Genomic DNA, 53355 nt, shown 5'->3' on the forward strand with positions numbered 1-53355 from the left:
TGACCGCGTGCTGTTCTCGGCCGTGCACTACCCCGCCGCATACGGCTTCATCCCCCAAACCTACTGCGACGACAAGGACCCGCTCGACATTCTGGTGCTTTGCTCGGTCGATATCGTGCCCATGTGTCTGGTGGAAGCCAAAGTCATTGGCGTAATGCAGATGGTGGACCAGGACGAGGAGGACGATAAAATCATCGCCGTGGCCGCCCACGACATCTCGGTGAACCACTACAACGACATCTCGGACCTGCCCCCCCACACGCTGCTCGAAATGCAGCGCTTCTTCGAGGACTATAAGGCTCTGGAACACAACAAGCACGTGGTAGTGGAGCGCTTCATGGGCAAGGAAGACGCCTACCGCATCATCAACGACAGCATCAAGCTCTACCAGGACACCTTCGGCGACCGCAAAGCTTAACCGCTACGGCCGACCTTTCTTTTTGGGAGATGCCCGTAAAGGCGAAGCATGGCTATACAACGCCCCGCTTCGCCTTTTTGGCGTTTTTTATACGAGAACAGCCTCATTATTGTCGTCCTGCTGCTCACGCTGGGCACGCTGGCCGGCCAGTTTGCGACAGGTTGGCACGACTACAACGACGAGCTGCGGGACATGGGCCTGGCCCAGCTCTCGGCCGGGCAATACTTCCAATCCGGCCACTTCCTCGAAGCCACGTTTGAGAACTGGGAAAGCGAGTTCCTGCAAATGGCGCTCTACGTGCTGCTCACCGTGTGGCTGCGGCAGCGGGGCTCTTCCGAGTCCAAGAAGCTGTACGAGGAGGAGGAAGTGGATGCCGAGCCCGACCAGTCCAAGAAGGACGCGCCCTGGCCCGTGCGGCAGGGCGGCCTGGTGCTACTGATGTATCGGAACTCCCTGAGCATCGCGTTTTTCGGGCTGTTTTTACTGTCGTTCTACCTGCACGCCCGCGGCGGGGCCGAAGTTTACAGCATTGAGCAAGTGCACGATGGCAAGCCCGCCGTGAGCATCGCGGAGTACATGGCCACCTCGCGCTTTTGGTTCGAGTCGTTGCAGAACTGGCAGAGCGAATTCCTCAGTATCCTGAGCATCGTGGGCCTTAGTATCTTCCTGCGCCAGCACGGCTCACCCGAAAGCAAGCCCGTTGATGCCGCCCACGGCGAAACGGGGAAGTAAGAGTACTTGCCGCATGGAATTGTTTGTCATCCTGAGCATTCTGCGATTCAAGCAGAGACGCAGGCCCTTCTCATGCCTGAACAAGTCGTTCCTTCGCGAGAAGGTCTTTCGTCTCTGCTTGAATCGCAGAATGCTCAGGATGACAGATGCCCTAACCGGAGAGTGACAGACGCTTTCACAGGATGACAGGCGCTGTCTTGGCCCCGCTTTACCTTAGCTCCGTGGATTCTCCTGCTTCCCTGGCCGCGCCCGTTGCCGCCCGCCCGTTGCTGCGGCGGGTGCTCGATGCCGTGCTGTTCAGCAGCGTCTGGCTGGCCGGCGCGGCGGCGGTGCAGACGGCAGCCTCATTCCGGCGCTGGCCGCCTGAGGGCGTGAACGGCCGCGTGGTGGCGCTGGTGTTTGCCGCCACGCTCCTAGTGTACAACCTCGATGCTGTGCTGCCCTTCAAGCACCGGCAGCCGGCAGCGGGCTCGGGGCGCAAGGCCTGGCAGCAGCGGCACCGCCGGGCGCTGGCGGTGCTAGCGGGCGCGGCGGCGCTGGCGGCTGGCTACTTTTTCCTGGCCGATGGCTGGTGGCATTTTCTGCCTGCGCTGCTGCCCCTTACGGGGCTGGCGCTGCTGTATTCGTGGCCGCTGGTGCGCTGGCAGGGCCGGCGCCGCGCCGTGCGCGAGGTGCCCCTGCTCAAGGGCTTTCTGATTGCGGGCGTGTGGTCGGCCATCACGGTGGGGCTGCCCGCGCTGGCCCTGCACCGCCCCTTGGCCGAGGCCCTGGGTTTGCTGGCGCAACGTTTCGCGCTGGTACTGGCCCTCACCATCGTCTTCGACATCCGCGACCTGAGCCGCGACCGGGCGGCCGGCACTCGCACTTTTCCGGTGGTGCTGGGCGTGGCCGGGGCCAAAGCCGTGGCGCTGGCCTTCCTGGCAGTAGCCATGACGTTCGGCTACGAGCGCGGTATGCCGCCGCTGGGGCTGGGCCTCACGACGCTGGCGGCGGCGGCCGTCATCCTGCTGGCCGAGGAGCGGCGGAGCGACTACTTTTTCGCCCTGCTGGCCGATGGCGTACTGCTGGTGCCGGCCGTGCTGTATCTGGTGGGCAAGTAACACATGCTTCAACTTGCGCCGGAATCGAGGCACCCGTAGCGTGTACTCTGCGAGTCCGCGTATCGCCGGAACGTTCGCCCAGGCGCGGACTCGCAGAGTCCACGCTACCCCTCCACCAGCGCCGGGCCGATGTGCCGCACAATGTCGCCCGCCACCAGCCCGGCCGGCCCGGTGTGCGCGGCGGCCAGGTCGCCGGCCCGGCCGTGGGCGTACACGCCCAGCCGCGCCGCCTCGAAGGCCGGCAGCTGGGCGTGGGCACGCAGGGCCAGCAGCACGCCCGTGAGCACGTCGCCGCTGCCGCCGGTGGCCATGCCGGCGTTGCCGGTGCTGTTGAAATGCAGCTCGCCGGTGGGCGTGGCCAGGCAGGTGTAGGCGCCTTTGAGCACCACCAGGCACTTGTGCTGCCGGGCGAAGTCGCGCAACAGCTCCAGGCGGTGGTAGTCGTCGCGGGTGGGCCCGGTGAGGCGCTCGAACTCCTTGGGGTGGGGGGTGAGGACCGTGTTTTCGGGCAGTAGCCTGAGCAGCGCACGGTGGCTGCCGAGCAGGTTCAGCGCGTCGGCATCGATGATGAGAGGCAGGAGCTGACCCGTTTTTTCGAGCGGTTTGCCGGCCGCTTTCAGCAGCTTGCGCAGCACGGCGAGGCTGGCCGCTTCCTGCCCCAGGCCGGGGCCGATGCCTACGGCTTGGTAGGGTTTTAGCTCCGGCAATTCGCTGATGAAATCGGTCTGCTTGTCGGTGAGGCACATGGCTTCGGGCTGGCTAATCTGGAAGATGTCGTAGCCGCAGCCGGGAATGTGGGCCGTGAGCAGCCCCACGCCGCCGCGCAGACAGGCTCCCGCCGCCAGCACGGCCGCGCCCATCTTGCCCCGGCTGCCGGCCAGCAGCAGCGCGTGCCCGAAGGTGCCCTTGTGGCTGAACTTGGGGCGCGGCGGCAGGGCGCCGGCCACGGCGGCGGCATCGGTGTAGTGCCAGGGCGTGGCGGTTTGGGCGATGAAATTTTCACTCAGGCCAATATCCTCCACCTGCCATTCGCCCACGTAGTCGGCATTTTGGGGGAGCAGGAAAGCCAGCTTGGGCAGGCCGAAGCTCACGGTGTGTTGCGCCCGCACCACGGCGCTGTCGGCCGGCTGGGGCGCGTCGGCGAAGAGGCCGCTGGGCAGGTCGATGGCCACGACGCGGGCATTAGCTTGGTTGAGGTGTTGCACCAATTTGGCGGCCCCGCCTGCGAGCGGCCGGCTCAGGCCGGTGCCAAAAAGCGCATCAATGACCAACTGAACAGATGCGATTTTCGGCAGGCGGGCCGCATTGATTTCGGCTACGGGTACCGAGTTGGGCAGCAGTTGGCGGTTGTGCTGCCAGTCGGCCGACTGCTTTTCGGCAGGCAGCAGGGCCACGCGCAGGCGGTGGCCGGCGCGCTGCAGCAGGCGGGCCACCGCAAGGCCGTCGCCACCGTTGTTGCCGGGACCACAGAGCAGCAGGATTTCGCCCGCCTCGGTGGGCGTGAATCGGTTGGTAAACCACTTCACGAAGGCCGTGGCGGCGCGCTCCATCAACTCCGACGACAGCAGGTGTTGCTCCTGCATGGTGGCCTGGTCGAGCTGGCGGGTTTGGGCGGCGGTGAGGATTTTCATAGTAAAAGAAGCGGACAGGTTACTTTTGGGCATGCAGGAAAATACTCGCGTCTTCATCGTGCCCGGCCTGGGTAGCTCGGGCCCCGACCATTGGCAAACGTATTTCGAGCGAGTATTGCCGGATTGTACGCGCATCGAGCAGCGCGAGTGGGACGTGCCCGACCGCGCCGAGTGGGTGGCCCGCCTCGAAGATGCCCTCGACGGCGAAGACCTGAGCCAGGTGGTGCTGGTGGGCCACAGCCTCGGCTGCGTCACCATCGCGCACTGGGCCGGGCAATACGGCCACCGCATCAAGGGCGCGCTGCTGGTGGCACCCAGCGACGTGGAAACCGCGCACTACGCCGCTTTCCCCACCACGGGCTTCGCGCCCATGCTGCTGGCCCGGCTGCCCTTTCCGAGCAAGGTCGTGTTCAGTCAGAACGACGAGTGGGTGACGCCCGCCCGCGCCCGGCAATTCGCCGAGGCTTGGGGCAGCGAGCTGGTCGATGTTGGCGAAGCGGGCCACATCAATGCGGCCAGCGGCCACGGGCCGTGGCCGGCCGGGCTGACGCTGCTGGAGGAACTGGGGTGAGTAGAGACGCATAATTGCGTCTCGTCGTTGAACGACATCGCCTGCCCGAAACCCGAACGACACCCAAACGGCGCGGCTGATGAGACGCAAAATATTGCGTCTCTACCTCGTGCGATTTCCGGAGCAGTTTTACCGCGGCAGGCCAAGCAGGCAGGCGTGGGCGGCGGCCTCGTCGGGGCAGTGGTGGTAGCGGGTGGCGTGCGGGGCCAGGGCTTGCATCTGCGACGCGGCCAGCCGGGCGAATACCTCGGCGGGCTGTAGTACCACGGTGTGCAGCTGCTCGGGCCGCAAGCGGGTGGGGCCCATCCAGTTGGCGGTAATCCAGGCCTTGGCTTCGGGCGAGAGCGGGGGGAGGAGGCGGGCATCGGCCAGCAGGCGCTGCCAGCGGTTGCCCAGCAGCAGGGCGCCGGTGCTGGTGAGCAGCCGCGCCAGTTCGGCCACGCCCCAGGTGCCGGCCCGGTAGCGCAGCACCGCGTAGCCGGCCGGGTGCGTGAGTAATTCGCCGGCGGCGTTGGTAAACACAAGCGTGAGCGAAGTAGCGCGCATCGAGCCAACAGAATGAGGGGTGAGGCCGGGCGGCAGCGGAGCCGGAAAAGCCGCGTTCGGGCGCGTTACCATAGCCTTCGGGTGAATTCGACTGACACGTAAAACAGCTTCTCGGCATTGCCCCACTCGGGCACGTGCAGCGGCACGAGGTAGGCCGGAATGAGGGCCACGCTGCTGCGGCGCATGTCCAGCGAAACGGGCAGCGACAGCGTGTAGCCAGTGCTGGTGAAACCCGGCGTGGCGGGTGTTTCGAGCACGTTGCTGGTCTTGGTTTTGGTTTGGCCGTTCTTTTTGGTGGTGACGACCTGCTCCCGGACGTTGCGGGCCAGGCCAGCGGCATAGAAGCGCTGGGTGCCGGTGCCCAGCTCGAAGGTGGGCGTGATGGTGAGCGTGTCGTGGGCAAAAACCGGCAGCGGCAGCGCCCGCGACACGTTCCAGGTGAGCACCAGGTCGCGGGAGCCGCCGAAGAAGGCATCGGCGGTGAGGCTGGCGTAGGCGAAGTTGAAATCGTGGGCCAGGCTACCTTCCACGTTGTCGGTGACGGTGGCGCGGAGCAGCTTGCTGTCGCTGGGCACGAAGAGGTGGGTGTATTGCAGGTTCCACTCGGTGGGGCCGTGGCCGGTGCGGGCGTAGCCCAGGGTGGCCTCGTAGTCGTCGAAAACGGGCTGGTCGGGGCCGTAGGAGCTGTTGAGGTAGGTGCCGGCGTAGAGGCCCCAGCGGGTTTGGTAGGTGAGCTGGGTGCCGAGGTAGCCGTGGTCGTCGGCCGCCTCGGGGGCGCGCATGAGGTAGGCGTTGCGGTTGGCCGTGGTCAGGTCCACGATGAAGCGCGGCGGCGTGGCGGGCTTGGCGGTGGCTGGATGCGACGCGGCCAGCGAATCCGGCGGCGCAACCGGCGTTTGCGCGGCGGCGGGCCGCCACCCCGGCAGCCCCAGAAACAGCAGAAACACGAGCAGCAAGCGCATGGGTAAGCAGCAGTTAGAAACCAGAAATTCACAGCCGCCAGGTGGCTGCCAGCCGGCTCGTGGCTCGGGCCGATGAGCCATTGACCGTTGAAGTTGGGTCAAGATTAACGGGCATAAAATGAATGTTTTATGAGGTGGGTGCAGCGTTTTTTTATTCATTTTTCCTACATCTGGACTGTTGATTTTTGCCGCTTTCAATCCTCAATTCTTCTGCCCTGGCCATGTCCGCCGCCGATGCTTCCCCGCAGGTTTTTCAGAGTTTTTCGCCCCGGCGCTGGCAGCGCTTCAAGTGGGGCGCGCGCCTGGCCGTGGCGCTGCTGCTGCTGGCCGGCGCGGGGCTGGCCTGGGCCTTGTTCCGGCAGTCGGCCACGCTGCTGCCAAAGGCGTTTGGGCCCAACGAAACCTACAAGCAGATTCTCAACTCCGCCCACCTCGCCACGCTGGCCAACCGCCACAACCGCGCCTACCAGGCCCTGCGCAAGCGGCTGCCCCGCCACGCCCACGGCTACCGCGACCCGCGCGACCGGGCCGCCGTGCCGCTGGCGCAGCAGGTGCCGCCGCGCCGCCGCCCGGCCCCGGCCTTTCGCGACGGGCTGCCCATCCGGGCGGGCTTCTACGTGAACTGGGATGCGCAGTCGATGAGCACCTTGCGCCGGCAGGTCGATAAGCTGAACATGGTGCTGCCCGAGTGGCTGTTCGTGCCCGACCAGGCCGGCCAGCTCAGCACCGACATCGACACGGCCGCGCTGGCGCTGTTGCGCCGCCACCCCGGCGTGGCCGTGGTGCCCATGATTTCGAACTACTACCACGAGCAATGGAACGGCGGCAACGTGCGCCGCATGCTGGCCACCGAACGCACCCGCCAGGCGTTCATCACCAACGTGTTGCAGGCCATCCGGCGCTACGGGTTTCAGGGCGTGAACATTGATTTCGAGAACCTGAACCTTGATGACCGCGCCCCGCTCGAAGCCTTCCAGCGCGAGCTGTATGCGGCCCTGCACGCCGGCGGCTACCTCGTAACGCAGGACATCGCCCCGCTCAACGACGACTACGACCCCGCCACCCTGGCCCGCTCCAACGATTACCTCATCCTGATGGCCTACGACCAGCACGAAACCGGCAGCGCCCCCGGCCCCGTGGCCGCCCACAAGTGGGTGGAAGACATTCTGACGAAAATGGAAGCCCAGGTCGACCCGCGTAAGCTGGTGCTCGGCCTGGCCGCCTACGGCTACGACTGGCAAACCGACGGCGGCAAACGCCACATCGAAGGCACCGACCTCACCTACCAGGAAGCCCTGACCACGGCCAAGGAATCGGAGGGCCGGATTCACTTCGACAACGACACCTACAACCTCGATTTCAGCTACGCCGACGAGCACGACCACCCGCACCAGGTGTACTTCACCGACGCGGCCACCAACTTCAACGCCATGCGCGCCGCCGACGACCAGGGCCTGGCGGGCGTGGCCGTATGGCGCCTGGGCTCCGAAGACCCGCGCCTGTGGGGCTTCTTCAACCGCAGCCTGCGGGCCGATAGTTTGCAGAAATCCGGTCCCGCGTTGCTGCAGCGCCTGCGTCGCCCGGTGGGCGCCACCGACGTGGACTACATCGGCGAGGGCGAGGTGCTCGACATCCTCAGCGGCCCGCAGAATGGGCGCATTGGCCTGACGCTCGACCACCCCGACCAGCTCATCAGCGAGGAAAACTACGCCGTGCTGCCCACCAGCTACGTGGTGCGCAAGCTGGGCGTGGCCCCCAAAACCGTGGTACTCACCTTCGACGATGGTCCCGATGAAACCTACACGCCGCAGGTTATCAGCATCCTGAAAAAGGAAAAAGTGCCGGCCGCCTTCTTCGTGGTGGGCGAGAATGCCGAGAACAACGTGCCGCTGCTGCGCCAGCTCTACGACGACGGCTATGAGATTGGCAACCACACCTTTTCGCACCCCAACATTGCCAACGTGAGTTCGGCCCGCGCCGAACTGGAGCTGAACGCCACCCGCCGCCTCATCGAGTGCGTGACCGGGCACAGCACCATCCTGTTTCGGCCGCCCTACAACGCCGACTCCGAGCCGCAGAGCCTGCAGGAAGTGGAGCCCATCATGCTGGCCAAGCACGAAAACTACCTCACCGTGGGCGAAAGCATCGACCCGCAGGACTGGCGCAAGGGCGTCACGGCCGACGAGATTTTCGACCAGGTGGTGAAGGAGCAGGCCAACGGCAGCGTGGTTCTGCTACACGACGCGGGCGGCGACCGCAGCGCCACGGTGGCCGCGCTGCCGCGCATCATCCACTATTTCAAACAGCGCGGCTACCGCTTCATCACCGTGTCGGAGCTGATGCACAAGCCCAAAGCCGAGCTGATGCCCGCCCTGCCCGCCGGCCCCGACCGCGACCTGGCCGAGGCCAACTGGGCCACCGTGGTGGGCCTGTATTTCCTCGAGCACGGCCTCTACACGCTCATGCTGCTGGGCATCATCCTCACGCTGGGGCGGCAGCTGGCCGTGGCCGCGCTGGCCTGGGTACAGCACCGCCGCACCCGCGCCCGCGAGGCCGCCGCGCCCGCGCCGCCCGCCGAAACCGCCGGCCAGTGGCCCCGCCTGAGCATCATCGTACCCGCTTATAATGAGGAAGTAAACGCCGTGCGCAGCCTCGAAAGCCTGCTGCGGCTCGACTACCCCGATTTTGAGGTGGTGTTTGTCGACGACGGCTCGAAGGATGCCACCCACGCGCTGGTGTCGGCCGCCTTCGCCGACAACCCGCGGGTGCGCGTCCTCACCAAGCCCAACGGCGGCAAAGCCTCGGCCCTGAACTACGGCATTGCCCGCGCCGCCAGCGACTTCGTGGTCTGCATCGACGCCGATACCCAGCTCGACCCGGCCGCCCTGCGCCACCTCATCAGCCACTTCGATTCGCCGCAGGTGGGGGCCGTGGCCGGCAACGTGAAGGTGGGCAACGAGCGCAACCTGCTCACCCGCTGGCAGGCCATCGAGTACATCACGAGCCAGAATTTCGACCGCCGCGCCTTCGAGCTGCTGGGCTGCATCACGGTGGTGCCGGGGGCCATCGGCGCATTCCGCACCGAGGCGCTGCGGGCCGTGGGCGCCTTTACCACCGACACGCTGGCCGAGGACTGCGACCTCACCATCCGCCTGCAACGGGCCGGCTACGGCGTCACCTACGCCCCCCGCGCCCTGGCCGTGACCGAAGCGCCCGAAACCGTAGGCATGTTCCTGAAGCAGCGCTTCCGCTGGTCGTTCGGCATCATGCAGTCGTTCTGGAAGCACCGCGCCGTATGCCTCAACCCGCGCTACGGCGCGCTGGGGCTGGTGGCCTTCCCCAACCTGCTGGTGTTCCAGCTCATCCTGCCCTTTCTCAACCCCTTGGCCGACTTGCTGATGCTGTACTCGCTGTTTACCGGGCAGGCTGGGCCGGTGCTGGGCTATTATCTGGCCTTCTTGCTGGTCGATGCCGCGGCCGCCGCGCTGGCGTTCAGCTTCGAGGGCGAGCGCCGGAGCCGGCTGTGGGGCCTGCTGCCTCAGCGCTTCGTGTACCGCCAGCTGATGTACGTGGTGCTGGTGCGCTCGGTGCTGCGCGCCATCAAGGGCGAATTGCAAAGCTGGGGCGTGTTGCAACGCACGGGCAACGTGGTGGCGCCGGCTTCATCGTTCTAGCGGGCGCCTCACCCCCCGGCCCCCTCTCCCAAAGGAGAGGGGGAGCCTGACGATTCTTGTAGCATAAGCTTTAGCTTGCACGGGAGCTGAAACGTTCTATCAGGCACAAACTAAAGTATGTGCTGCAAACGCAAAACCGGTGCCCCCTCTCCTTTGGGAGAGGGGGTCAGGGGGTGAGGCGCCCATTAGAACGACAAACCCCTACCGCCCGCGCAGCGGGAAATCCTGCAGGCGGGCGAACTGGTAGCCCTGGGCGCGCAGGACTGGAATGATGTCGCGCAGGGCCTCGGCGCTGTTCCAGGCGGGGCGGTTGAAATGCATGATGACGATGGCGCCGGGCCGGGCGCCCTTCACCACGTTTTCGGTGATGGCTTCCTTGGGGGTGCCCGCCACGGCGTCGCCCGAAAGCACGTCGAAGCTGAACATGGTCACGTCGAGCTGCCGGGCCAGGCGGGCGCAGGCCTCGTCGGTGAAGGCCGTAGCCGAGCGGAAAAAGCGCGGCGCCCGCCCCGTAATCGCCTGAATCTTGCGGCGGTTGGCCTCAATCTCGTCGAAGGCATCGGCCGCGTCGGGCGTGCCGCGGATGCCGTACTCGCTTTCGCCGTCGATGGAGCAGGGGCGGTGGTTGAAGCCATGGTTGGCGATTTCAAACAGCGGGTCGCGGGCCAGCTCGCGGAAGGTGGCCAGGTTGCGGTCAATCCAGCGGCCGCTTACGCAGAGCGTGGCCGGGATTTTTTCGCGGCGCAGGTAGTCCACCAGGTCGGCGTCATAGCCGCTGCCGTGGGGGCCGCCGCAGGCATCGAAGGTGAGGGCGATGATGCGCTGCTGGGTGGTCAGGTCCTCGTCCACGCCCTGCACAAACTCGCCCCACTGCCCCGGCCGGGCCGTGGCGAAGACGCGGCTCACGCGCTTTTTCAGGCCGGTGTAAGCCGTGTCGGCGTAGAGGCGGCGCAGGAAAACGGCGTTTTCGTAGGGCGACACCGGGACCGGGGCCGCTTTTTGGGCGCTAGCGACCAGGGCGCCGGCGCAGAGCAATGTAGTGAGGGGGAAACGGAGGGAAAACGCGCGCATTGGTAATCAGGTAATTGGTTTTTCGGGCCGATTAGCTTGGGAAGTTCGGCGCAAAGTTGGCCATCGTTGGCAACCATTGGCAACCCATTGCCGTGCTTTAGGGGCGCTGTTACTTTTCTTTTTCGCTTTGCTGCCGCATGTGGCTTGCTTTCGTCGATTCGCCCTGGTCCACGCTGGCCTATCCGTTTACCTTGCTGGCGGCGGTGCTGCTGGGCGTGGCCTACGCCCGCCGCCGCTACCACGGCCACCAGCGCCGCTGGCAGACGGTGGGCATCGAGGGCGGTATTTTCAGCATGTATGGGCTGCTGCTCTCGTTCACGCTGGTGGCCTCGGGCAATGCCGTGCGCACCCGCGATGCCGCCGTGCACACCGAAGCCGCCGACGTGCTGGCCCTCTCGCAGCAAAGCCTGCTGGCGCCGCCGGCCCTGCGCGCGGCCACGGCGCGCCACCTGCGCCGCTACCTGGCCCTGCAACTGCAGCACCCCACGCCCACGCCCGAGCAGTGCCGCCGCCAGATTGGCGAGCTGAGCGCCGCCAGCCACGCCTTCACCCAGCGGCTGGCCGCCTACGCCGCCCGGCACCCCGCCGAAACCGCCGCCGTGCAGAGTCTGCAAAACCAGGCCGGCGCCCTGCACGCCACGGCCCTGGCGCTGCTCTACTCGTTCCGGGAGCGCACGCCCAGCCTGATTGTGGTGGCGCTGGTGTGCCTCTCGTGGGCTATGGGCTTGCTGGTAGGGTTCATGAACTCGTTTCAGCCCCAGCCCAGCCGGGTGCTGCCGGCCCTGTTTGTGGGCACGGCCGCGCTACTGATGACCACCATCCGCGACCTCGACGACCCCAGCCGCGGAATCGTCACGCCCGATTACGAAGACCTGTTCCGCACCCAGCAGCTGCTGGGCACCTACGCGCCCGCGCCTAGCCCGGCATCGCCCGTCGATTCGCTGCGCCAAGTGCCGGACTGAAACCGGCGAGCAACTCGCCAGCCAAAGGCAGCCGCGCCAGGGCGTAAGGAAAAGGCCGAAGCAGCGTCTATCGAACGCGGCCGGAAACCTCCGGGGAGCGGCCGCGTTTACCTTACTCCTACCTCAATTCCGCTGATATGCAAACCTGGAACGACGTCATCCGCCTCGCCAACCACCCCATTCCCTCGCCGCGCCGCGTCGAGAAAACGCCCGCCGAGTGGCGCGCCCAGCTCACGCCCGAGCAGTACCACGTCACCCGCGAGCACGGCACCGAGCGCGCCTTCACCGGCGAGTATTGCGAGGCCCACGAAGCCGGCCTCTACGCCTGCGTGTGCTGCGGTACCCCGCTCTACGACTCGCGCACGAAGTTTGAGTCGGGCACCGGCTGGCCCTCGTTCACGCAGCCCGTCGACGAAAGCGCCATCCGCTACAAGAAAGACACCAGCTACGGCATGACGCGCGTGGAAGTGCTCTGCAATGTGTGCGACGCCCACCAGGGCCACGTATTCCCCGACGGGCCCGCGCCCAGCGGCCTGCGCCTGTGTATCAACTCGGCCAGCATCAAGCTGGTGACCGAGTCCGAAAAACAACCCACTTCGGCGGCTTAATATTCAGCTGCTTCGCGTAGCTTAGGGCTTGATTGGCAGGGTGCCAGTCAAGCCCTTTTCGTTGCTACCCCAATGACCCGCGAAGCCTTCGTTGCCCGCCTCGAACACCTTCACCCTTTGGCCCTGGCCAACCCGAGCGCCTACCGTTGGCGGGTGCGCCTGTGGGCGCTGCTGGGCTACGGCTTCATTCTGCTGTTGCTGTTGGGCACGGTGGGCACCATGCTGGGCGTGCTAGCCTTGCTGGCTTTCGGCACGGCCGTGGCGCTGCTGCTGAAAGTGGGCTTGCTGCTAGGCTTTTTTGCCTGGAAAATCATTCGCTCGCTGTGGGTGAAGTTCGACCCGCCGCAGGGCCGCGCCCTCACGCCAGCCGAGGCCGCGCCGCTGTTTGCCGAGCTGCGGCAGCAGTCCAAAGCCATGGCCGCCCCGCCGGTGCACCGTGTGCTGCTCACTACCGATTTCAACGCTTCCATCGTGCAGCTGCCGCGCCTGGGCGTGCTGGGCTGCCCCCGCAACTACCTGATGGTGGGTTTGCCGCTGCTCCAGGCCCTGAGCCCCGAGCAGGCCGCCGCCGTGGTCGGGCACGAACTGGGCCACCTGCGTGGCGGCCACGGCAAGTTCAGCGCCTGGGTCTACCGCGTCAGCCAGTCGTGGGGGCAGCTGTTGGGCCAGCTCGAAAGCCACGGCGCCGGCACCTGGCTGAGCAAATTTGCCAACTGGTACGTGCCGCGCTTCAATGCCTGGTCGCACCCGCTGCGGCGGGCCGATGAGTTTGAGGCCGACGCCGCGGCCGGGCGCGTGACGAGCCCGCAGGCGCTGGCGCAGGCCCTGTGCGCGCTAGTGGTGCGCGACTCGGCCATCGACAAGCTGCACTGGGACGTGGTGACGGCCAGCATCACGGCCCAGCCCTTCCCGCCCACCGACGCCATCAGCCGCCTGCTGCCGCTGGCCAAAAGTGCCCGCCTCGACGATGCTACCGAAGGCGACCTGCTGAAAACCGCCCTGGCCGCCGACCCCGATGTGTTCGATACGCACCCCGTGCTGCTGGAGCGGCTCGCGGCGCTGGGCCAGGAGCCCGCCGTGCCCGTGCCCCCCGCCACCAGCGCCGCGGAGGCGTGGTTTGGCCCCAGCCTGCCAGCGCTTGCCAACGAACTGGACAAAACCTGGGCCCTGGGCGTGGAAGGCTTCTGGAAGGAGCGCCACCGGCTGCTCAGCACCCAGCAGGCGCGCCTGCGCGAGCTGGTGGCCCGCCACGAAGCCGGCGAAACCCTGACCCCCGCCGAAACCTGGGAGCTGGCCGACCTGACCGAAGACCACGCCAGCCCCGCCGAGGCCCTGCCGCTGTTCCGACGCCTGTTCGATGACAAGGAGCACGAGCTCGGGGCCAAATTTGCCGTTGGCCGCATCCTCACCGCACAGGACGACCCCGCCGGCCTGCCCCTGCTTCAGGAGGTGATGGACCGCCTGCCCGCCGCCCGCGACACGGGCCTGGCGTTGCAGCAGGCCTACCACCAGCGGCGCGGCGACAAGGAAGCGGCCCGCCGCCTGCAGGCCGAAGCCCTGCGCCACGCCGACCGCAGCGACGCCGCCGAAGCCGAGCGCAACACCATCAGCCAGGCCGACAACTTCCTGCCCCACGGCCTGGGCGAGGAAGAGCTGGCCGGCCTGCGCACGAGCCTGGCGGGCTTGGGCGAGCACATCAAGCGGGCCTGGCTGCTGCGCAAGGAGTTGACGCAGTTTGTCGAGCACCCGCTCTACGTGCTGGTGGTGGAGCACAAGTCGGGCCGGAGCGTAGCCGAAAACACCAGCAGATTGCTGGTAAACAAATTGGTAGAAGCTGTGGTACTGCCCGGCCAGGGCTTCATCGTGCCCCTCACAAAGGCCAACGACTGGCTCGACGCGCCCATTCGCCGCCATCCTGAAACGCTGCTGTATACTTCCGTGGCGGCCTAGCCCCCGTGCCATACTCCCGCCGAGTAGCTTTGCGCCCCGGCCGAAGACACCTTCGGCCGGGGCTTTGCGTTTATACCTTTTTCGCTCTTTACTCCCACCCGCCATGTCTTTGCTTTTTAATGATTTCGCCTCCTGGGGCGCGCACTGCGCCGAAACCGGCGAGCCCCTCTATCAGCCTGTACTGGCTTACGAAGTGGAACAAAAGGGCCGCACCGAAGACGAAATCTGGACGGGCCTGCAACGGGCCTACGACGTGATGCGCGACGCCGTGCACGAAGGCCTGACCGGCAACATGACTTCGCGCTCGGGCATGATAAACAACGGGGCCAAAAAAATCGCCGCCTCGCCCGTCACCGTCCTTTCACCCGAGTTTAAGCAGCTCATCACCCGCGCGTTGGGTGCCAAGGAGGTGAACTCCTGCATGGGCCGCGTGGTGGCCGCGCCCACGGCCGGCGCCTCGGGCATCCTGCCGGGCGTGCTCGTCACCATCCAGGATTTGCACAAGCTGAGCGACCGCCAGATTCTGGAAGGCCTGCTCGTGGCCGCCGGCATTGCCCTCATCATCGAGCAGAATGCTTCGCTGGCCGGGGCCGTGGGCGGCTGCCAGGCCGAAACCGGCTCGGCCGCGGCCATGGGCAGCGGGGCCATCGTGTACTGCCTGGGCGGGCCCGTGGAGCAGGTGTTTGCCGCCGTGGCCGTCACCATTCAGTGCATGCTCGGGCTGGTGTGCGACCCTGTGGCCGGCCTGGTAGAAGTGCCCTGCGTGGTGCGCAACGCCTCGGCGGCGGCCATTGCCTTTAGCTCGGCCCAGATTGCCATTGCTGGCATCGACCCGGTGATTCCCGTCGACCAGTGCGTGGCGGCCCTCGGCGAGGTGGGCCAGGCCATGGAAACCCGCTACAAGGAGACGGCCCTGGGCGGCCTGGCCGCCACCAAGCGCGGCAAGGAAATCGAAAAAATGGTGCTGGTGCAGGACGTGAACATCCTGCCCGACGACCCCGCCGAAATGTAGTTTGGCTACTTCACGAAGCGCGCCAGCGCGGCCTCCAGCTCGGCGCCGTGAAGGTTTACGGCCAGGATTTTGCCTTGCGGGTCGAGCAGAAAGTTCTTGGTCTGACTCAGCCAAACACTTGCCCAAAAAGCAAAAAAGCCCCGCCGGCAATGCCAGCGGGGCTTTTCAATGAGGTGTAACCCGCGCTATTCGCGCACGATGCGGCGCACATCGGTGCCGCCTTCGGTGGTCACGCGCAGCGTGTACACGCCGGTAGCCGCAGCCGACAGGTTCAACTGCGTCTGGGCTTGGCCGGCGGCCACCTTCTGGGTGAGCACCACGCGACCCAGGGCGTCAAACACGCTCAGCTGCACGGCTTTGGAGTAGCCTTTGAACTGCAGCGTGAGCATGCCGTCGGCGGTGGGGTTCGGGAACAGGCTCAGCGCCGAGCCAGCCAGCGGCTGCGTCGTGCCCGTGATGGTCACCGGCGTAGAGGCGGCCGACTGGCAACCGCCCGTGGTGGTGATGAAGCGTACCGAATAACCGGTGGGCGTGGTGGTGCCCGTCGCGGTGTAGGTCTGGTTGGTGGCACCGGGGATGGCCGTGCTGCCCTGGTACCACTGGTAGGTGGTGCCGGCGGGTGCCGCGCTGCTGGTAAACAGCGCCGTGCCGGTGGTGGGGTAGCTCACCGTTACGGTGGGCGTGGCCGGGAGCGGAATCGCCGTCACGGTGATGGGCGTGCGGGTGGCTGCTACGCAGGCCGTGCTCAGCGAAATGTTGTAGAAGTAGTAGTAAGCCGCGAGCGGCGTCACATTCAAACCACCCGTGATGCTGAAGTTGCCGCTGGGCGACGTGATGGGGAAGGACGAGCCAGCGGGCAGCGGGTTTTCGCGCAGCAGGTCGGTGATGCCGGTGAAGGCTTTCACCACCAGCTGGTAGCCGGTGCCGGCGCTGGGCACGGCCAGGTTCAGCTGCACGGTAACGGGCGTGGTGGCGCCCGAGCCCGTCACGCTGATGGCCTGCGTGGCGGCAATTTCAGTGCCTGCGCTGTTGCGCAGCGCGAAGGTGATGGTGCCCGTGCCAACCGGATAAATCACGGCCGACTGAATGGTGAGGCCCGTGGTGGTGTTGAATACCAGACCGGTATCGATGCCCAGGAAACCGGTGGTCACGGTGGGTGCCGAGCGGCCGCCAATCTCCGACGAGCCGGTGGAAGCCTCCGCATAGTAAGTGGTCGAGGCTGTGACAGCCGGCGTCGTCACCGTGGTGGTGGTGCCGGTCGTGGTGGCGCCGGTGAGGGGCGTGCCGCCCGTGGCCGTGCTGTAGAACTGCACCGTGGTGCCGGTGGGGGCGCTGGCTGTGAGCGTGGCCGTGCTGCCGGCGCAAACCGATACCGGCGACGGGGTGCCGGTCAGCTGCGGGTTGTTCACGGTCACGGCCACCACGTTCGACGTTACCACCGTGTTGCCGCAGGTTACCTGGGCGCGGTAGTAGGTGGTGCTGTTGATGACCGGCGTGGTATAGGTAGCCGAGGTGGCACCCGCAATGTTGGTGAAAGTACCCGTGGCGCTGGTGCTGCTCTGCAGCTGGATGGCGCCGTTGAGGGCGCCGGTCAGGCTAAGGGCCGCCGTGCCCGAGTTGCACAGCGAAGGCACCGACGACGCGAGCGTGCCGGCCACCGGCGCGGCCACCGTAATGGTGGGGCTGGGCGTCAGGGTGTTGTTGGCGGTGTTGGCGTCGCCCGTCACGCTCGCCGTGATGGCGAACGAATAGGTGCCCACCGTGGCCAGGTTCACCGTGGTGCCCGTGCCGGTCAGCGGCACGCTGAGTGTGGCGCCCCCGGCCAGCGTGCCGGTGTTCAGGGTGTAGGTCAGCGTCTGGGTAGCCACGCCGGTGGGGCCGGTCACCACTACCGTGATGGTGGCGGGCGTGGTAGCAAAGTTGAGCGTAGACGTGCCGGCGTTGCGGATGCTCACCGTCACGGCTTCGGCCGAGCCGTAGCAGGCGCCCGAGGCGCCGGGCGCGGCCGGAGCCACCAGGCCAGCGGCCGCGATGTCGACCGCCACCACCGTGAATTCATACGCGCCGATATCAGGCGTGGTGCCGCGCGTGGTACCAAGGAAGTCCACCGTCACGCCCGTGATGGGCGTGCCCACGTTGTTCAGGGCCACGTTGGTAGGCGTCAGGTCGTAGGGCACCGTCGTGGTCTGCACGAATTGCGGGTCCACGCTCACCGAGTTGGCTTCCTGGTTGGTAGCGGTTTGCCAGGCGGCCAGCGTGTTGGCATCCACCGAGTTGAGGCGGCCGATGCGGGCCGCGCCAGTAGAACCTACCGTCACATACAGGTCGTTGTAGTTTAGGGTGCTGCCCGCGATGGTCGTGCCCTGCTCGTAGTGCGCGTAGAGCGGCGTGGTGGTGGTGCCGCCCGTGCCGCCAATGATGCTGAAGATGTTGTTGCGCACGTCAATGTTCGTGGCCGTGGCCGTCACGCTGGGGTTGCCGTTGGCGAAGGCGGCCGAGCCGGCCGTGCCGCTGGCGGCGCTCAGTTGGCCGGTCAGGTACACCGTGTTGTACACAATCTGCTCGCCGTAGCCGCCGCCCAGGTTAATACCCACCGTGTTCCAAGTGCCGCTCACGGCCGTCGAGTTGATGTTATACACCAAGTTGTTGTCGAGGCGGTTGGCGCTGGCGTTGGTCGCCGCGCTAAGCCCGGCGCCAATGCTGGTGTTGATGGCCCACACCTTAGTGGTGCTCGTGCCGGTGTAGGTGATGTTGTGCACCGAGTTGCGGCTGATGACTGCGCCCTTGCTGTCGGCCAGGAAAATGCCGTACAGGTTGGCCGTGGTGGTGCCGTTGGTCAGGTTCTGGATTTCGTTATTACGCACCGTCAGGCCCTGCTGATACACGGCGCGCAGGCCTTCCTGGCCGAAGCCGTTGGCCGTGCCGCTCTGCCCAATCTTGTTGTCGATGAACGAGTTGCTCTGGTCAAGCACCGTGGCCGACACGCCAAACACGAACACGCCGTAGTAGCCTTTCGAGATGACGTTGTTGGTGAAGGTGTTGTTGGAGTTGGCAGTCGGGGTGCTGGTGGTCGGCGCGGTCACGCCCGCGCCGCCGCCGCCCAGAAACACCGTGAACTGCGGGAAGCCCGTACCCGAGTTGCCTCGGATGATGGTGTTTTTCACGTTGTTGAACGTGGCACCGTCGGAGGCCGAAGCGGCTGCCACCCACAGTACCGCGTTGCCGGTGCCCGTGGCGCTGGTATTTTCAATCGTCAGGTTTTGCGACGTCGTGCCGGCGTTCGAGCCGTCGATGGTCACATAGTCGGCGCCATTGAGCATGAGCACGGCGCCGGTGGCCACGCTACCCGTGATGGTGCTTGTTACGCCCGTGTTGGGCTTGATGGTGAGGGTGTTGGTGGCCGAAGCCGTGCTCACCGAGCCAAACCGGATGGGGAAGGTTTCGGCCGTGCCGTAGCTGGCATCCAGCAGCACAAACGTGACGGCGCCGGACAGCGTCGCGGAGTTGTAGGCGGCGGCGGCGGCGGTGAGGGTGGCGTAGGTGCGCGTGGGCTGGGGCGAGGTGCCGGTGCCCACGTAATAGATGCCGCTGAGCGTAGCCCCGGCCTGCGTGGTGAACGTGCCCGAACCGGCGGTGCTGCCGCGGCCCTGGCCCAGCGCCACCACTTGCACGGTGTAGCCGGTGTTGGCGGCCAGGCCCGTGAAGTTATAAGTGTAAGTAGTCCCCGTGCCCGCCGTCGTCGTCGAAGGCACCACGGCGGTGGTGGCGGCGCCGCCGGCCGTGGGCGTGATGGTCACGGCAAAGCCGTACTCGTTGGTCGAGTTGTCGGTGAAGGTAACCGTGGCGCTGGACGTGTTAATGGCGCTGAAAGTCAGGCCCGAAGGTGCCAGCACCGCCCCGCCAGCCGGCGTGAAGGAATAAACCTGGCCGGTGGCGGGCTTGGTGGCAATGGTGGTGGTTTCGGAAGTGGAGCTAACTGTGGGCGCTGCCGTGGCGTCGCTCAGCGACAGGAAGTTGCCCGCGCTGGTGCCCACCGCCGTGATGCCGATGGAAGCAGACGGCAAGTTGACGGCGCCGGTCTCCTGCTGGTACACAAACTCCACGTGCCCATCGGCTTCGTACAGCTTGGCCTGGAAAGACATCACGGGTGCCGTCGCATTGTAGTTCCATTTCGCGTTGAGCCACTGCACCGTGAGCACCCGGCTGCCGGCTGTGCCGCTGGTCAGGTAGGAGATGTTGCTCGCGGAGGTGATGTCCAGGTCGTCCCACAGGGGTGCCAGCAGCGGCCGGGTGGCTCCGGTGCTCAGGTTGTTGCTGAACACCGAGCCCACTTGGCTGCCCAGGCCCATAAAGCCGTTGGTGCTGGCCGAAAAAGTGGTATAAGCCACCCCGTTGTACACAAAGGTGAAGCCGATGGGCAGCACGGCCGTCACGTCGTCGTCGGAACTAGCGCCGGTGGTTGGGGCGGTGGTCGCCCCGCTCAGCGCCGTGAAGGTGCCCGCGCTGGCGGCAAAGGTGTAGTTGGTCAGGCTTTGGGCCTGGGCGCCAGCCACGCCCAGCAGGGGCAAGGCCAGGGCCAGCACCGAACGGGCCCAGCTTTGCCGGACGCGCGCCCAGCCGGAGCCGGAAGAATGTAAAGGTGTGTGCATAAGGGTGAAGAATTTGGTGAGGGAAAAAAGTGAAAGATGAAGAGATTGAAAAAGCAGCAGCGGTTATAGCTGGAGACTAGCAGCGCTAACGGAGCGTAAATTAGGAATTATTCCCATACCTCATCGGAGCGAAGCCTTGTGGACCATTCTTTTGACCAAATCTTTGCTGAAAAGAGCAAGCTGAGTTGGCTTTTGGCGCATTAAAACGGGGTTTTTTTAAGCAACCGCACCACAATTAGTACCTACTCCCCCCAACACGAAAAAAGCCCCGCCGGCATTGCCAGCGGGGCTTTTCAACGAGCAGACCCTGCGGTTACTCGCGCACCAGGCGGCGGGTTTCCACGCCGTCGGCGTTGCTCAGGCGCAACAGGTACACGCCCGTGGCTACCCCCGACAAGTCGAGGGCGTGGGTGGTGGTGCCGTTGTTGGCGGGCAGCACTTCGCTGGCTATCACGCGGCCCAAGGCGTCAAGCACCGAAAGCTGCGTCACAGCGCGGAAACCGCTCAACTCCAGCGTCACCTGGCCGGTGGGCGTGGGGTTGGGGTACACGCGCAGGCTGCTGCCGGCAATGCTGTTCTTAGCCGAGGTAACAACCAGCGGGGCCGAGGGCAGCGACACGCAGCCGTTGGCGTTGGTCGTCGTCACGGTGTAGGAGCCGAGCTGCGAGGGCAGGCCGGTGAGCACCAGCGTCTGGCCGGTAGCGCCGGTCACCGGGTTGATACCGAGGTACCACTGGTTGCCGGTGGTAGCGCTCGACGTGAGCGTGGTGGTCGGGCCATTGTAAGCCACCGAGATGGTGGGCGTGGCCGGGCGCGGGTTCACCGTGAAGGTCGTGGTGGCCGTGGCCGCCGCGCAGCCGCCAGCGGCGGCTACCGTGTTGGTCACGGTGTAGGTGCCCGCCGTCGAAGACGAGAGCGTGATGGCGCCCGTCGTGGCGTTAATGGTCAGGCCCGTCGTCGAGCTGAACGTGCCGGCCGAAGCGCCGGTGCCCAGCGTGGGCGTCACGGCTGCCGTCGAGCCCACGCAGCCGGCCGAAGTGGCGTAGCTGAACGTGGCTGCCGGAGCCGCCGTGATGGTTACGCTGGTCGTGGCCGTCGTGGCCGCGCAGCCACCCGAAGCCGCTACCGTGTTGGTCACGGTGTAGGTGCCGGGCGTCGAGGCACTCAGGTTGATAGCGCCGGTCGTGGCGGTAATGCTCAAACCGGTGGTCGACGTGAACGTGCCGGCCGTAGCACCCGTGCCAAGAACCACAGCCGGAGCCGTAGTACCGCTCACGCAGAAGGTCGACGAAGTGCCGTAGCTGAATGTGGCTACCGGCGCGGCCGTGATGGTCACGCTGGCCGTGGCCGTCGTAGCCGCGCAGCCACCCGAAGCCGCTACCGTGTTGGTCACGGTGTAGGTGCCGGGTGTAGACGAAGAGAGCGTGATGGCGCCCGTCGTGGCATTAATGGTCAGGCCAGTGGTCGAAGTGAACGTGCCAGCCGTGGCACCCGTGCCCAGCGTTACGGTCGGGTTGGTAGTGCCGCTCACGCAGAAGGTGGGCGTGCCCGTACCGTAGCTGAACGCAGCCACCGGACCGGAGGTGATGGTCACCGTGGCAGTAGCCGAGCTGCCGCAGGCACCGGCCACCGTGTAAGTCACAGTGTAGGTGCCGGGCGTCGAGGAGCTGAGCGTGATGGCGCCAGTGGTGGCGTTGATACTCAGGCCTGTGGTCGAGGAGAACGTGCCGCCCGCCGTGCCCGTCACGTTGGGAGTGGGGTTGGTGCCGGTAGCGCAGAACGTCGTGCCCGAGTAAGCAAACGTGGCCGAGGTGGCCGGCGTGATGGTCACCGTAGCCGTGGCCGTGGCCGTAGCGCAGCCGTTGGCGGCGGCGATGGTGTTGGTCACGGTGTAAGTGCCAGCCGTGGAGGTGCTAAGCGTGATAACGCCGGTGATGGCGTTAATCGTCAGGCCCGTGGTCGAGCTGAAAGTGCCGGCCGTAGCACCCGTGCCCAGCGTGGGCGAAACGGTGCTGGTGCTGCCGGCGCAGTACGTCGTGGCCGCCGGGTAGGAGAACGTGGCCACCGGCGCTGCCGTGATGGTCACCTGCGCAGTAGCCGTCGTGGCGGCGCAGCCGTTGGCGGCCGCCACCGTGTTGGTCACGGTGTAGGTGCCCGGCGTCGAGCTGGCGAGGGTAATGGCGCCGGTGGTGGCGTTGATTGTCAGGCCGGTGGTCGAGCTGAACGTGCCGGCCGTGGCGCCCGTGCCCAGCACGACGGCCGGGGCCGTGGTGCCGCTCACGCAGTAGCTCGACGTAGTGCCGTAGCTAAAGCTGGCCAGCGGGGCGGCGGTAATGGTCACCGTGGTCGTGGCCGTAGCCGCCGCGCAGCCCCCGCTGGCCGTGATGGTGTTGGTCACGGTGTAGGTGCCAGGCGTCGACGAGCTGAGCGTAATCACGCCGGTGCTGGCGTTAATCGTCAGGCCCGTGGTCGAGCTGAACGCGCCACCGCTGGCACCCGCGCCGAAGCTGGGGGCCGGGTTGGTGGTGCCGCTCACGCAGTAGCTCGGGGGGGTGCCGTAGCTGAACGTGGCCACCGGCGCTGTGGTGATGGTCACCGACTGGGTGCTGCTGCTGCCGCAGGCACCAGCCACCGTGTAGGTCACGGTGTAGGTGCCGGGGGCCGTGCTGCTGAGGGTGATGGCCCCAGTAGCGGCGTTGATGGTCAGGCCCGAAGTGCCGCTAAACGTGCCGCCGGCCGTACCCGTCACGGTAGCCGTGGGGTTGGCGCCCGTCACGCAGAACGTGCCGCCACCGTAGCTGAACGTAGCCGAAGTAGCCGGGGTGATAGTCACCGTCGCCGTGGCCGTAGCCGTAGCGCAGCCATTGGCGGCCGCGATGGTGTTGGTGATAGTGTAAGTGCCGGCCGTCGAGGTCGAAAGCGTAATGACGCCGGTGGTGGCGTTAATGCTCAGGCCCGTGGTCGAGGAGAACGTGCCAGCAGTAGCACCGGTGCCCAGCGTGGGCGAAATGGTGCTGGTGCTGCCGGCGCAGTACGTCGTCGTTGTCGGGTAGCTGAAGCTGGCCAGCGGGGCCGCCGTGATGCTCACCGAAGCCGTGGCCGAGCTGCCGCAGGCACCGCTTACGTTGTAAGTCACGGTGTAAGTGCCGGGCGTCGAGGCGCTCAGGTTGATGGCGCCCGTCGTGGCGTTGATGGTCAGGCCCGAAGTCGAGCTGAACGTGCCGCCGGCCGTGCCTGTCACCGTCGGCGTGGGGTTAGTGCCCGTCACGCAGAACGTGCTGCCTGCGTAAGCAAATGCGGCCGAAGTAGCCGGCGTGATGGTCACGGTGGTGGTAGCCGAAACGGCAGCGCAAGCGCCGCTGGCGGCCACCGTGTTGGTTACGGTGTAGGTGCCGGCCGTCGAAGTGGCGAGCGTGATAACGCCGGTGGTGGCATCAATGGTCAGGCCCGCCGTCGAAGAGAACGTGCCGGCCGTAGCGCCCGTGGCCAGCGTGGGCGACACGGTGCTGGTGCTGCCAGCGCAGTACGTCGTAGCCGTCGGGTAGCTGAAGCCAGCCACCGGGGCCGGGCTGATGCTCAGCGCGAAGGTGGCCGTAGCGGCTGGGCAGGGCGTCGAGCCGGTCGAAGTCAGCGTGATGGTCACCGTGCCAGCGGCCACGTCGGCGGCCGAAGGCGTGTAGGTAGCCGTCAGCGTGCTGGCATTGGGGCTGAATGTACCCGTGCCGCTGCTGGTGTAGGTGCCGCCCGTGGCCGAGCCGCCCACTGCGCCCGTCAGCGTATAAGCCGACGTGCCGCAACTGCTGCCCGTGTTGGTGCCGAAGCTGGCCGTGGCTGGCTGCGTCACGTTCACCGGAATGGCGGTGCGGGTAGCGCCGGCGCATTCGCTGTTGAAGGTCAGGTTGAAGAAGCTGTTGTAGGTCGTGTTCGAGAACGAGGTCGAGGTGGCCGCGTTGTACGAGCCGCGCACCGTGAGCGGGCCCGACGTAAGCGGGTAAGTACCGCTGTAGGTGGTGAAGCGGCCCAGTGTGCCCGAGGAGTTCGAAATCCGGTATTCACCGGCGGCCAGGGCGTAGTTCAGCGGCACCGTGACGCGGGTGCCCACCTGGGCGGCCGTCACGGTAATGGTCACATCCGAACCAGCCACGGCCGTGGTGGTGCCGCCGGGTTGCGTGCCCGCGGTGCTGTAGAGGCGGATGGTGAGGGCGCCCGCGGCGCTCGGGTACACATCAACCGAAGCCAGCGTGCCGGCCTGCGATACCGCGAAGCCCAGCGGATAATCCGTGAGCGTGGCCTGCGCGAACGTGCCGTTGCTGGCCGAGTTATCGGCCAGGCCCGCCACGCTGCTGCTGCTGGTGTAAGCTTCGGCATAGTACGTGGTGCTGGCCGTGAGGGCTGGCGTGGTGTAGCTGCCGGGCGTGGTCGTCGTCAGGGCCGTGCCGCCGGTGGCCGCGCTGAAGAAGCGCACCTGGCTGCCGGTACCGGCCGTGGCCGTGAGCGTAGCCGTGTTGCCGGCGCAAATGGCCACCGGCCCGTTGGTGCTGGCCACCACCGGGTTGGTTACCGTGATGGTGCTCACGTTCGACGTGGCCACGTTCGAGCCGCAGCGCACCTGGGCGCGGTAGTAGGTGGTGCTGGTGAGCACCGGCGTGGTATACGCAGCGCTGGTGGCGCCGCTGATGTCGGTAAACGTCACGTTGTCCGGGCTGCTCTGGTACTGGATGCTGCCGTTGGCGGCACCAGCCAGGCTCAGGGCAGCCGTGCCGCTTACGCAGATGGTGCTGCTGGCCGGGCTCAGGGTGCCGGCCACCGGGGCCACCACCGTGCGGGTGGGGGCCGGGGTCAGGGCGTCGTTGGCGGTGTTGCCGTCGCCCGTCACCGTGGCCGCAATGGCGAAGGTGTAAGTGCCGGCAGCCGCCATGTTCAGGGTCGAAGACAGGGTCACGTTCTGGGTGGCGCCGACGGCCAACGTGCCCGTCGTGATGCTGCCCGTCAGGGTTTGCGGGCCCGTGGGCGTGGTCACGGTAGCCGTCACGGTGGCCGGGTTCACGCTGAAATCAAGGGCTTGGGCACCCACGTTGCTCACCGTTACCGTCACGGTTTCGGCGCTGCTGTAGCAGCCCTGCGTGGCAGTGGGAGACACCAGGGCCGTGGCGGCCAGGTCCACGTTGGGCAGCAGGCGCACCTGCACGTTGTCGAGGCCGATGTCGTAGCTGCCGAAGTCGCCGGTGCCCCGGAAGCGGATAACGCTGGTGGCCGAGGTGGCCGTCAGGTCCAGGGTGCGCGTGCTGAAGGAGGCCGAAGTGGCCACGCTCAGCAGCGGGGTGGTCGTGAAGGTCACGCCGCCATCGGTCGAGAGCAGCACGTCCAGCTTGCTGCCGTCGGTCGATACGTTCACGTAGTCGAACGTCAGGCGCTTGGTGCCGGCGGCGCTCAGGTCCACATAGAAGTCGAGCGCACCCGTCACGCCGGCCGTGGTGTAGTAGCTGTGGAAGCGGGCCGCGTGGGCGCTGCCCTGGCTGCCGCTGGGCGAGAAACTGCCCAAGGTGGGCGACGTCCAGTTGGCGCTGGCGCCGTCGTCTTCGCGGCGCCACGAGTTGTTGCCCGTGGTGGGCGTGTTCAACCAGCTGGCCGATGGCACCTCGCGGGTGTCGCAGCGGCTCAGCCAGGTGCTCTCAAAGCCCTCCGTGGCGGGCAGCGTCGCATACACGGGCGGCGAGCAGGCCGTGCGGAAGGTGCCCGTGGCGCTGGGTGAGGTAGCACCCGTGCAGTTCGTCGTCACCGTCACGGTGTAGGTGGTGCTGGGCGTGAGGCCGGTGAGGGCCACCGGCGAGCCCGTGGGATTGGGCGTGACGGTGGCGGCCGTGCCGCCGGCCGGCGTGTACGTCACGGTGTAGCTGTTGGCCCCGCTCGCGGGCGCGGTGAAGGTGACGTTGGCCGTGGTGGGCGTGATGCTGGCAAACGCCAGGTTGCTCACCGCCTGGCAAGCCGGGGGTGTGAATTCGTAAGCCCCGATGTCGGGCGTAGTGCCGCGGGTGGCGCCGGTGTAGTCCACCGTCACGCTCGTGATGGGCGTGGCCACGCCGTTGAGGGCGGCGGCGGCGGGCGTCAGGTTGTAGGGCGCGGTAGTGGTTTGCACAAATTGCGGGTCCACGCTCACCGAGTTGGCTTCCTGGCCAGTAGCGGTGCGCCAGTCGGCCAGCGTGGTGGCGTCCACCGCGTTGAGGCGGCCGATGCGAGCCACGCCAGTGGCGCCTACCGTCACGTACAGGTCGTTGTAGTTCAGGGTGCTGCCTGTGTAGGTGGTCAGCGTGGTGTAGTGCGCGTAGAGCGGCGTGGCAGCCAGGCCCGTGCCGCCAATGATGCTGAAGATGTTGTTGCGCACGTCAATGTTAGTGGCCGCCGTGCTGCTGATGCCGTTGCCGTTGCTGAACGCCGCCGAACCGGCCGCGCCGTTGCTCAGCTGACCGCTCAGGTACACCGTGTTGTAGTAGTACTGGTCGCCGTAGCCGCCGTTGTTGTTGATGCCGCTGGTATTCCACGAGCCGCTGGTGGCGGTCGAGTTCAGGGCATACACCAGGTTGTTATCGAAGCGGTTGGCCGAAGCGTTGGCCGCCGTGTTGAAGGTGCTGGTCGAAGTCAGCGACGAAATGCCGTAGAGTTTCGCCGTGCTAGTGCCCGTGTAGCTCAGGTTGTGCACCGTGTTGCGGGTCACCACAGCGGTTTGCACGTCCTGCAGCACAATGCCGGTCATATTCGAAGAAAACGTTGTTGTCGGGTTCACGATGTTTTGCACCTCGTTGCGGCTCACCACCGGGCTCAGGGCGCTGGCCACCACAATGCCGTACTGGTTGATGTTGGTAGCGGCGGCGGCCGTGGCCGCGCCAATCACGTTACCCGTGATGACGAGGTTGTCCAGGCCACCAACCGAGGTATTGGCGGAGCCAAAAGCCTGAATACCGGTCGTTACGCCCTGGATGCTGTTGTTTTGCAGGGTCACGTTGTCGTTGTCGGCCCCGCCCAGCGCAATGCCAGTGGTGGCGTTGGCCGTGGTGCCGCCGCCCAGCACGTTCACGTTGCGCACTGTGGCAAACAGGTTAGCCTGCGCCTGGCCGGTTTGCGTGAGCAGGCCCACGCCGTAGGTGTTGGCCGTCAGGGTTGTGTTGCTCAGGGTCAGGTTGCGCGTGGTGCCGTTGGCGGTATTCGAGCCGTCAATGGTCACGTAGCGGGTGCTGGCCAGGGCCAGCACGCTGCCCGCCGCCGTTATCACCGGGTTGGCCCCCGTGTTCGGCTTGATGAGCAAGCTATTGGTGGCGCTGGCCTCGGGGTTGTTGAAGAAAATGACCGGGAACGTTTCGCCCGTCGTGGCCGAGTATGCGTTGTCGAGCAGCAGGAAGGTCACCGCGCCCGCCAGGCCGCTGCCGTTGTAGGCATTAGCGGCGGCGGTCAGGGTCGCGTAGGTGCGGGTGGGGTCGGGCGAAGTGCTGGTGCCCACGTAGTAAACCCCGTTCAGCGTGCTCAGCACGGTGTAGGCATAAACGGAAGCCGGGTTCGTGCTGAACGTGCCGCCCGCCGGGTTCGACGACACGTTGCCCGGCACGTCCTGGGCCACCACGTAGTACTGCACCACGTCATTGGCCGCCAGGCCCCCCAGCGCAGCCGCGCTGATGGTGAAGGTGTAGCTGCTGCCGCTGGTGCTCGTGGCCAGGGCCGAGGTGAAGGCCCCGCTCGTGCCCTTGCGGAAGAAAATGCGCGGCGGCGCGCTCGTCGAAATGCCGCTGGGGTCGGTGATGGTGGCGGTTAGGGTGCGGTTGCCGGTGCTACTGGAGTTGGTCAGGGGCGTGAACGTGATGCTCGGGCCCGTCAGGTCCTGCAGGGTGAAACTGCCCTCATCGGCCCCGATGTCGGGCGTGCTGGCGTTGCGCGTCTCGCCGTCGTAGTCGGTGGTGATGCTGATGGGTGTGCCGCCGCTCTCCACCTGCGTGGGCGTGCCGGTGGCAATGTGCAGGAAGTTGGCCGCCGAGCCGGTGGTGCTGGCAAACGGTGGGTTCTCCGTCACGGCCTGCTGGTCGCGGTTCACCATGAAGGCTTTGTAAGCGGCCAGCGTTTGCTGCGCGTTGGTGGCCGTGGTGGTGCCTTCCACGTAAATCAGGTTCGTGGCCGAAGGCGTGCCGGCGAAAAACAGGTTGTTGTTCGACGTGGTGGCATAGTTGGCAGGCACCGTGCCGGCCGTGCCGCTGATGCGCCGCAGAACCGCCGTGTAGCCGCCCGTGCCCGCCGCCGTGCTCGTGTTCACCACAATGTTGTTGCGGGCATCCAGCGTGGACGTGGTCGAGCCCAGGTAAATGCCCGAGGTGCCGAAGGTGGCGCCCGTGCTGCTGGTGTTCAGGTAGAGGGTGTTGTAGTAAACGTTGACCGTGGTGCCGCTGCCGATGTTGAGGCCGGTTACGGCCAGCAAGCTGGTTGAGGCCGGCGCCGACAGGTTGCCAATTAGGTTGTTTGCCACATTGTTGGTGGTGCTGCCCAGCAGGTTGGCGCCGTACACCACGCCGCCGCTGCCCCCGGCGCTCAGGTCGTATATCTTGTTCAGCGTGAACGTCTGGTTGCCGGTGTTGTAGTAAATGCCGGTTACCGTCCCCGAGCCACTCGACGTCAGGTTGCCCACCGTGTTCCGGCTCACGGTCTTCGGAAAGTCGCTGGTGTAGGAATAAATGCCGGTTACAATGTTGCCAGTGCTCGTGTTGGCGCCGCCAATGGCCAGCCCCGTCACCGTGTTGCCGGTGTTGCTTTCCGCCGTGCTGAGCGTCGCAAAATTGTATATGCCGTACACTACCGACGCCGTGCTGCCGCTGGTGTTGGGAATGGTGTTGTTAGTGATGACGTTGTTGCTGGCCGCAAACGTGCCGATGGTGCCACTGTAGCCCAGGTGCATGCTGTAGAGCGCGCCGCTGCTGCCCTGCACCTGGTTGTTGCTCACCGTGTTGCCGGTGGCCGTGAGCGTGGTGTTCGTGCCCGACGGGTTATTATAAATACCGTTCAGCACGCCCACCCCGGTGTTCGAGGCCACGTTGTTGCTGATGGTGTTGTTGGTGAGCGTCAGCGTTGTGATGCTGGCCGTGGTGTAGAAGCCGTGCAGGCCCACCGGCGCACTGGTGGAAGTGCTGCCCACGCCCGACTTGGTGTTGCCGGTAATGGTGTTGCTGCTGGCCGTCAGCGCCGTGGCCGTTCCCGTCTTATAAATGCCGATGACGTTGCCGCTGGTGGCGGCCGAGTTGTTCAGCACCTGGTTGCCGGTGATGTTGATGGCCGTTGAAGCCGTGGTGGCGGCATCCTGAATGTAGTACACCGCGCCGCTGGCGCCCGTCAGGGCGCTGTTCTGCACCTTGTTGTTGGTAATGGTGGAAGTCGTGACCGCACTGCTGCCGTTTTGCAGAATGCCAATCACCGTCGAGGTCGTTGCTGTGGTAATCGAAACGGTGTTGTTGTTGAGCAGCACCGTGCCCACAATGCCCGTGGCCGTGCCCGTGCCCAGGCCGATACCATACACCGTGGAGCTGGTGTTGCCGGCCGGAATGGCGATGGTGTTGTTTTCCACCTTCAGGTTCTGTTGGAACTCGGCCCGCACCCCGTATACGCTGGTGTTGCTGCCGCCCAGGCCCGTCAGGGTGTTGCCGGCGGTGGTACCAATTTCGTTGCCCGTGTCGGCGTTGGCCGCCGTGCTGGTGTTGCCGGCCAGGTAAATGCCCAGGAAGGCATTGGCCACCGTGTTGCCGTTGAGCTTGATGCCGCTGTTGGCGCCGGCGGCGCTCGTCGCCGTCACGGCCGTCGTGGCCGTGGCCAGCGAGTTAGCGCCCCAAATGCCAATCGTGCTGGTGTTGGTTTTGTTGAGCGTGATGGTGGCACCCGAAATGTTGACGTTCTGGCAGCCGTCGGTGGCCGAAGCCCGGAACAGGGCGTAGCCGAACTCCATCTGGGTGGCCGTGGTCGTGTTGGCGCTGTTTTCCGCCACGTCAATGTTGGCAAAGGTCACGTAGTCGGACCCCACCAGCGAGATAATGGCGTCCTGCGTGCCCGTGCCGGTGGCACCCGCCGTCAGCACGGGGTTGGCGCCGGTGCCCGCTTTCTGGAACACGATGGGGTTGGCGCTGGTGCCGGTGGCCGTGATGGCCCCGGCTGTGGGCGAGGCAAAGGTTTCGGTGTAGCCCGCTGCCACGTTAAACGTGACGCCGCCGGCCCCCACGCCCCCAGCGTTGAGGGCCGTGATGGCCGCCGCCACCGTGGCGTAGTCGCCCGGAATGGCCTTGGTGCCGGTGAGCTGCGCGCGCGCCGTGGTGGCGCTCATCAGCGCCAGCAGCGTCACCGCCAGCCACCGGCCCAGCCGGTTGCTTAGAAAAGGTGTGTGCATAGAGGTTTGGAAATAGGTGGGAAAAGTGAAGAGTGAAGTAAAAAATGAGAAATGAAAAAAAGGAATCAAAACTTTGCTAAAGGCAATAGCGGCGTAAATTAGTCATTATTTCAAGTTGTCGCTGGATGCTGAATGCCCAACGCACCTGGCTACTCGACAAAAGAGCCTCCAGACATGGTCCAGAGGCTCTTTTTTCACGGCAAATAGACAAACTACTGCTTCACTACCCGCAGCCGCACCAGCCGGCCGGGCAGGGCCACCTGCAGCACGTATACACCCGCCGGCACGGCGGCTAACTCGCATAACGATACTTGATTGGGGCCCGCCACCAGGCCAACCTGCCGGGTCAGCACCCGGCGCCCGGTTGCATCGATGAGGGTGAGCAGCGCGTCGGGCTGCGCCTGGGGCGCCTGCACCGTCAGCACGAGTTCATTGCCGAAGGGCTGGGGCGCGGCTTGCAGCGTCGCCCCGGCGGCCAGGCCGAAATCGAGCACCCGCACCGGCGAGAAGCTGGCCGTGCCATCGGCATCGAGTTGGCGCAGGCGGTAATAGCGCAGGCCGGTTTTGTCGGTTTCGCGGTCAAGGTAGGCGTAGCGGTGCGGCGTGCTGCTGTTGCCCGCCCCGGCCACAAAGCCCAGCGTCCGGAACGTGTGGCCGTCGGTGCTCAGCTGCACCTCAAAGCCGCGGCTGTTTTTTTCGCTGGCCGTGGTCCAGGTCAGGGCCGCGCCGTCGCCCTGACGGGCGGCTTCAAACGCGCTGAGCTCCACGGGCAGGGGCGGGCCCAGGCGGAAAGTGCCCTCGTCGGCGCCCAGGTCGGGGGCGGTGGCGTTGCGGGTGTCGCCGTCAAAATCGTCCGTGAAACCCGCAATCGGCTTGCCGCCGCTTTCAATCTGGGTGCCGAAGTTGGGCTTGATGTGCAGGAAATCGGCCGAAGTGCCGGTGGTGCTGATGAAAGGCGGGTTCTCAGTGAAGGAATCGGCCTCTTTGGGTGCCAGCAGCAGCTTGTAGGCCGGCAGGTCCTGGGCCGTCACGGTGCCGTCGGTAAACAGCACGTTGGCGGCCGACGGCGTACCGGCCCAGTACAGGTTGTTGTTGGTGGCCGTGCCGAAGTTGCTGTTGGTAGTATTGGCACCGTTGCGGCGCAGGGCGGCCGTGGTGCCCGAGCCGTTAGGCGTCGACAGGTTGGCCACCACGTTGTTGCGCAGCGTGACGAGGGGCGCGGTGGTGCCTAGCTGCACACCCGCAGTGCCGAAGGTGCCGCCGGTGCTGCTGGCGTTGAGGTACACGGTATTGAAGTACACGTTGGCGGCTGTGCCGCCCGTCAGGCTCAGGCCCATGACGGCGGAGGCGTTGCTGGCGGCCGGGGCCCGGAAGTCGCCGAGCAGGTTGTTGGCGTAGGTGAAGGTGCCGCCCCCGGTTTGGGCAATGCCCGCCACGGTACCCGTGGCCCCGGCCACGCTCAGGTCGTACAGCTTGTTGCGGGCCACGGTGGTGCCCGCGCCGCCGCCCTGCAGCAGGGCCACGCCCACCACGCTGCCGCTGCCCCCGATGCTGAGGTTGCCGACAACGTTGCGCAGGTAGGTCTGCACCGTGGCCGAGGAGCCGCCGTTGCTGGCTATGCCCTGCACCACGTGGCTGGTAGCGGTGCTTGTGCCGCCAATGCTCAGGCCCGTGATGACGTTATCGGTCAGGGTTTCGGAAGGCACCGTGGTGCCGTTTTGAAAGTAGCCGTAGGCTTCCGAGATGTCGCTTGTGCCGGCGGTATTGGGTATTGCGTTGTTGCTGATGGTGTTGGATGCGAATGTAAGGGTGCCGCTGCTCAGCGATGCCCCGTAAAAACGGCCGAACGTCCCCGTCAGCTGAGTGCCGCTGACGGTGTTGCTGCTCACCATGACCGGGGTGCTGGTGGGGTTGGCCGCATCTACCCGAACGCCATAAAACTGCCCGGTTCCGCTGCCGATATTGTTGGTTATCTGATTCGAGGAAATAGTGACCGCGGCCGCCCGCGCACCGGCGCGGTAGATGCCGCTGATGGCGGAGCCGGTGGCACTGCTGTTGCCCGTTATCACGTTGCCGGTGATGGTGACGGTTTGCGGGGTGGTGCCGTTGGAGCTGGCATCGAGAATGTAGGTTACGGTATTGCCGGTAGCCGTGAGCGCTGAGTTTTGAACTCGATTGTTGCTGATGGTCACGTTGTCGAGGTTGCCGCCCCCGCCTTGCTGAATGCCGAAGATGTTGCCCGTCGACGCCGTGCTGATGGTCACCGTATTGCCGGCGATGAGCAGGGTGCCCACCATGCCAGTCGACGAGCTGATGCCGGTGGCAATGCCGCGAATAGAAGCTGAGGTATTGCCGCTGGGGATGTTGATGGTGTTGTTTTCAATGCGCAGGCCGCTCTGGTAGTCGGCTCGAATGCCGAACACGTCCGTTGAAATCGAGCCGCCGATGTTGGAAACCGTGTTGCCCAGCGTCGAACCCACCCGGTTGTTCAGGTCCGGGAACGAGCCAGCCGTATTGTTGCCGTTGAGCGAGAAACCCAGGTACGAATTGGCAATGGTGTTGCCATCGAACTCGTTGTCCGAATTGGCGCCCGTCGCGTTGGTCGCAGTTTGGGCCGTGCCGCTGATGTTGGCATTGGCCCCGTAAATGCCGATGCTGCCGCTGTTCGTCTTGTTCAGCGTCACGGCGCAGTTGCGGATGATGTTGTTCTGGCAGCCATCGGTGGCCGAGGGCCGGAACAGCGCGTAGCCGTACTCCATCTGCCGGACAGCACTAACGCCGGCATTATTAGCGTCACTCACGTCAATCCCATCGAAGGTGATGAAGTCAGCTCCGCTGAGTTTGATGATGGCGTCCTGTGCGCCGCCACTTCCACTGGCAATGAGGTTGGGCCGCACCACGGGCCGCACGTTGGAGCCACTGGCCGTCGAGTTGTCGCGCTGAAAGGTGACGCGGGTGGTAGTGCTGGCGCCGGCCACGGCGTTCAACTGCACGTTGTTTTCGGGGTAGATGAGGTTGTCGCGCACGTTGAACGTAGTGGCGCAGCTCACGCCGGCCGTGTTCAGCGAATTGAATGCTGTGGCAAACGACGTGAAGTTGTCGGCGCTGACCGCCCGGCTGTAATCAAGGGTATAGGTCCCGCAGAGCGGGCTGCCAGCGAAGCCGAACGTGGCCACGAAGTTGTTGCCGGAGTTGCTGTCGAACCGGTCACCCAGGTTGGTCGAGGCCCGCCAGTACACTTCCACCACGTAGGTGCCGCGGGTGGTGAGACCGGCGGTGAGGTTGATGTTGGCCCCGGTGAGCGTCCAGCGCTGGTCGCAGCCGCTGTTGTTGCACGTCCCCAGGTTGGCACCAAACGGCAGGTTAACCGCGGTGTATGCTGGCGTAGTGCTGCCGCGCGTGGCGCTGCCCTGCAAGTACACGCGGTAGAACAGCGTGGCCGCGGTCACGTCGCCGCCACTGTTTTTAAAGGTGCGCACCTCGGCGCCGTCCAGAATGAGCGAGGCGTTGCCGGGCGAGTAGCCGCCCGCGCCCAGCGTGGCGCCTTCGTAGGGGGTGGTATTGCCTGCGTTGAGGCCGCCGGCGCGGTCGAATCCATCGATGCGCACGGTGGTTTGAAAAATCCCAGTCTGTTGGGCTTTTGCCGCCTGCGTACCGGCCATCAGCAACAAAGCCCCCAGCAGCAACGGCAGCCGCTGCAGGCCGCGCTTCCCAGCCGTAGTTGCAAGAAAGAGTAAAGAATGGAGCATACAGTAAAAAGAGTGGTCAAAAAGCGAGTAGTTAGTAGCGCGCTTGCTGCAGCGCCCATTTGTTTTTTGTAACAGGTATATCTGTCCAAAATGCAAAGCTCGTAGTTTGTCGACCATAAAGCAAAAAGCAGCCATTTGTCGGCGCGAAGCCCAATTATTGGCGGTTATTCCTTTATCAGCGAGGTGCATAGCCAATAAAGCCTGATTGCGAAACGAAACCAGCTATTTTCCTGCCCCATCCCCGCATTATGACTGGTACCGCCGTGTCGGCCAGCGGCGGTAAATTGTCGGCCAACGGCCCCAATAAAACGGCGTGAGACGCGCGCTGCTGCGCCTAAACCGCCGTCTGGCGGGCGGGCGCCATGGTGAGGCGGGCCAGAAACTCCAGCGCCGTGCGGTAGCGGCCGCGCAGCTCGCGGTAGTGGGCCCAGGCGGCGGCCCGGTCTTCGCACAGGCGCAGGCCCTTGTCGGCGAGCAGTCGGCAGGCTTCGTCAAAATCGGCGCGGCGCAGTTCCTCGTCGTGTTCGGCGGGCAGCAGGTCGGTTGGTTCGGCGCCGGCTTTATTGTCGAAAAAGCGGTACACCCGGTTCAGGGCCAGGCAGCCGGCCTTGAAGGTGATTTCGACCTGCCGGGGGTGCGGTCCATCCACGGCGGCAAAGAGCAACGCGGCCGTGTCCAGAATAAGCCCGCCGGCCATCACCCAGGAGCGGCCCGGCTGCGGCGAGCGGAAAAACGACAAAATGGGCAGCGAGGTGTGGCTCTCCTCAATCTCGACAAACCACTGCTCCCAAGCGGCCCACTGCTGGTCGTCGTTTTGCACCGAGCCGTCGTGGTTGAGCCAGCCCAGCAGGCAGGCGGCTGTGGGGGGAGTGCCGGCCCGCAATTCTAGCAGTGCCACCGTCACCTCGCGCCGCGAAAACGCTTGGTAGATGGTGGGCAAGTACGAGAGCAGCAGCGTGAGCAGCAGCAACCCCAGCGTGGCTTCGGAGTAAGTGAGAATGCCGCCGAAAAGGCTGAAATCATCAATGGTGCCCAGCGTTAGCAGCGAACTGCCGCTCAACTGGTAGCAGTGCAGCCAAGTGCCTTCGCCCACGGCCCAGTACATGCCGGTGTAGCCCACACTCACCAGTGCCTCCCAGCACACGGGCAGCGCCACCAGCGCCACCGGCGCGTAGTGGGCCATGATTTTATCGCGCCGCTCGTAGGAGTTGGCCAGCTTGGCGGCAAAATCGAACACCACCCGGATGCCCATGAATACCCACACATTCAGCCGCACCACTTCGTTGCGCGGCAGCACAAACGAGCGAACGGCCGCCGACAACGTGGTGACAACGAGCACTGCCCCGCCCAGGCCGGTGATGATGCGCAGCAGCAAAAACAGGAGGGGCGGCATATTCAAGCAAAAGCTCTGATACGGGCCCTGCTGGAAAAGCGCCGGACAACCAACCGATTAAAGGACCTTGCGGGCCTTCCACAGCTCCCGGAACGACTGCGGCGCAATGGCCAGCGCCTCGCGGCGCTTGCTCCAGCCCACTTGGCCCAGCAGGCGGCCCAGGCTCCAGTCCTTGATTTTAGCGGGTAACACGTCCAGTGCCCAGCGGTGTTGCATGCTCCACTTCCACAGGCCGATGGCGAGTTTTTCCTCGGTGGGTGCGTAGCCTTCCTCCACGCTTTGCTTGCGGTTGAGCAGCAAGAGGTTGTGCAGCGGGATGCGGACCGGGCACACCGTGGTGCAGGCCCCGCATAGGCTGCTGGCGTAGCTCAGGTGCTTGTGCTCGGGCAGGCCGCTCAGGTGCGGGCTGATGACCGAGCCGATGGGGCCGGAATAGGTGGTTTCGTAGGTGTGGCCGCCAATGTTCTTGTACACCGGGCACACGTTCAGGCAGGCTCCGCAGCGGATGCAGCGCAGGGCGGCGCGCTTGTCGGGCTGGGCCAGCAGGTTGGTGCGGCCGTTGTCGAGCAGGATGACCACCATTTCCTCGGGTCCGTCCACCTCGTTGGCCTGGCGCGGGCCGAAGTACAGCGTGTTGTACACCGTGACCTGCTGCCCCGTGCCGCTGGTGCTGAGCAGGGGCCAAAACAAGTCCAAATCCGTGAGCTGCGGAATCACTTTCTCAATGCCCACAATGGCAATGTGCAGCTTCGGAAACGAGGCTGAAAGGCGGGCATTGCCCTCGTTTTCGGTTACGGCCACGGCGCCGGCGTCGGCCACGAGGAAGTTGCCGCCGGTCACGCCCACTTCGGCGGTGGTGTACTTGTTGCGGAGCAGGTGCCGGGCCGTGAGCACCAGCTTCTGGGCGTCGTCGGTGCTTTCGGTGCCCAGGTGCTTCACGAAAATGTTGTTGATGTCGGCCTTGCTCAGGTGCATAGCCGGCGTCACAATGTGGTAGGGCCGCTCGCCATTGAGCTGCACGATGTACTCGCCGAGGTCCGTCTCTACCGACTCGATGCCCTGCGTGGCGAGGTACTTGTTGAGGTGGATTTCCTCGGTGGTCATGCTCTTGGCCTTTACCACCGTTTTGGTGTGGCGCGCCGCCGTCAGCTTGCCGATTTCGGCCAGCGCCTCGGCCGCATCGCGCGCCCAGATGACGCGGCCGCCGCGGGCCGTGAAGTTGGCTTCGAACTGCAGCAGGTACTCATCGAGCTTTTCCAGCACGGTGGCTTTGAGGTAGGCGCCCCGGTCGCGGGCCAGCTCGTGCTCGTCGTAGAGTTTCAGGCCGGCGCTCACGGCCGCGTCGTACTTGCCGATGTTGAACCGGATTTTGCGGCGGTGCTCGCGGTCGAAGGCTTTGGCCTCGGCGTCGAGCTGAAACTGGTTGGCTTTGGTGGCAGGGGTCATGGCAAATCAGGGCTTGTTCGAGTCAACCACAATGCGCTGCTCGCGGTTGGCCAGTTCCCAGGCGGTGTAGAACACCAGCTGGGCGCGCTCCGCTAATTTATCGAACTCGATTTTCTCCACGTCGTCGGTGGCCTTGTGATAGTCGGCGTGCTCGCCGGTGGTGTAGAAGATGACCGGGATTTTGCGACGCGCAAAGTTGTAGTGGTCCGAGCGGTAGTAGATGTGTTCCGGCTCGTTGGGAATGTTGAAATGGTAGTCCAGCTCCAGATGCGTGTAGTCGCGGTTGGCCGCCTCATTGATGGTGTGCAGCTCCGACGACAGCTTATCCGAGCCCACCACGCACACGAAATGCTTCTTCAAACCGTGCTTGCGGTCGGTGCGGCCCACCATATCGATGTTCAAATCAGCAATGGTCTGGGCCAGGGGCACCACCGGGTGCGCCGTGTAATATTCGGAGCCAAACAGCCCTTCCTCCTCCGCCGTCATCGTGATGAACAGAATGCTGCGGCGCGGCCCGTGCCCGTCCTTCTTGGCTTGCACAAAGGCCTTGGCCAGCTGCAGCACCGCCACTGTGCCCGAGCCGTCGTCGTCGGCCCCATTGTATATCGTGTCGTGCTTCACGCCTAGGTGGTCGTAGTGGGCCGAAATCACCAGCACCTCGTCCTTCTTATCCGAGCCTTCCAGGAAGCCCAGCACGTTTTCGGTGGTGAGCTGCTGCTGCGTCTGGGGCAAATAAAACGTAGCCGTGGGCGGCTGAAATGCCGCTGGCACCGGCCCCCGCGCCTGGCCCAGGCCCCGCACGTAGCCCATTAGGTCGGCCCTGGTGGCGCCAGCCAGCGCGAAGCCCAACTCCTGCGACGTTAGGTACACACCGATGCCGGGCGGAATGCTTTCGCTCACCGTGTCGATGATGGCCGGCCCTGGGTCGGGCAGCGAAAAGGCTGGCTCGCTCAGTGCCGAGGCAAACTGCTGGCCCTCTTTCCGAAAAGCCGCCGCCGACGCAAACGTGACCAGAAAAATGGTGCGCGCGCCGTGCGCCTTCGCCAGCGCCGCCTTGCGCAGGCCCGAGTCCCAATAGTCGGCCTTGCGGCCCAGCGGCCGGAGCAGCGCGCGGCCCCGCTCGTCCTGCGGCGCGCCCATCAGGGCCACCACGTCCTTGCCCTGCACATCGAGCCCGGCGTAGTCCGAGTAAGCGCCCTGCTCCACCCCAAAGCCCACAAACACCGGTTGCGCCACGGTGGGCGTGAGGAAAGGCGAGGGCAGCGGCCCGTAGCTGAAAAAGTCGTTCAGCCACTCGTAGCGCCGGCCGTTCACTTGCACGTAGCCGCCCGGCGCCGTGGCCCCGCGCACCAGCGGGAAGTGCTGCAGATACGGGTTGTCGCCACCCGTCACCGGCCCCTGCAGGCCCAGCGCCGCAAACTGCTTCACCAGATACTCGGCCGCCAGCTTCTGGCCCGGCTGCCCCGCCTCGCGCCCCTGAAAAGCATCCGACGCCACCACGGTCAGGTGCTGGCGCAACTCCTCGGGCCGGATGGTGGCGGCGTAGGTGCGGGCCCATTCCGGCGCGGCAGGAACCGGGGTAGCCTGAGCCGCAGGTGCTGCTTTAGTTTTGATTTTGACCTTGGTGGGAGCTTGTTGAGCGCTTGCAGAGCAAGTGGCTAAAGCAAGTAGGCCGCAGAATACCAGTGTTTTCATAGGGAAAGGCAGACGCCCAAAAAATAGTAGAACGTCATGCTGAGCGCAGCCGAAGCATCTCTACTGCGCAAGTAGTTAATTACTATTGCGGTAGAGATGCTTCGGCTGCGCTCAGCATGACGTTCAATTGTCAGCGACTTAGGCTAAACCTACGGCTTGTTCGAATCCACCACAATGCGGCCGTCGCGGTTGGCTAGCTCCCAGGCCAGGTGGAAAACCAGCTTGGCGCGCTTCTCCATCTTCGGAAACTCGATTTTGCTGATTTCGTCGGTTTCCTTGTGATAGTCAGCGTGTACGCCGTTGAAGAAAAACGCCACCGGCACCTTGTTCACCGCGAAGTTGTAGTGGTCGGAGCGGTAGTAGAAGCGGTTCGGGTCGGCCGGGTCGTCGAAGCGGTAGTCCAGGTCGAGGTTGCTGTACTGCTTGTTTTCGGCTTCCAGAATCACCTTCAGCTCCGAGGCCAGCTTGTCGGAGCCGATGACGTACACGTAGTCCGGCTTGCCTTCATGCTCCACGTCGGTGCGCCCAATCATGTCCACGTTCAGGTCGGCCTCCGTCTGGGCCAGCGGGAAAATGGGGTGCTTCGAGTAGTACTCCGAGCCGAACAGGCCCTTTTCCTCTCCCGTCACGCTTAGGAAGAGCAGGCTGCGGCGCGGGCCGTGCCCGTCGGCCTTGGCTTTGGCAAAGGCCTCAGCCATCGTCACGATGGCTGACGTGCCCGAGCCGTCGTCGTCAGCCCCGTTGAACACCTTGCCATCCTGAATGCCGAGATGGTCGTGGTGAGCCGAAATCACGATGATGTCATCCTTCTTATCGGTGCCCTCAATGAAGCCCAGCGCGTTTTCCGTGTCCAGTGGCGTGCGCTTGCGCTCGGCCCGTATCTGCATCGGCACCGCCTTGAAGGTCGATTTCACCGGCTGCTTCGTGCTGTTGATTTTGGCCAGATACGCTTGCATGGCCGCATCCTTGGTGCCCAGCAGCGCCAGGCCCACAGCCGGCGAAATGGAGAACGACGGTACGCGGCTCGGCTTCTGTCCTTCGCTCACCATCGCCACCGAGGGCCGGCTGATGTAGGGCGCCAGCCGCGCCGTCTGCTTGGCGAAGTTGTTGTTCGGATTGAAGCTCACGAAGAACACCGAGCGGGCGCCTTTCTGGGTGGCTAGCTGCACCTTGGCGCGGTCGTTGGCCCATTTCGTAGGCGCACCGTCGGGGCTGAGCAGGGCTTTGCCGCCGTCGCCGGTGGGCTCGCCTTGCATGATAATCAGGTCCTTGCCCGCCACATCCAGGCCAGCGTAGTCGGAGTAGCCGGCCTGCTCGATGCCGTAGCCAACAAACACCGGCTTCACGGTGGTTTCGGTGGCGAAAGGCGAGTCGCCGGTGCCGTAGAAATCCGTCAGCCAAGCGTAAGTGGTTTTGCCCACTTTCAGGCTGGCGCCGTCGGCCCAGGTCACCTGCTCCACGTTGAAGTGCTGCTGGTAGGGGTCGGTGCCGGTGGTGACGGGGCCGGTCAGGCCGGCGTTTTTAAACTGCGTGGCCACGTAGGTGGCGGCCATGTGCTGGCCCTTCATGCCCGTTTCGCGGCCCTCGTACTCGTCCGAGGCCAGCACCGCCAGGTGGGCACGCAGCCGCTCGGCCGATACCATGTCCGCGTATTTCACGCTCCAGTCCTCTGGGGCCACCGGTTGGGTGGCGGGAGCTGCCGTGGCGGCTTTGCCCTCTTTGATTTTGGTTTTGGCAGCGGGCATCGTAACGCCGCCTTTGGTTTTGATTTTAACCTTGCCCTGGGCGTGGGCCGGGGCGGCGCTGGCCAAAGCCAGAAAGGCCAGCAGGAGAGGAGTTTGCTTCATTTTTATGGATTGGTGGGAACAGAGAGAAAGAACGTTATGCAGAGCGCAGCGAAGCATTTCGCGTGCTATCACTAACTACAATTAGGAGGATTAGCGACTACATGCGAGATGCTTCGCTGCGCTCTGCATGACGGTCTGTGTGGGAATGACAATTGATTATGCTTTCTGAATCAGCACGCTGGCGTAGGCGGCCACGCCTTCCTGCCGGCCCACAAAACCCAGTTTTTCGGTGGTGGTTGCTTTGATGGAGATATCCTCCTCGGCAATGCCCATCACGGCGGCCAGCACGCGCTGCATTTCCGGGATGTGCGGGTTCACCTTGGGGCGCTCCAGGCAAATGGTCGAGTCGATGTTGCTCACCTCGTAGCCCCGCTCGCGGAGCAGACGCATCACGCCGGAGAGCAGCTTTTTCGAGTCGATGCCCTTGTACTGCGGGTCGGTGTCGGGGAAGTGGAAGCCGATGTCGCGCAGGTTGGCGGCGCCCAAAAGCGCGTCGCAGATGACGTGGATGAGCACATCGGCATCGGAGTGGCCGAGGGCGCCGTGGGTGTGCGGCACCTCGATGCCCCCGAGCCAGAAGGGCAGCCCTTCCTGGAGTTGGTGAACGTCGTAGCCGAAGCCGGTGCGGATTTTCATAAGAGGGCGGAATAAGAGCGGGCCGACGCGGCCGCCGCAAAAGTACCCGGCGGCCGCGGCATTGCGCCGACAACCCGGGCAAAGCCTTTTTGAAATTAATAATACGATTAGTCAATATTATTCAACTAAAATTATTAGCTTTGTATTGCCATTTAAATTAGTTAGTCATGCGGGCTGCAACTCACTTTTTTTCAGGGTTAGGTAAAATATCGGGGGGCGGTGCGCGTCAGGTAGAGGCGAAAAGGGCCCGGACGGGCTGGGGAGGCCAAAAAGAAAATGGAAACTTTGAGTACAATGAAAGTTTCCATTGTATCTTTGCGGCGTTAGTTATGGAAATCAAAGACCGAATCCTGAACCACGCCCAGCGGCTTTTCATGCGCAACGGCATCAAAAGCGTGAGCATGGACGACATTGCCGCCGACATGGCCATGTCGAAAAAAACGCTTTACAAGTGGTTCGAAAACAAGGACCAGATTGTGATGGCCGGCATCACCCAACACCTCCACGGCGTGCAGGGCGACTGCGCGGTGGTGGCTGGCAAAGCGGCCAACGCGGTGGAAGAAATGCTGCTCCTCTCGAAGTGGGCCGACGAGCAGTTCGCCGACATCCATCCCAGCATCTTCAACGACCTGAAGAAGTACCACCCCACCGCCTGGGACTTGTTTAGGGCACACAAAAACACCTTCATCCTGGCCCAGATAATCCAGAACCTGCGCCGCGGCATGGCCGAAGGCCTCTTCCGGCCCGACCTCGACGTGGAGGTGCTGGCCCGCCTCAACCTCGCCCAGATAGAGTTGGCCTTCGACTCGGAACTGTTTCCCGCCACCCAGTTCAGCCCGCTGCGTGTGAACCGGGTTTTCGACGAGCATTTCCTGCTGGGCGTGGCCACGCTCAAGGGCCACAAGCTCATCAATCAGTACCGGCAGATTACCGAAGCTGAATAGTTTACCTACGATTTTCCCCGCACACCCGTTTCCTTTTTGCTGTTTTATATGAACACGCTGTTTCGAACCAGATTCCTGCTGGTGGCCGCCCTGAGCGCGGCCGTGCCGCAGGCGCTGCTTGCCCAAACCTCGCCGAATGCTATGCCGGCGGCCCCGTCCACCACGGGCACCATGCCCCTGAGCCTGCAACAGGCCGTGAGCTACGCCGTGCAGAACAAGTCGAGCCTGCTGGCCACCCGTTTGGGCGAGGCCACGGCGGCGGCCAAAGTGGGCGAAATCAAGAGCCAGGGCCTGCCGCAGGTGAACATCGCCAGCACGCTGTCCGACAACTTTAAGCTGCAGAAGAGCCTGGTGAGCTTCCCGCTCTCGCAAACGGTGCTCACGCAGAGCGACCTGGCCGCGGCGCAGGGCGGCACGCAGCAGGTGCTGGGCACCCAGCAGCTGGCCCTGCCGCCGCAGCCGTTCGCGTTTGGCCTGCAATACGCCGGCAACGCCAGCGCCTCGGTGTCGCAGCTGCTGTTCGATGGCTCGTATCTGATTGGTTTGAAAGCCGCTAAGGTGTATACCGAACTGGCTAAGAAGCAAACCCAGCAGGCCGAAATCGACGTGGTGGAGCAGGTGAGCAAGGCGTACTATAGCACGCTGGTGGCCCGCTCGCGCCTCGCCCTGCTGGCCCGCAACGTGCAGCGCCTCGATACGGTGCTTTACCAAACCAACCAGACCTTCAAGGCCGGTTTCGCGGAGAAGCTCGACGTGGACCGCCTGCGCGTGCAGCGCAACAACTTGGTGGTGGAGCAGCAGAAAGCCCAGCGCCTCACCGAGTTGAGTCTGGGCCTGCTGAAATTCCAGATGGGCCTGCCGCAGCAGCAGAACATCCAGCTCACCGACTCGCTCGGCGCGGCCGTGGTGGATGCCAGCGCCCTGCGCCAGCGCCTCGGCGTGGCTAGCCAGACCACCGGCGGCGGCGTGGACGGCCTCGGGGCCGTGCCCACCGCCCCCACGGCGCCCGGCACCGACAATACCGCCGCCCAGAACCGCCTCGACCAGCAGAATGCCCTCTCCGGCGGGCTGGGCTCGCAGGCGCGCGGTGCCATCAACTACAACAACCGCATCGAATTCTCGACCCTGGAAACCCAGCAGGCCCTGGCTGGCCTCGACCTGCGCAACCGCCAGGCCGGTGCCTACCCGCGCCTCGTGCTCACGGGCGCCTACGGCTTCACCGGCTCGGCCAATAAGATGGGCGACCTGTTTGCCTTCCGCGGCCCGGACTCGCGCAGCTCGGCGGGCTTTGCCAACCAGAACTGGTTCGGGTTCGGCAACGTGGGCTTGAGCCTGCAGGTGCCGGTGTTCGACGGCTTCCGCCGCAAGTATCTGGTGCAGCAGACGCGCATTCAGCAGCAAACCATTGAGAAAGGCTTCGAAACGCTGAAGCAAAGCATCGACCTACAGGATGCCCAGAGCCGCACCACGCTCATCAATGCCCTGGATGTGCTCGATAACCAGAAGGCCAACCTCGACCTGGCCACCGACGTGGCCCGCGTGACGCGCATCAAATTCAACGCCGGTGTGGGCTCCAACCTGGAGGTTATTACCGCTGAGACGGATTTGCGTTCGGCGCAGACTAACTACTACGGCGCGATTTACGATGTGCTGGTGGCGAAGGTGGACCGCGACAAAGCGACCGGTGAGCTGTTCAACCAGGTTAAAAAGTAATGTAGCGCGGACTTTTAGTCCGCGACAATAACCAAACTCAACGGCACCACTCGCGGACCACAGAGTCCGCGCTACTTGCCCCCCGACATCTTAAAATCACCCCGCTTACCCATGCGTTTCTCCTCAACCCAACCCGCCGCGCTGCTTTTCGCCGGCACCCTGCTGCTCGCTTCCTGCGGCGACTCTTCAAAAAAAGACCCCAAGGCCGAGCTCGCCAAGCTCAAAAGCGAGCAGGCGGCCACGCAGGCCAAAATCACCGAGCTGGAAGCCAAAACCGGCGGTCCCGCCACCGTAGCGCCCACGCCGGTTTCGGTGATGAACGCCAAGCCCGAAAGCTTCAAAAGCTACCTCGAAGTGCAGGGCCGCGTCGACTACGACCAGAACGCTACCGTGGGCTCCCGCGCCGCCGGCTCGCTCACCAGCATCCGCGTGCAGCGCGGCGACCGGGTGAGCAAGGGCCAGGTGCTGGCGACTGTGGATGCCAGCATCCTCGACGCCAACGCCGCCGAACTGCGCACCCGCATGGACCTCGCCAAGACCGTCTACGAGAAGCAGAAGGGGCTCTGGGACCAGCAGATTGGTACCGAAATCCAGTACCTGCAAGCCAAGAACAACTATCAGGCCCTGCAGCGCAACCTGGCCACGCTCAACCAGCAGCGTGCTTTATATAATGTGGTGGCGCCCTTCTCGGGCACGGTGGACGAGGTGCTGCCCAAGCTGGGCGAAATCACCGCGCCCGGTGCGCCGGTGGTGCGCTTGACCAGTGGCACGGGCGGCAAAATCCTGGCCGATGTGTCGGAAGCCTACGGCAACAGCATCAAGGCCGGCGACAATGCCGTGGTGACCATTCCGGACCTGGGCGGCGAAGAAATCCCCGCCACGGTGCGCGTCGTGAGCCGTAGCATCAATGCCACCAGCCGCACCTTCACCGTAGAGCTGCGTCTGAAAGGCGCCAAAGCCGCCGACCTGCGCCCCAACATGGTGGCCACCGTCCGCATCCAGAACTACGCCGCCGCCAGTGCCACCGTCATTCCGGTGGACCTGGTGCAACACGACGAGGAGAACAGCTACGTGTACGTGGTGGCCCAGGAGTCCGGCAAGGCCGTGGCCAAGAAGCGCATCATCAAAACCGGCAACACCTACAACGGCAAGGTGGAAGTGACCAGCGGCCTGACGGCCGAGGACCAGGTGATTTCGGCCGGCTACCAGAACCTGAACGAAGGCCAGAAAGTGGCCGTGCAGGGCGCCGCCAGCTAAGCCAAAAGAACGTCATGCTGAGCTTGTCGAAGCATCTCTACCGCGCAAGCATATCATTTACTACCGCGGTAGAGGTGCTTCGATAAGCTCAGCATGACGGGCAGATTTAAAATGAATTCCAGGTTTGTCTTCTAAGAAAAAAACCATGCAGGATATAGAAAAAGAGTTTGGCCCAACCAGTTGGTCCATTAATAACAAAACCAGCATTTACATCATCACGGTGCTGCTGTGCGTGGCGGGCATTTTTGCCTACATCAAGCTCGGCAAGGAGAAATTCCCCGACATCGTGATTCCGCGCATCATCGTGGCCACGGTGTACCCCGGCACCTCGCCCACCGACATCGAAAACCTGGTGACGCGCCAGCTCGAAAAGGAGATTAAGAGCGTGAACGGGGTGAAGCACATCAACTCCACCTCGAACCAGGACTATTGCATCGTGGACGTCGAGTTTACCTCCGGCGTGGACGTGCAGGCCGCCAAGCAGCTCATCAAGGATGCCGTGGACAAGGCCAGCACGGAACTGCCCAACGACCTGCCGAGTGCCCCGCTGGTGAAGGAAATCAACATTTCCGAGCAGCCCATCATGTTCGTGAACCTGGCCGGCAACCTGCCCGCCGCCCAACTCAAGAAGTTCGCCGACGACTTCCAGGACAAGATTGAGGCCCTGCCCGAAATCACCCGCGTCGACATCGTGGGCGCCCTCGACCAGCAGGTGAACGTGGACGTGGACCTGAACAAGTTGCGCGCCTCGCGCCTCGGCTTCTCGGACATTTCTCGCGCCATTGGCGGCGAAAACGTGACCGTTTCGGGCGGCTCCATCGACGTGGGCGGGCAGAAGCGCGCCGTGCGCGTGGCCGGCCAGTACGTGCGCGCCGCCGACATTGCCGACATCCAGATTAAGAACCTGAACGGTGCGCCCGTGCGCCTCGGCGACATCGCTACCGTCACCGACGGCTTCAAGGACCGCGAAAGCTACGCCCGCCTCGACGGCAAGCCCGCCATTACGCTGAACGTGGTGAAGCGTCAGGGCGAAAACCTGATTGACGCTTCCGACAAAATCAAGGCTCTGATTGCCGATTCCAAAGCCAGCCTGCCCAAGGAACTGACCATCACCGTAACCGGCGATACCTCGAACGACACCCGCGTCACGCTGCACGACCTCATCAACACCATCATCATCGGCTTCCTGCTTGTGACGCTGATTCTGATGTTCTTCATGGGCACCACCAACGCCCTGTTTGTGGGCCTCTCGGTGCCGATTTCGATGTTCCTGGCTTTCCTGGTCATCCCGGTATTCGGCTTCACGCTGAACATGATTGTGCTCTTCGCTTTTCTGCTGGCGCTGGGGATTGTGGTCGATGACGCCATTGTGGTTATCGAAAACACCCACCGCCTGCTCCATGAGCACCCTAACTTGACTACGCCCAAAGCGGCCAAATTCGCGGCCGGTGAAGTGTTCGTGCCGGTATTGGCCGGTACGCTGACAACGGTTGCGCCTTTCGTGCCGCTGTTGTTCTGGCCCGGCATCGTGGGCTCGTTCATGTACTACTTGCCCGTGACGCTGATTATCACGCTGATGGCTTCGCTTGTCGTAGCCTTCATCATGAACCCGGTGTTCGCCGTGAGCTTCATGGAGCGTGAAAACCACTTCGAGGAAGACCTGCACCGCACCCCCAAACTCACTCGCAACTTCCTCCTGGCCATGGGCGGGCTGCTGGTGGTGGCCATCCTCGGCTACGTGGCGCACTCGCCCTTCGTGGGCAACCTGTTCATCACGATTATCCTGCTCTGCTTCCTCGATAAGTTCGTGTTCATCAAGATGATTGCCTGGTTCCAGACGCGCGCGCTGCCGAAGTTCCAGAACGGCTACGGTAGCCTCGTGGGCTGGTCCATCAACCACCCCACGATTGTGATGGTGGGCGTGCTTGTGCTGTTCATCGGCTCGTTTGTGGCCGTGGGTGTCCGCAAGCCGGCCGTGGCCTTCTTCCCGAAAGGCGACCCCAAATTCATCTACACCTACCTGAAAATGCCGGTCGGCACCCGGGTAGCCGTTACCGATTCTATTACCAAAGTGCTGGAAAAACGCATCTACGGCGTCATCGGTGAGAAAAACCCCGACGTTGAATCGGTTATCACCAACGTGGCCATTGGTGCCGGCGACCCTGGCGAAGCTACCGCCGCCGGCGTGTCGCAGTCGCACATGGGCAAGGTGGGTGTGGCCTTCAAGGAATTGAGTGAGCGCACCGGCCCGGCCACCCACACCTACATGGATAAAATCCGTGAGGTGGTGAAAGGCATTCCCGGCGCCGAAGTCTCGGTCGACCAAGAGGCCAGTGGCCCGCCCACGGGTAAGGAAATTGCCATCGAAGTAGCCGGCGACGACTACCCCAAACTGGCCGCTCTCTCGAAAAAGGTGATTCGCTACGTCGACTCCATGAAAATCGGCGGCGTGGAACAGCTGCGCTCCAACCTCGAAGACCGCAACCCCGAAATTGCTGTCAACATTAACCGCACCCGTGCCAACCGCGAAGGCATCAGCACCGGCCAGATTGGCCTGGAAGTCCGCACCGCCATCTACGGCACCGAGGCCAGCAAATTCAAAACGGCCGACGATGAATACCCCATCCAGGTGCGCTACGCCAAGCCCTACCGCGACGATGTGGACGCCGTGGTGAATGCCCCGCTCACCTTCCGCGACGCCACCGGCGCCGTGCGCCAGGTGCCCATCTCGGCCATCGCCGATGTCACCTACGGTAGCACCTACGGCGGCATCAAGCGCAAAGACACCAAGCGCATCATCACCATCAGCTCGAACGTGCTGGGCGGCTACACCGGCCCCGATGTGGTGCGCAACATCCAGACGGCCCTCAAGTCGTTCCCGCTGCCCCCCGGCTACACCATCAACATGGGCGGCGCCCAGGAAAACCAGAAAGAAACCTCCGACTTCCTGCCGCTGGCCGGCATCGGCGCTCTCGGCCTCATCTTCCTGATTCTGGTTACGCAGTTCAACTCGTTCAGCAAGCCGGTCATCATCCTCTCCGAGGTGCTGTTTTCGATTGCCGGGGTGTTCTGGGGACTGGCCATCACGGGCCAAAGCGTCAGCATTGTGATGACGGGCGTGGGCATCATCGCCCTGGCCGGTATCGTGGTGAAAAACGGGATTTTGCTGGTCGAATTCATGGACATGCTGCGGGCGCAGGGCATGCCGCTGCGTGAGGCCATCGTGCTGGCCGGCCGCACTCGCTTGAATCCGGTTATCCTCACGGCCACGGCTGCCACGCTGGGCCTCATCCCGCTGGCCATCGGCCTGAACATCGACTTCTACGAGCTGTTCAACTCCGGCAACGCCCACTTCTTCATCGGCGGCGAGTCGGTGACGTTCTGGGGCCCGTTGGCCTGGACCATCATCTTCGGTCTGGTGTTCGCCACGGGCATCACCCTGCTGGTGGTGCCGGTGATGTATTTGCTGAGCGAAACGCTGAAAGGAAAAATTTCGGGAAAAAATCCCGACCACGTTGCAACCATTTCCGAGGAGGTGGACTCTGAAGAAATACAGGCGGCTACGCCGCCTGTACTAGCCTAGCAATTTCTGCGTTTTGGCGCCCGTCGGCCGGTTTTTGTTGCAGCACTAACCGCTTTATCCCACCCCGACGGGCGCCTCACCGCAGAGGGCCCCAACCTCAGACTCACCCGCTTTTTTCGCAACTATTATGTACGTATCCACCACTAGCCTCGCCCACACGCCCACCATCGAGCAGCAGGTTTTCCGCATCATCAGCAAGCGCAAGGCCATCCGGGCCAGCCGCGTGCGCAAAACCGCCAGCCTCGCCCGCGACCTGCGCTTCGACACCGTCGACGTCGTCGACATCATCCTCGAACTCGAGCGCAACTTCAGCATCACCATTCCCGACGAAGTGCCCCTCACCACGGTGGGCGATTTCGTGCGCTACGTGCGCGAGCACGCCGCCGCCGCTTAAGCAGGCTGCCCGATTAGGCTATTGCTTATTAGTTGCTATGAAATGAGAAAGGCCCTGGAAGGATATTCCAGGGCCTTTTCGCGTTTAATTGGAAACGGTGTAGAGACGCAATATTTTGCGTTTCGTCGTCCGCGCCACTTGAGTCTGTTCGGGTTTCGTTTGGCCGTTGTCGTTCAACGACGAGACGCAAAATATTGCGTCTCTACCGCACGTTGCCGCCGGTATCGGTGGCCGAGGTGCTGGGCTCGCGGCTGCTATCAGTGGTGTTGGCGGCTACGGTGGGAGTGCCAGCATTTTTGGCCGATTCTTCAGCCGGCGTGGGCGTCGAGGCTTGCGGGGCGCTGCTCTCGGGCGAACCCAGACCGGAATCGGTATTGGAAACGGCCGGGTTGTTGGTCGTGCCTGCGTTTTTGGCCGATTCGGCGGCGGGCTGGGCGCGGTCAGCATCGGACGAATTCATGGTGCTGGCCATGCGCTCGGCAGCGGCTTTGCTATTGCTATCCACCGAGGTGGCGGCCAGGGCCGGGCGCGTCAGCTCCCACTCGTGGAAGCGGTCCATCTCGTGCTTAAGTGTAGTCGAGAACCAGGCCACTAGGGCCACGTCGTCGAGCAGGCCCAGCACCGGGATGAAGTCCGGAATCAAGTCAATCGGGCTCAGGAAATAGATAAGCACAGCCACGGCCGCGGCCACCGTAGTGCCGGGTACGCCGGTGTACTCACCTGAAATCGATGCCTTGATGAGCCGGAACATGGTCTGGAGCGTTTCCCAGGCTTCGTGGGCCAAGGTTCCGACTTCGTTTTTCTGACTGGCCTTGTGGTAGGCATCCGTCAGCAGCTTTTTCATGCGGGTGGGCTGCTTGATGTAGCCTTCCGCAGTGCCGAGGAATTTCTTAAAAATGGCCGAGCCGGCGACGTCGTTGCTGGTAGGCGGGGTTTGCTGATTTTGAGCCACGGAGTGCAGAGATAAAACGGGAGACAAAGAAACGCGACCACAGCCGCCGAATTGGGCTTGATACTGAGTTTCGAGGCGCAAGGTTGTTGCCATGCGCCCGCCAGCGGCCGGTGTCGGCGTCCCAGGGTCTGTGGACGGTTGGCTGTAAATCTCATTTAGAACGTCATGCTGAGCTTGCCGAAGCATCTCTACCGTGCGAGTAATCCAATTGCTCCACAACGAAGCGATAGAGATGCTTCGACAAGCTCAGCATGACGTTCCTTTTTCTCACTGTCCACACAGCTTAAACCACTCGTGCCCGGCGGCTAGCAACCAAACAGCCCCGGCCGGTAGGGCAGGGGCTGTGAAAAGAAGTAATAAAAGCAGACCGGCGCGCTACCGCGCCAAGCCCTGCCGCCGCTTGCGCAGCCGGCGCAGGCCGTAGGCCACACCGCCAGCCAGTAGCAGCGAGGCGCCGCCATCGAGCGGCACGTCGGTGGGCGTAGTGGGCGTGGTGGGCGTGCCCGGCCCCGGCCCGCCGCTGCTGGGCTGGGCCGACGCTAGGAAAGGCAGGCCACCCAGCAGCAAAAGCAACAATATTTTTTTCATAAGAAGAAGATGAATTAGAGCCCCAAAGGCCGGCCCCTTCCGAAGCCGGCCTCGCAGGCAGCAGAAACTATTGAACCGTGAGGCGCTTGGTGAGCACCACGCTGCCGGCCCGCAGACGCACCGTGTACACGCCCGTGGCCAGGGTGGCGGTGGGCAGCACCAGCTGCGCGCCGGCGGCGGGCAGGGGTGCCTGCTGGCGCAGCATCACTTGGCCCAGGCTGTTGAGCAGTTCCGCCTGCACGGCGCTGGCCCCGGCTATACCGGGCACCAGCAGGGTGGCCTGCTCGCGGGCCGGGTTGGGGAAAAGCTGCACCTGGGCGGCCAGCGCGGCGGGCGTAGCGGCCAGGGCCGCACCCGAGAACTGCAGCGTGAAGCGCCCGGCAATCAGCGCCGAGGCCTGCGCGGCCGTCACCGAGAAGCTGTAGTTCGTGCCAGCCGTTAGGGCCGTGAGCGTACCCGTCTGGGCGTCGCGCAGGTAGGCGGTGAGGCCGGCGGGCAGGTTGTTGATAGTGGTGGCGGTGAGGGTATAGGTGCCGGCGACGGGCACGCCCACGGCCAGCGGCAGCACGGTAGCGGCCGTGAAGGCTGGGCGCCCATCAATGGCCAGTTGCTGGCCGGTGGCGGCGAAGGAAGCCAGGTTCAGGCCCGTGGAGTTGGCCATTCTCACGGCATCAAACTCCTTGTCCGCGCTGGCGGTGGCGCCGGCTTCGGCGTAGGCGTAGAGGTCGTCGGTGGCGCCCGCGCCGGCCAAGGTGAGCTGTACCAGGGGACGCACGTCGGCCGTAGAGCGGCGCACGGGAGCCTGCCGGGCGTAGTCGGTGATGCGGTGCGAGTTGTCGAGGGCGAGGGTGCCGCTGGTCTGGCCCGCGCTCACGCGCACCCAGAAGCCCTGGCTGCTGCCGATGAGCGGCGAGGCGCCCACGCCGTTGGCGTAGCTGCGGTACTGGCCGCCGTACTGGCTGGTGCTCTCGAACACGTACATGGCCGCGTCCACGTTGGGGCGCTGGCTGGCAGTCACGGCGCTCCAGTCGAGGGGAGCGGCGTAGGGGTTGCCGATGAAGTTCCAGCCGGCGTCGGCGGCGGTGGGGCCGGCATCGCGGGCCAGCGCAATGGCGCGCGCGCCCTGCACGGCCTCGCCCACGAAGGCCAGCGTCTGACCCCCTGGCAGCTGCACCGTGAAGCCCTGCGTGCCCTGCGGGGCGGCGTCGGTGAGGTCGGCGGGCGAGGCCCATCCCTTGTCGAAGGCCAGGCCGCCGGTGGCGGGCGAGGTGGCCAGCCGGGCCTGGTCGTAGTAAAACACGGTGGGGAAGGGCGAAACCGCGCCGGGCTGGGCAGCCGTGTTGTAGGCCGCGTTCACCACCGGCGCGGTGCCGCCCGAGCCGAAGGCGGCCACGGTTTCGTCGATGACGGGGGCGGCGAGGTGGCGGTAGCCCAAGCCGGGATTGCGGCTGCCATCGAGGTAGCGCTGCACGGTGAGGGAGCCCACCACCTGGCCCGCGCCGGTGTTGGCCAGCAGGGCGGTGCCGCTGGCATCGGAGAGCAGCGTCAGAGCCTGGCGGTTAGTGCTGAGGCGGCCGGCGTTGGCCAGGTTCAGCACGCGGCGCACGCGCAGGGGCTGGCCCAGGGCCACGGCCCCGGCCACTTTGTCGATGGTGAGGTTGGGCACGGTGCCGCCGGCCAGGCGCAGGGCGGCCGAGGTGCCGCCGCTCAGGCGCAACGTGCCGGTGCTGCCGGCCAGCGAACCGGCGTGGGTCACGTCGCGGGTCACGTCGAGCAGGCCGGTGCTCAGGTCGAGGGTGCTGGTGGCGGCCCCGGTGAGGCTGCCGGCCACGGTGGCGGTGCCGGTGGTGCGCAGCAGGGCCGCGCCGGTCTGGTTCAGGTCGCCGTTGACGGTGAAGGTGCCGCCGGTATTTACGAACAGGGTGCCGCCGTTGCTGGTTAGCGTGGCCTGGGCCGAGGCGGCCAGCGGGACCAGTAGCAAGCCCAGTCCAGCCAGCCAGGGGCGGGTATTAGAGGATAAAAATTGCATGGGAAAGTGAATTGAAAAGTGAAGGTGTCAGGGCCGCCTTAGTTCAGCTTCAGCACCGCGAGGTAGCTGGCTGCCACCGTGGAGATGGGCTGCGTGGCTAGGCTGCCAGTTGAGCTGGTGCCCCGGATTTTGAAGGTATCGCCCGCGTTCAGGTAGACCGCCCGGCTAAATTCGCCGCGCCCCTTGGTGCCCGCCGGCGTGTAGCCGTTGAGCGAGGAGTAGAGGCCATAGTACACGTTGCCGGCGGTGCTGCCGTAGCCGGCGCTGTTTACTTCCAGCACCAGGCTGGCGCTGATGGTTTGGGTGGGCGTGCCCGCATCGGGGGTGAGAATGTTGGCCTGCACCAGGTAGAGGCCCGCGCCGCCCGTGCCTAAGGTATAGGTGCTGCCATCCCAGGTGCCGAGCGTGGGCGAGGTCAGCACGTTGTTGAAGGCGATGGTGGGGGCCGTGGTGGAGGTGGCTACGGGCAAGGTTTCGCCCGTGCCGCCCACTTTGTTGGCCCGCAGCTGCACACTCACGCTGCTGGCAGCCGCGCCGGGGCTGGTCCACTGGGTGTTGTAGTCGGTGCCAGTTACTTTGGTCAGAATCTGGCCCGCCGTGCCACCCGTGGGCACCCCCACGCCGGGGTCGCCCTTGGTGCCGGTCGCGCCGGCGGTGCCGGCCGTGCCGGGGTCGCCTTTGTCGCCCTTGGCGCCGGTCGCGCCGGCGGTGCCGGCCGTGCCGGGGTCGCCCTTGTCGCCCTTAGCGCCGGAGGTCCCGACCGTGCCGTTGCACACGTAGCGGGTGGCGGTGATTTCGCTGGCGTCGAGGCTGCCGTTGCTGTTGGCGTCCTGGCCCGTTT

General features: G+C 64.7%; 29 protein-coding genes and 1 pseudogene (1 of these 30 running past the window's edge). 14 read left to right on the forward strand and 16 right to left on the reverse strand.

Translation table 11 applies throughout. The features are described 5' to 3' along the window. The 3 genes from Q5H92_RS20670 to Q5H92_RS20680 form a co-directional block, all read left to right on the forward strand. A protein-coding gene (locus Q5H92_RS20670; RefSeq protein ID WP_305013456.1) for an inorganic diphosphatase crosses the window boundary here: on the forward strand, nucleotides 1-418 show its 3' portion. The gene continues 134 nt to the left of window position 1, outside the view; 418 of the gene's 552 nt are visible here — the last part of the coding sequence; its start codon lies off the left edge, out of view; it ends in the stop codon at nucleotides 416-418. 48 nt (nucleotides 419-466) lie between these two features. After that, the gene (locus Q5H92_RS20675; protein WP_305013457.1) at nucleotides 467-1150 is read left to right on the forward strand and encodes a DUF6766 family protein; all 684 of its coding nucleotides are present in this window, start codon (nucleotides 467-469) and stop codon (nucleotides 1148-1150) included. A 221-nt stretch (nucleotides 1151-1371) separates the two neighbouring features. After that, nucleotides 1372-2250: a UbiA prenyltransferase family protein gene (locus tag Q5H92_RS20680; RefSeq protein WP_305013458.1), complete on the forward strand. Its 879-nt coding sequence runs from the start codon at nucleotides 1372-1374 to the stop codon at nucleotides 2248-2250. A gap of 104 nt (nucleotides 2251-2354) precedes the next feature. On the opposite strand, the gene Q5H92_RS20685 is transcribed toward Q5H92_RS20680, so the two are convergent. Next, nucleotides 2355-3881 carry an NAD(P)H-hydrate dehydratase gene (locus Q5H92_RS20685; RefSeq protein ID WP_305013459.1) on the reverse strand — a complete coding sequence of 509 codons (1527 nt, stop codon included), beginning with the start codon at nucleotides 3879-3881 and terminating at the stop codon, nucleotides 2355-2357. A 31-nt stretch (nucleotides 3882-3912) separates the two neighbouring features. Here Q5H92_RS20685 and Q5H92_RS20690 point away from each other — a divergent pair, with 31 nt between their 5' ends. Continuing rightward, nucleotides 3913-4452, forward strand: a complete 540-nt coding sequence (locus tag Q5H92_RS20690) for an RBBP9/YdeN family alpha/beta hydrolase (protein ID WP_305013460.1) — start codon at nucleotides 3913-3915, stop codon at nucleotides 4450-4452. A 129-nt stretch (nucleotides 4453-4581) separates the two neighbouring features. On the opposite strand, the gene Q5H92_RS20695 is transcribed toward Q5H92_RS20690, so the two are convergent. Further along, on the reverse strand, nucleotides 4582-5070 hold the full coding sequence (locus Q5H92_RS20695; RefSeq protein ID WP_305013461.1) for a hypothetical protein: 489 nt from the start codon (nucleotides 5068-5070) through the stop codon (nucleotides 4582-4584). Continuing rightward, nucleotides 5064-5960 carry a hypothetical protein gene (locus Q5H92_RS20700; protein WP_305013462.1) on the reverse strand — a complete coding sequence of 299 codons (897 nt, stop codon included), beginning with the start codon at nucleotides 5958-5960 and terminating at the stop codon, nucleotides 5064-5066. Before Q5H92_RS20700 ends, Q5H92_RS20695 begins: the two co-directional genes overlap by 7 nt. A 221-nt stretch (nucleotides 5961-6181) precedes the next feature. Here Q5H92_RS20700 and Q5H92_RS20705 point away from each other — a divergent pair, with 221 nt between their 5' ends. After that, the gene (locus tag Q5H92_RS20705) at nucleotides 6182-9634 is read left to right on the forward strand and encodes a trifunctional glycoside hydrolase family 18/polysaccharide deacetylase/glycosyltransferase family 2 protein (protein WP_305013463.1); all 3453 of its coding nucleotides are present in this window, start codon (nucleotides 6182-6184) and stop codon (nucleotides 9632-9634) included. Nucleotides 9635-9835: 201 nt separating this feature from the next. Here Q5H92_RS20705 and Q5H92_RS20710 read toward each other — a convergent pair whose 3' ends face one another. Continuing rightward, on the reverse strand, nucleotides 9836-10705 hold the full coding sequence (locus tag Q5H92_RS20710; protein ID WP_305013464.1) for a polysaccharide deacetylase family protein: 870 nt from the start codon (nucleotides 10703-10705) through the stop codon (nucleotides 9836-9838). A 137-nt stretch (nucleotides 10706-10842) separates the two neighbouring features. Between Q5H92_RS20710 and Q5H92_RS20715 the strand changes: the two genes are divergently transcribed. The 4 genes from Q5H92_RS20715 to sdaAA all read left to right on the forward strand — a co-directional run bounded on the left by Q5H92_RS20715 (nucleotide 10843) and on the right by sdaAA (nucleotide 15237). Next, nucleotides 10843-11667, forward strand: a complete 825-nt coding sequence (locus Q5H92_RS20715) for a bestrophin-like domain (protein ID WP_305013465.1) — start codon at nucleotides 10843-10845, stop codon at nucleotides 11665-11667. A gap of 137 nt (nucleotides 11668-11804) precedes the next feature. Continuing rightward, complete coding sequence (gene msrB, locus Q5H92_RS20720) at nucleotides 11805-12275, forward strand: peptide-methionine (R)-S-oxide reductase MsrB (protein WP_305013466.1); 471 nt, start codon at nucleotides 11805-11807, stop codon at nucleotides 12273-12275. Nucleotides 12276-12347: 72 nt separating this feature from the next. Next, nucleotides 12348-14225 (forward strand): M48 family metallopeptidase, encoded by a 1878-nt coding sequence (locus Q5H92_RS20725; protein WP_305013467.1) that lies wholly within the window; start codon nucleotides 12348-12350, stop codon nucleotides 14223-14225. 103 nt (nucleotides 14226-14328) lie between these two features. Continuing rightward, entirely contained in the window at nucleotides 14329-15237 is a 909-nt protein-coding gene (gene sdaAA / locus Q5H92_RS20730; protein ID WP_305013468.1) for an L-serine ammonia-lyase, iron-sulfur-dependent, subunit alpha, read from the forward strand. 185 nt (nucleotides 15238-15422) lie between these two features. Here sdaAA and Q5H92_RS20735 read toward each other — a convergent pair whose 3' ends face one another. The 8 genes from Q5H92_RS20735 to ispF form a co-directional block, all read right to left on the reverse strand. After that, the gene (locus Q5H92_RS20735; RefSeq protein ID WP_305013469.1) at nucleotides 15423-19886 is read right to left on the reverse strand and encodes a beta strand repeat-containing protein; all 4464 of its coding nucleotides are present in this window, start codon (nucleotides 19884-19886) and stop codon (nucleotides 15423-15425) included. A 313-nt stretch (nucleotides 19887-20199) separates the two neighbouring features. Beyond that, nucleotides 20200-30288 carry a T9SS type A sorting domain-containing protein gene (locus Q5H92_RS20740; RefSeq protein ID WP_305013470.1) on the reverse strand — a complete coding sequence of 3363 codons (10089 nt, stop codon included), beginning with the start codon at nucleotides 30286-30288 and terminating at the stop codon, nucleotides 20200-20202. 212 nt (nucleotides 30289-30500) lie between these two features. Beyond that, the gene (locus Q5H92_RS20745) at nucleotides 30501-34037 is read right to left on the reverse strand and encodes a beta strand repeat-containing protein (RefSeq protein WP_305013471.1); all 3537 of its coding nucleotides are present in this window, start codon (nucleotides 34035-34037) and stop codon (nucleotides 30501-30503) included. Between the two features lie 334 nt (nucleotides 34038-34371). Continuing rightward, a complete protein-coding gene (locus tag Q5H92_RS20750; protein ID WP_305013472.1) occupies nucleotides 34372-35430 on the reverse strand; it encodes a hypothetical protein in 1059 nt (352 codons plus the stop codon). 57 nt (nucleotides 35431-35487) lie between these two features. After that, complete coding sequence (locus Q5H92_RS20755; RefSeq protein WP_305013473.1) at nucleotides 35488-36876, reverse strand: LutB/LldF family L-lactate oxidation iron-sulfur protein; 1389 nt, start codon at nucleotides 36874-36876, stop codon at nucleotides 35488-35490. A gap of 6 nt (nucleotides 36877-36882) precedes the next feature. Continuing rightward, nucleotides 36883-38571 (reverse strand): M28 family peptidase, encoded by a 1689-nt coding sequence (locus Q5H92_RS20760; RefSeq protein ID WP_305013474.1) that lies wholly within the window; start codon nucleotides 38569-38571, stop codon nucleotides 36883-36885. Nucleotides 38572-38720: 149 nt separating this feature from the next. Continuing rightward, nucleotides 38721-40418 carry a M28 family peptidase gene (locus tag Q5H92_RS20765; protein ID WP_305013475.1) on the reverse strand — a complete coding sequence of 566 codons (1698 nt, stop codon included), beginning with the start codon at nucleotides 40416-40418 and terminating at the stop codon, nucleotides 38721-38723. Nucleotides 40419-40574: 156 nt separating this feature from the next. Then, a complete protein-coding gene (gene ispF / locus Q5H92_RS20770) occupies nucleotides 40575-41054 on the reverse strand; it encodes a 2-C-methyl-D-erythritol 2,4-cyclodiphosphate synthase (protein WP_305013476.1) in 480 nt (159 codons plus the stop codon). 329 nt (nucleotides 41055-41383) lie between these two features. Between ispF and Q5H92_RS20775 the strand changes: the two genes are divergently transcribed. The 5 genes from Q5H92_RS20775 (at nucleotide 41384) to Q5H92_RS20795 (ending at nucleotide 48945) form a co-directional block, all read left to right on the forward strand. Further along, nucleotides 41384-41998 carry a TetR/AcrR family transcriptional regulator gene (locus Q5H92_RS20775; protein WP_305013477.1) on the forward strand — a complete coding sequence of 205 codons (615 nt, stop codon included), beginning with the start codon at nucleotides 41384-41386 and terminating at the stop codon, nucleotides 41996-41998. Between the two features lie 48 nt (nucleotides 41999-42046). Next, a complete protein-coding gene (locus Q5H92_RS20780) occupies nucleotides 42047-43711 on the forward strand; it encodes a TolC family protein (RefSeq protein WP_305013478.1) in 1665 nt (554 codons plus the stop codon). Between the two features lie 111 nt (nucleotides 43712-43822). After that, nucleotides 43823-44968 (forward strand): efflux RND transporter periplasmic adaptor subunit, encoded by a 1146-nt coding sequence (locus Q5H92_RS20785; protein ID WP_305013479.1) that lies wholly within the window; start codon nucleotides 43823-43825, stop codon nucleotides 44966-44968. Nucleotides 44969-45113: 145 nt separating this feature from the next. Continuing rightward, the gene (locus Q5H92_RS20790) at nucleotides 45114-48551 is read left to right on the forward strand and encodes an efflux RND transporter permease subunit (RefSeq protein ID WP_305013480.1); all 3438 of its coding nucleotides are present in this window, start codon (nucleotides 45114-45116) and stop codon (nucleotides 48549-48551) included. 127 nt (nucleotides 48552-48678) lie between these two features. After that, entirely contained in the window at nucleotides 48679-48945 is a 267-nt protein-coding gene (locus Q5H92_RS20795; protein WP_305013481.1) for an acyl carrier protein, read from the forward strand. A gap of 589 nt (nucleotides 48946-49534) precedes the next feature. Here the strand turns inward: Q5H92_RS20795 and Q5H92_RS26720 are convergent. From Q5H92_RS26720 to Q5H92_RS20815, 4 genes and pseudogenes are all read right to left on the reverse strand, one after another. Further along, a pseudogene (locus Q5H92_RS26720) lies at nucleotides 49535-50083 on the reverse strand (YkvA family protein); the annotation flags it as partial. 189 nt (nucleotides 50084-50272) lie between these two features. After that, complete coding sequence (locus Q5H92_RS20805; protein ID WP_305013482.1) at nucleotides 50273-50485, reverse strand: PID-CTERM protein-sorting domain-containing protein; 213 nt, start codon at nucleotides 50483-50485, stop codon at nucleotides 50273-50275. 67 nt (nucleotides 50486-50552) lie between these two features. Beyond that, complete coding sequence (locus tag Q5H92_RS20810; protein ID WP_305013483.1) at nucleotides 50553-52514, reverse strand: T9SS type A sorting domain-containing protein; 1962 nt, start codon at nucleotides 52512-52514, stop codon at nucleotides 50553-50555. A gap of 38 nt (nucleotides 52515-52552) precedes the next feature. Further along, on the reverse strand, nucleotides 52553-53355 hold an 803-nt coding region (locus Q5H92_RS20815; protein ID WP_440137026.1), incomplete at its 5' end, for a DUF7151 family protein.

The sequence above is a fragment of the Hymenobacter mellowenesis genome, from assembly GCF_030581005.1.
Lineage (GTDB): Bacteria > Bacteroidota > Bacteroidia > Cytophagales > Hymenobacteraceae > Hymenobacter > Hymenobacter mellowenesis.

Excerpts from the sequence above, each read along its gene's own strand:
- Q5H92_RS20790 (WP_305013480.1), top strand. The coding sequence starts at position 45,114 with ATGCAGGATATAGAAAAAGAGTTTGGCCCAACCAGTTGGTCCATTAAT.
- Q5H92_RS20715 (WP_305013465.1), top strand. The coding sequence starts at position 10,843 with ATGTGGCTTGCTTTCGTCGATTCGCCCTGGTCCACGCTGGCCTATCCG.
- sdaAA (WP_305013468.1), top strand. The coding sequence starts at position 14,329 with ATGTCTTTGCTTTTTAATGATTTCGCCTCCTGGGGCGCGCACTGCGCC.
- Q5H92_RS20755 (WP_305013473.1), bottom strand. The coding sequence starts at position 36,876 with ATGACCCCTGCCACCAAAGCCAACCAGTTTCAGCTCGACGCCGAGGCC.
- Q5H92_RS20745 (WP_305013471.1), bottom strand. The coding sequence starts at position 34,037 with ATGCTCCATTCTTTACTCTTTCTTGCAACTACGGCTGGGAAGCGCGGC.
- Q5H92_RS20695 (WP_305013461.1), bottom strand. The coding sequence starts at position 5,070 with ATGGTAACGCGCCCGAACGCGGCTTTTCCGGCTCCGCTGCCGCCCGGC.
- Q5H92_RS20725 (WP_305013467.1), top strand. The coding sequence starts at position 12,348 with ATGACCCGCGAAGCCTTCGTTGCCCGCCTCGAACACCTTCACCCTTTG.
- Q5H92_RS20775 (WP_305013477.1), top strand. The coding sequence starts at position 41,384 with ATGGAAATCAAAGACCGAATCCTGAACCACGCCCAGCGGCTTTTCATG.
- Q5H92_RS20805 (WP_305013482.1), bottom strand. The coding sequence starts at position 50,485 with ATGAAAAAAATATTGTTGCTTTTGCTGCTGGGTGGCCTGCCTTTCCTA.
- Q5H92_RS20785 (WP_305013479.1), top strand. The coding sequence starts at position 43,823 with ATGCGTTTCTCCTCAACCCAACCCGCCGCGCTGCTTTTCGCCGGCACC.
- Q5H92_RS20765 (WP_305013475.1), bottom strand. The coding sequence starts at position 40,418 with ATGAAGCAAACTCCTCTCCTGCTGGCCTTTCTGGCTTTGGCCAGCGCC.
- Q5H92_RS20795 (WP_305013481.1), top strand. The coding sequence starts at position 48,679 with ATGTACGTATCCACCACTAGCCTCGCCCACACGCCCACCATCGAGCAG.
- msrB (WP_305013466.1), top strand. The coding sequence starts at position 11,805 with ATGCAAACCTGGAACGACGTCATCCGCCTCGCCAACCACCCCATTCCC.
- Q5H92_RS20735 (WP_305013469.1), bottom strand. The coding sequence starts at position 19,886 with ATGCACACACCTTTACATTCTTCCGGCTCCGGCTGGGCGCGCGTCCGG.
- Q5H92_RS20740 (WP_305013470.1), bottom strand. The coding sequence starts at position 30,288 with ATGCACACACCTTTTCTAAGCAACCGGCTGGGCCGGTGGCTGGCGGTG.
- Q5H92_RS20780 (WP_305013478.1), top strand. The coding sequence starts at position 42,047 with ATGAACACGCTGTTTCGAACCAGATTCCTGCTGGTGGCCGCCCTGAGC.
- Q5H92_RS20675 (WP_305013457.1), top strand. The coding sequence starts at position 467 with ATGGCTATACAACGCCCCGCTTCGCCTTTTTGGCGTTTTTTATACGAG.
- Q5H92_RS20810 (WP_305013483.1), bottom strand. The coding sequence starts at position 52,514 with ATGCAATTTTTATCCTCTAATACCCGCCCCTGGCTGGCTGGACTGGGC.
- Q5H92_RS20685 (WP_305013459.1), bottom strand. The coding sequence starts at position 3,881 with ATGAAAATCCTCACCGCCGCCCAAACCCGCCAGCTCGACCAGGCCACC.
- Q5H92_RS20750 (WP_305013472.1), bottom strand. The coding sequence starts at position 35,430 with ATGCCGCCCCTCCTGTTTTTGCTGCTGCGCATCATCACCGGCCTGGGC.
- Q5H92_RS20710 (WP_305013464.1), bottom strand. The coding sequence starts at position 10,705 with ATGCGCGCGTTTTCCCTCCGTTTCCCCCTCACTACATTGCTCTGCGCC.
- Q5H92_RS20760 (WP_305013474.1), bottom strand. The coding sequence starts at position 38,571 with ATGAAAACACTGGTATTCTGCGGCCTACTTGCTTTAGCCACTTGCTCT.
- Q5H92_RS20705 (WP_305013463.1), top strand. The coding sequence starts at position 6,182 with ATGTCCGCCGCCGATGCTTCCCCGCAGGTTTTTCAGAGTTTTTCGCCC.
- Q5H92_RS20690 (WP_305013460.1), top strand. The coding sequence starts at position 3,913 with ATGCAGGAAAATACTCGCGTCTTCATCGTGCCCGGCCTGGGTAGCTCG.
- Q5H92_RS20700 (WP_305013462.1), bottom strand. The coding sequence starts at position 5,960 with ATGCGCTTGCTGCTCGTGTTTCTGCTGTTTCTGGGGCTGCCGGGGTGG.
- ispF (WP_305013476.1), bottom strand. The coding sequence starts at position 41,054 with ATGAAAATCCGCACCGGCTTCGGCTACGACGTTCACCAACTCCAGGAA.